The organism is Reinekea blandensis MED297 (assembly GCF_000153185.1).
In the GTDB taxonomy this organism is placed as follows: domain Bacteria; phylum Pseudomonadota; class Gammaproteobacteria; order Pseudomonadales; family Natronospirillaceae; genus Reinekea; species Reinekea blandensis.
This window is the reverse complement of sequence record NZ_CH724149.1, coordinates 1,089,440-1,147,110: the sequence shown is the minus strand read 5'-3', so window position 1 is coordinate 1,147,110 and position 57,671 is coordinate 1,089,440. Positions and strand designations below refer to the sequence as shown.

The 57,671-nt window shown below is 52.8% G+C and carries 60 protein-coding genes and 1 riboswitch (1 of these 61 cut by a window edge); of the genes, 19 read left to right on the top strand and 41 right to left on the bottom strand.

What is annotated here, in order from left to right:
* Positions 1-217, top strand: partial view of a methyl-accepting chemotaxis protein gene (locus MED297_RS05375; RefSeq protein ID WP_008043017.1) — the 3' end only. 1,631 nt of this gene lie to the left of the window's left edge; 217 of the gene's 1,848 nt are visible here — the last part of the coding sequence; its start codon lies off the left edge, out of view; the stop codon is at positions 215-217.
* Positions 218-268: 51 nt separating this feature from the next.
* Here the strand turns inward: MED297_RS05375 and MED297_RS05370 are convergent, their stop codons facing one another.
* Positions 269-898 (bottom strand): HAD family hydrolase, encoded by a 630-nt coding sequence (locus MED297_RS05370; RefSeq protein ID WP_008043015.1) that lies wholly within the window; start codon positions 896-898, stop codon positions 269-271.
* Positions 899-1,059: 161 nt separating this feature from the next.
* On the opposite strand from MED297_RS05370, the gene MED297_RS05365 reads away from it, so the two are divergent.
* Entirely contained in the window at positions 1,060-2,022 is a 963-nt protein-coding gene (locus tag MED297_RS05365; RefSeq protein WP_008043014.1) for a D-2-hydroxyacid dehydrogenase, read from the top strand.
* 274 nt (positions 2,023-2,296) lie between these two features.
* Positions 2,297-2,986 (top strand): MaoC family dehydratase, encoded by a 690-nt coding sequence (locus tag MED297_RS05360; RefSeq protein ID WP_008043013.1) that lies wholly within the window; start codon positions 2,297-2,299, stop codon positions 2,984-2,986.
* 10 nt (positions 2,987-2,996) lie between these two features.
* On the opposite strand, the gene prmC is transcribed toward MED297_RS05360, so the two are convergent.
* The 3 genes from prmC to hemA are packed head-to-tail and all read right to left on the bottom strand — an operon-like array spanning position 2,997 to position 6,172.
* On the bottom strand, positions 2,997-3,824 hold the full coding sequence (prmC, locus tag MED297_RS05355; RefSeq protein WP_008043012.1) for a peptide chain release factor N(5)-glutamine methyltransferase: 828 nt from the start codon (positions 3,822-3,824) through the stop codon (positions 2,997-2,999).
* Positions 3,821-4,906, bottom strand: coding sequence for a peptide chain release factor 1 (prfA, locus tag MED297_RS05350; RefSeq protein WP_008043010.1), 1,086 nt, complete (start codon positions 4,904-4,906; stop codon positions 3,821-3,823). The genes prmC and prfA overlap by 4 nt, the downstream gene beginning before the upstream one ends.
* Positions 4,907-4,912: 6 nt before the next feature.
* The gene (hemA, locus tag MED297_RS05345; RefSeq protein ID WP_008043008.1) at positions 4,913-6,172 is read right to left on the bottom strand and encodes a glutamyl-tRNA reductase; all 1,260 of its coding nucleotides are present in this window, start codon (positions 6,170-6,172) and stop codon (positions 4,913-4,915) included.
* A 125-nt stretch (positions 6,173-6,297) separates the two neighbouring features.
* Here hemA and MED297_RS05340 point away from each other — a divergent pair, with 125 nt between their 5' ends.
* From MED297_RS05340 to MED297_RS05285, 12 genes are all read left to right on the top strand, one after another.
* Complete coding sequence (locus tag MED297_RS05340) at positions 6,298-8,022, top strand: tetratricopeptide repeat protein (protein ID WP_008043006.1); 1,725 nt, start codon at positions 6,298-6,300, stop codon at positions 8,020-8,022.
* Positions 8,003-8,572, top strand: a complete 570-nt coding sequence (gene lolB, locus MED297_RS21075) for a lipoprotein insertase outer membrane protein LolB (RefSeq protein ID WP_008043005.1) — start codon at positions 8,003-8,005, stop codon at positions 8,570-8,572. Before MED297_RS05340 ends, lolB begins: the two co-directional genes overlap by 20 nt.
* 3 nt (positions 8,573-8,575) lie before the next feature.
* Entirely contained in the window at positions 8,576-9,436 is an 861-nt protein-coding gene (gene ispE, locus MED297_RS05330; RefSeq protein WP_008043003.1) for a 4-(cytidine 5'-diphospho)-2-C-methyl-D-erythritol kinase, read from the top strand.
* 70 nt (positions 9,437-9,506) lie between these two features.
* Positions 9,507-10,445 (top strand): ribose-phosphate pyrophosphokinase, encoded by a 939-nt coding sequence (locus MED297_RS05325; RefSeq protein ID WP_040556681.1) that lies wholly within the window; start codon positions 9,507-9,509, stop codon positions 10,443-10,445.
* A gap of 108 nt (positions 10,446-10,553) precedes the next feature.
* Complete coding sequence (locus MED297_RS05320; protein ID WP_008043001.1) at positions 10,554-11,180, top strand: 50S ribosomal protein L25/general stress protein Ctc; 627 nt, start codon at positions 10,554-10,556, stop codon at positions 11,178-11,180.
* Positions 11,181-11,281: 101 nt separating this feature from the next.
* Complete coding sequence (gene pth / locus MED297_RS05315) at positions 11,282-11,872, top strand: aminoacyl-tRNA hydrolase (RefSeq protein WP_040556680.1); 591 nt, start codon at positions 11,282-11,284, stop codon at positions 11,870-11,872.
* Between the two features lie 18 nt (positions 11,873-11,890).
* Positions 11,891-12,982, top strand: coding sequence for a redox-regulated ATPase YchF (ychF, locus tag MED297_RS05310; RefSeq protein ID WP_008042999.1), 1,092 nt, complete (start codon positions 11,891-11,893; stop codon positions 12,980-12,982).
* Between the two features lie 163 nt (positions 12,983-13,145).
* Positions 13,146-13,376, top strand: a complete 231-nt coding sequence (locus tag MED297_RS05305) for a TIGR02647 family protein (protein ID WP_008042998.1) — start codon at positions 13,146-13,148, stop codon at positions 13,374-13,376.
* A gap of 87 nt (positions 13,377-13,463) precedes the next feature.
* Positions 13,464-14,573: a hypothetical protein gene (locus MED297_RS05300; protein ID WP_040556459.1), complete on the top strand. Its 1,110-nt coding sequence runs from the start codon at positions 13,464-13,466 to the stop codon at positions 14,571-14,573.
* Complete coding sequence (locus MED297_RS05295; protein ID WP_008042994.1) at positions 14,573-16,345, top strand: lysophospholipid acyltransferase family protein; 1,773 nt, start codon at positions 14,573-14,575, stop codon at positions 16,343-16,345. Before MED297_RS05300 ends, MED297_RS05295 begins: the two co-directional genes overlap by 1 nt.
* Positions 16,320-16,838, top strand: a complete 519-nt coding sequence (locus MED297_RS05290; RefSeq protein WP_008042992.1) for a DinB family protein — start codon at positions 16,320-16,322, stop codon at positions 16,836-16,838. The genes MED297_RS05295 and MED297_RS05290 overlap by 26 nt, the downstream gene beginning before the upstream one ends.
* Complete coding sequence (locus MED297_RS05285; protein ID WP_008042986.1) at positions 16,831-17,277, top strand: YHS domain-containing (seleno)protein; 447 nt, start codon at positions 16,831-16,833, stop codon at positions 17,275-17,277. Before MED297_RS05290 ends, MED297_RS05285 begins: the two co-directional genes overlap by 8 nt.
* 123 nt (positions 17,278-17,400) lie before the next feature.
* Here the strand turns inward: MED297_RS05285 and MED297_RS05280 are convergent, their stop codons facing one another.
* Entirely contained in the window at positions 17,401-17,865 is a 465-nt protein-coding gene (locus MED297_RS05280) for an Lrp/AsnC family transcriptional regulator (protein ID WP_008042984.1), read from the bottom strand.
* A gap of 118 nt (positions 17,866-17,983) precedes the next feature.
* On the opposite strand from MED297_RS05280, the gene MED297_RS05275 reads away from it, so the two are divergent.
* On the top strand, positions 17,984-18,649 hold the full coding sequence (locus MED297_RS05275; RefSeq protein WP_008042982.1) for a glutathione S-transferase family protein: 666 nt from the start codon (positions 17,984-17,986) through the stop codon (positions 18,647-18,649).
* Positions 18,650-18,677: 28 nt separating this feature from the next.
* Here the strand turns inward: MED297_RS05275 and MED297_RS05270 are convergent, their stop codons facing one another.
* The 9 genes from MED297_RS05270 to MED297_RS05230 all read right to left on the bottom strand — a co-directional run bounded on the left by MED297_RS05270 (position 18,678) and on the right by MED297_RS05230 (position 27,493).
* Positions 18,678-19,781 (bottom strand): HD domain-containing phosphohydrolase, encoded by a 1,104-nt coding sequence (locus MED297_RS05270; protein ID WP_008042980.1) that lies wholly within the window; start codon positions 19,779-19,781, stop codon positions 18,678-18,680.
* Positions 19,782-19,823: 42 nt separating this feature from the next.
* Complete coding sequence (locus tag MED297_RS05265) at positions 19,824-21,227, bottom strand: GTPase/DUF3482 domain-containing protein (protein ID WP_008042975.1); 1,404 nt, start codon at positions 21,225-21,227, stop codon at positions 19,824-19,826.
* Positions 21,224-22,507 (bottom strand): DUF2868 domain-containing protein, encoded by a 1,284-nt coding sequence (locus MED297_RS05260; RefSeq protein WP_154650838.1) that lies wholly within the window; start codon positions 22,505-22,507, stop codon positions 21,224-21,226. Before MED297_RS05260 ends, MED297_RS05265 begins: the two co-directional genes overlap by 4 nt.
* A gap of 126 nt (positions 22,508-22,633) precedes the next feature.
* Positions 22,634-23,107, bottom strand: a complete 474-nt coding sequence (locus MED297_RS05255) for a DUF3592 domain-containing protein (protein WP_008042973.1) — start codon at positions 23,105-23,107, stop codon at positions 22,634-22,636.
* Positions 23,104-24,099 carry an NAD(P)-dependent alcohol dehydrogenase gene (locus MED297_RS05250; RefSeq protein ID WP_008042972.1) on the bottom strand — a complete coding sequence of 332 codons (996 nt, stop codon included), beginning with the start codon at positions 24,097-24,099 and terminating at the stop codon, positions 23,104-23,106. Before MED297_RS05250 ends, MED297_RS05255 begins: the two co-directional genes overlap by 4 nt.
* A 239-nt stretch (positions 24,100-24,338) precedes the next feature.
* Positions 24,339-25,934 (bottom strand): bifunctional UDP-sugar hydrolase/5'-nucleotidase UshA, encoded by a 1,596-nt coding sequence (gene ushA / locus MED297_RS05245; RefSeq protein ID WP_040556458.1) that lies wholly within the window; start codon positions 25,932-25,934, stop codon positions 24,339-24,341.
* Between the two features lie 445 nt (positions 25,935-26,379).
* On the bottom strand, positions 26,380-26,694 hold the full coding sequence (locus MED297_RS21070; protein WP_008042970.1) for a hypothetical protein: 315 nt from the start codon (positions 26,692-26,694) through the stop codon (positions 26,380-26,382).
* A 1-nt stretch (position 26,695) separates the two neighbouring features.
* The gene (locus tag MED297_RS05235; RefSeq protein WP_008042969.1) at positions 26,696-27,013 is read right to left on the bottom strand and encodes a Bor family protein; all 318 of its coding nucleotides are present in this window, start codon (positions 27,011-27,013) and stop codon (positions 26,696-26,698) included.
* Between the two features lie 156 nt (positions 27,014-27,169).
* The gene (locus tag MED297_RS05230) at positions 27,170-27,493 is read right to left on the bottom strand and encodes a hypothetical protein (protein WP_040556677.1); all 324 of its coding nucleotides are present in this window, start codon (positions 27,491-27,493) and stop codon (positions 27,170-27,172) included.
* A gap of 190 nt (positions 27,494-27,683) precedes the next feature.
* Between MED297_RS05230 and MED297_RS05225 the strand changes: the two genes are divergently transcribed.
* Positions 27,684-28,313, top strand: coding sequence for a rhomboid family intramembrane serine protease (locus tag MED297_RS05225; protein WP_008042963.1), 630 nt, complete (start codon positions 27,684-27,686; stop codon positions 28,311-28,313).
* Here MED297_RS05225 and MED297_RS05220 read toward each other — a convergent pair.
* The gene (locus MED297_RS05220; RefSeq protein WP_237613411.1) at positions 28,279-29,181 is read right to left on the bottom strand and encodes an acyltransferase; all 903 of its coding nucleotides are present in this window, start codon (positions 29,179-29,181) and stop codon (positions 28,279-28,281) included. The genes MED297_RS05225 and MED297_RS05220 overlap by 35 nt on opposite strands.
* 252 nt (positions 29,182-29,433) lie before the next feature.
* Between MED297_RS05220 and MED297_RS05215 the strand changes: the two genes are divergently transcribed.
* A complete protein-coding gene (locus tag MED297_RS05215; RefSeq protein WP_008042961.1) occupies positions 29,434-30,147 on the top strand; it encodes a sulfite exporter TauE/SafE family protein in 714 nt (237 codons plus the stop codon).
* 9 nt (positions 30,148-30,156) lie between these two features.
* Here MED297_RS05215 and gdhA read toward each other — a convergent pair whose 3' ends face one another.
* The 15 genes from gdhA to ung all read right to left on the bottom strand — a co-directional run bounded on the left by gdhA (position 30,157) and on the right by ung (position 45,983).
* Positions 30,157-31,503, bottom strand: a complete 1,347-nt coding sequence (gdhA, locus tag MED297_RS05210) for an NADP-specific glutamate dehydrogenase (protein WP_008042960.1) — start codon at positions 31,501-31,503, stop codon at positions 30,157-30,159.
* A 38-nt stretch (positions 31,504-31,541) separates the two neighbouring features.
* A complete protein-coding gene (locus tag MED297_RS05205; protein WP_008042958.1) occupies positions 31,542-34,175 on the bottom strand; it encodes a DUF2339 domain-containing protein in 2,634 nt (877 codons plus the stop codon).
* 29 nt (positions 34,176-34,204) lie between these two features.
* Positions 34,205-35,251, bottom strand: coding sequence for an ATP-binding cassette domain-containing protein (locus MED297_RS05200; RefSeq protein WP_008042957.1), 1,047 nt, complete (start codon positions 35,249-35,251; stop codon positions 34,205-34,207).
* On the bottom strand, positions 35,248-35,919 hold the full coding sequence (gene modB, locus MED297_RS05195; RefSeq protein ID WP_008042955.1) for a molybdate ABC transporter permease subunit: 672 nt from the start codon (positions 35,917-35,919) through the stop codon (positions 35,248-35,250). Before modB ends, MED297_RS05200 begins: the two co-directional genes overlap by 4 nt.
* Positions 35,916-36,632: a molybdate ABC transporter substrate-binding protein gene (gene modA, locus MED297_RS05190; RefSeq protein WP_008042954.1), complete on the bottom strand. Its 717-nt coding sequence runs from the start codon at positions 36,630-36,632 to the stop codon at positions 35,916-35,918. Before modA ends, modB begins: the two co-directional genes overlap by 4 nt.
* Positions 36,626-37,075, bottom strand: a complete 450-nt coding sequence (moaE, locus tag MED297_RS05185) for a molybdopterin synthase catalytic subunit MoaE (RefSeq protein WP_008042953.1) — start codon at positions 37,073-37,075, stop codon at positions 36,626-36,628. The genes modA and moaE overlap by 7 nt, the downstream gene beginning before the upstream one ends.
* A gap of 2 nt (positions 37,076-37,077) precedes the next feature.
* Positions 37,078-37,329: a molybdopterin converting factor subunit 1 gene (gene moaD / locus MED297_RS05180; protein ID WP_008042950.1), complete on the bottom strand. Its 252-nt coding sequence runs from the start codon at positions 37,327-37,329 to the stop codon at positions 37,078-37,080.
* A complete protein-coding gene (moaC, locus tag MED297_RS05175; RefSeq protein ID WP_008042949.1) occupies positions 37,326-37,805 on the bottom strand; it encodes a cyclic pyranopterin monophosphate synthase MoaC in 480 nt (159 codons plus the stop codon). Before moaC ends, moaD begins: the two co-directional genes overlap by 4 nt.
* On the bottom strand, positions 37,802-38,344 hold the full coding sequence (gene moaB / locus MED297_RS05170) for a molybdenum cofactor biosynthesis protein B (protein ID WP_008042948.1): 543 nt from the start codon (positions 38,342-38,344) through the stop codon (positions 37,802-37,804). Before moaB ends, moaC begins: the two co-directional genes overlap by 4 nt.
* Positions 38,341-38,880 (bottom strand): molybdenum cofactor guanylyltransferase, encoded by a 540-nt coding sequence (gene mobA / locus MED297_RS05165; protein WP_040556457.1) that lies wholly within the window; start codon positions 38,878-38,880, stop codon positions 38,341-38,343. The genes moaB and mobA overlap by 4 nt, the downstream gene beginning before the upstream one ends.
* Before the next feature lies 1 nt (position 38,881).
* Complete coding sequence (moaA, locus tag MED297_RS05160) at positions 38,882-39,850, bottom strand: GTP 3',8-cyclase MoaA (RefSeq protein ID WP_008042941.1); 969 nt, start codon at positions 39,848-39,850, stop codon at positions 38,882-38,884.
* Positions 39,839-39,971, bottom strand: a riboswitch (molybdenum cofactor riboswitch). It overlaps the preceding gene by 12 nt.
* A 134-nt stretch (positions 39,972-40,105) precedes the next feature.
* A complete protein-coding gene (locus MED297_RS05155) occupies positions 40,106-41,674 on the bottom strand; it encodes a SpoVR family protein (RefSeq protein ID WP_008042939.1) in 1,569 nt (522 codons plus the stop codon).
* Positions 41,671-42,954 carry a YeaH/YhbH family protein gene (locus tag MED297_RS05150; protein ID WP_008042937.1) on the bottom strand — a complete coding sequence of 428 codons (1,284 nt, stop codon included), beginning with the start codon at positions 42,952-42,954 and terminating at the stop codon, positions 41,671-41,673. Before MED297_RS05150 ends, MED297_RS05155 begins: the two co-directional genes overlap by 4 nt.
* A gap of 13 nt (positions 42,955-42,967) precedes the next feature.
* A complete protein-coding gene (locus tag MED297_RS05145; RefSeq protein WP_008042935.1) occupies positions 42,968-44,890 on the bottom strand; it encodes a PrkA family serine protein kinase in 1,923 nt (640 codons plus the stop codon).
* A 391-nt stretch (positions 44,891-45,281) separates the two neighbouring features.
* A complete protein-coding gene (gene ung / locus MED297_RS05140; RefSeq protein WP_008042934.1) occupies positions 45,282-45,983 on the bottom strand; it encodes a uracil-DNA glycosylase in 702 nt (233 codons plus the stop codon).
* 169 nt (positions 45,984-46,152) lie between these two features.
* On the opposite strand from ung, the gene MED297_RS05135 reads away from it, so the two are divergent.
* Positions 46,153-46,587 carry a c-type cytochrome gene (locus MED297_RS05135; protein WP_008042933.1) on the top strand — a complete coding sequence of 145 codons (435 nt, stop codon included), beginning with the start codon at positions 46,153-46,155 and terminating at the stop codon, positions 46,585-46,587.
* Here the strand turns inward: MED297_RS05135 and MED297_RS05130 are convergent, their stop codons facing one another.
* The 11 genes from MED297_RS05130 to MED297_RS05080 form a co-directional block, all read right to left on the bottom strand.
* A complete protein-coding gene (locus MED297_RS05130; RefSeq protein ID WP_008042932.1) occupies positions 46,588-47,310 on the bottom strand; it encodes a CPBP family intramembrane glutamic endopeptidase in 723 nt (240 codons plus the stop codon). It abuts the gene before it with no gap.
* A gap of 122 nt (positions 47,311-47,432) precedes the next feature.
* The gene (locus tag MED297_RS05125; RefSeq protein ID WP_008042930.1) at positions 47,433-47,963 is read right to left on the bottom strand and encodes an adenine phosphoribosyltransferase; all 531 of its coding nucleotides are present in this window, start codon (positions 47,961-47,963) and stop codon (positions 47,433-47,435) included.
* A gap of 61 nt (positions 47,964-48,024) precedes the next feature.
* Positions 48,025-49,314, bottom strand: a complete 1,290-nt coding sequence (locus MED297_RS05120) for an NCS2 family permease (protein ID WP_040556672.1) — start codon at positions 49,312-49,314, stop codon at positions 48,025-48,027.
* Positions 49,315-49,510: 196 nt separating this feature from the next.
* On the bottom strand, positions 49,511-51,001 hold the full coding sequence (gene mqo, locus MED297_RS05115) for a malate dehydrogenase (quinone) (RefSeq protein WP_008042926.1): 1,491 nt from the start codon (positions 50,999-51,001) through the stop codon (positions 49,511-49,513).
* 599 nt (positions 51,002-51,600) lie between these two features.
* On the bottom strand, positions 51,601-52,677 hold the full coding sequence (gene alr, locus MED297_RS05110) for an alanine racemase (RefSeq protein WP_008042924.1): 1,077 nt from the start codon (positions 52,675-52,677) through the stop codon (positions 51,601-51,603).
* A complete protein-coding gene (gene dnaB, locus MED297_RS05105; RefSeq protein ID WP_050762863.1) occupies positions 52,674-54,074 on the bottom strand; it encodes a replicative DNA helicase in 1,401 nt (466 codons plus the stop codon). The genes alr and dnaB overlap by 4 nt, the downstream gene beginning before the upstream one ends.
* Positions 54,075-54,261: 187 nt before the next feature.
* Positions 54,262-54,711: a 50S ribosomal protein L9 gene (gene rplI, locus MED297_RS05100; RefSeq protein WP_008042921.1), complete on the bottom strand. Its 450-nt coding sequence runs from the start codon at positions 54,709-54,711 to the stop codon at positions 54,262-54,264.
* Between the two features lie 10 nt (positions 54,712-54,721).
* Positions 54,722-55,579, bottom strand: a complete 858-nt coding sequence (locus MED297_RS05095; protein ID WP_040556456.1) for a DUF2232 domain-containing protein — start codon at positions 55,577-55,579, stop codon at positions 54,722-54,724.
* Positions 55,580-55,600: 21 nt separating this feature from the next.
* Complete coding sequence (gene rpsR / locus MED297_RS05090) at positions 55,601-55,828, bottom strand: 30S ribosomal protein S18 (RefSeq protein WP_008042915.1); 228 nt, start codon at positions 55,826-55,828, stop codon at positions 55,601-55,603.
* A 14-nt stretch (positions 55,829-55,842) separates the two neighbouring features.
* Positions 55,843-56,262 carry a 30S ribosomal protein S6 gene (rpsF, locus tag MED297_RS05085; protein WP_008042913.1) on the bottom strand — a complete coding sequence of 140 codons (420 nt, stop codon included), beginning with the start codon at positions 56,260-56,262 and terminating at the stop codon, positions 55,843-55,845.
* 180 nt (positions 56,263-56,442) lie between these two features.
* Positions 56,443-57,671: M48 family metalloprotease (locus MED297_RS05080; protein ID WP_040556455.1), on the bottom strand; the 1,229-nt coding region annotated here is incomplete at its 5' end.

Below are 57,671 nucleotides of genomic sequence, written 5' to 3'. Positions count from 1 at the left end.
GCAGGTTATCACAGACATCAATCACCAGGCGGTGACCATTTCTGAAGCGGCACGTGAGCAGAATACCGCCACGGAAGAAATCAACCGCATCACTCAAACGATACAGCAGGAGTCTCAACAACTGTCAGAAAATGTGGAATCGGCGTATCACCTGTCGGAGCAGCTGAATGAACTGGGCGAACGTGTGCAGGCGCATTTGAAAGGTTTCCGAACCTGATCGAATCCGGGCCGTTAACAATGGTTTGTTAAGGGCCCGGCTTTACTGAACTTATGCCCCAAGGCGGGCCCGCTTAAAGAGGTTGGAACGCGGTGCTTTAACGTAATGGGTGGCAAACTTGGCCGGTGAATAAAGCTCCATTTTGTGTCGATCGGCTGCTGGCTGCCACTCGGAACCTGCGACCAACGTGGCCTGATCAAACCGAAAACCAAAGCCTCTGCGCACTCGAACCTGAACGACTTTAAGAAGCCCGTCGGCGTGGTCTGAGTCATCACCCGTTGCGATTGGCAACGCATCACATTGCAACCCGATGGCTCTCACCTTAAGCGCGACGGCCGATTCTGAGGCCGCAGACACCAATGCAACGGCCGTCTCAGGATGATTCTGTAACCGATTGACCACGTCGATCATCGGGTAATTGGCCGACACCACACTGGGCCGAATAATAAACTGACGTCTAAGATGAAAGGCGAACCGTTCCCGCAGCGCCTTCAACTCGCTCGCCGAAGGCAAAACCCCGGTAGCTTGATACCAGATGGATTTAAAATCACTGATTGAATGAATTGATTCAGGACTGATACTTCGCTCCGTGAGATCCTGAATTGCGCTGGCCATAGCCAGCCCGTCCATGGTACTTGCCTGACACAAGGCTGTGTCAAGATCAAACACCATTAACCGCATGTTTCCTACTCCGTCTTGCTATCCAGATCATACGTCTGGTTATCTGTTATTCTTGTGGTCTCAGTGAACTGAACAGACCCGGGTTTTTTAACATCTACAAGGGCAGATTTGCTCTGCTCAAGCTCGAGTCTTCAAAACATCCTAAATAAAACGGTAATGCTATGAAAGCGGTATTTCTGGATCGTGCGACCTTTCCGACACACATCACATTTGAACCACCCTCGGCTGTGACCGATTGGAAAGAATACGGGAAAACGACGCCGGATCAGCGACTTTCAAGGTGTCAAAATGCCGATATTATTGTCACCAACAAGGTCGTCATTGATCGAGATCTGATCAGCCAGTTGCCTCAACTGAAACTGATCGCCGTCACCGCGACCGGTACCAACAATATTGATCTGGACGCCTGTCGTGACCATCAGATCCAGGTGGTCAATGCCACCGATTACGGAACCCACTCCGTGGCCGAACACACACTGATGTTGATGCTCGCGCTTAGCCGCCAACTGCGAACCTATCTGGAAGCGAATGAACGCCGTTCATGGAGTCAAAGCCCGTTTTTCTGTGACCTGCTCAGCCCAATCAGTACCCTACACGGCAAACGGTTAACTATTCTTGGGCGCGGCACTCTTGGTTCTGCCGTCGCCGATCTGGCCAGTGCACTGGGTATGGACGTCTGCTTTGCCGAGCATCGCGGTGCCGACCCCGTACGACCCGGATACATCGCCTTTGAATCAGCACTGCGTGACGCTGACGTGGTGTCGTTACACTGCCCGCTGACAGATGACACCTATCAGTTGATCAACCAGGAAACCTTGAGCTGGATGAAACCGACAGCTTTACTCATCAACACCGGTCGGGGTGACCTGGTCAATGAAACGGACCTGTTGCATGCGCTTAAAAACGGCGATATTGCCGGCGCCGCGCTGGACGTTGCTTCGGTCGAGCCCCCTGCTGAGGATGCCCTCATCTGGGCCCTGCAAGCGCTGCCGAACGTTATCATTACGCCGCACATTGCCTGGGCTTCGGACGAAGCGATGAACAATTTGATCGGACAAATCCTTCAAAAAATTGCCGATTTTTCAGAGGGAAACCCGGTTAACAACCTGGCCGGTTCTCGGTAAAACCGATGCTTTTCGTGGATTAACGGCCATCAAAAACGAGAAAAAACCAAGCCAACACTGTTGCGTCGGGCTCATAAGTGTCTGCTCAGATTACACATAATAGCGATACCCCCCGCCTGGCTTGGTTTTCAACACGTTCACACCGCTTTAAAACACAGCCGTATATTAATTTTCAGGCCATTTCAAGCACTCTGATAAGGCTTTATAATTTCACGCTATTGAACAGTACCTGAGCGCCCCTGCTGTGAAACTGATTCAACAAAGGATTTGATGAGTGAGCGTTATTGATTTTCTGAAAGAGAAAAGTGACCGATTGGCAAAAAACCGGGATGAACTTTTTGAACTGCTGAACCCACAATTTCGTGAGTATTTTGCAGAAGCCATGAACCACGCCCGGAACAGTCAGTGGCTTAGCTGGGCTTTGGATCAGAAAAAAATAACCGCTGGGTCCGATACCACCGGCCAGTCGGCCGAACAGTGGCCGTTGGCGACCAACTCTGCTGCCAACTCGATGCTGCAGACGCTGTCCGCAAGTCTGAATGAGACCGTCTACGTGGGTGAGTGGATGACGGTCAGCCAAGAACAGATCGACGCGTTTGCTTCGGTCACCGACGATCATCAGTGGATTCACACTGATCCTGAACGCGCGAATGCGGAATCCCCTTTCCGTTCTACCATTGCTCATGGCTTTCTGACGCTGTCTCTGATTCCAAAACTGACCAATGCCGTGAACGCCGATACCCCGCCGTACCCAGGTGCAAAAATGGTCGTCAACATGGGGCTGAATCAGGTCAGGTATCCTTACCCGGTGAAGGTCAACTCACGCATCCGAGCCACCAAGAAAGTCATCGAGGTGACACCGGTACGTCGTGGTTTGGAAGTTACCGAAGAAATTACCGTTGAGATTGAAGGCTGTCGTCGCCCCGGGTGTGTCGCCCACACGGTAATGCTGCTGATGTACTGATCCGGTCGCGTTACGTCGACCGTTTCCAGCCAAAGGTCACCCGCTCCTGATTGCCATAGTCTCGGCGGGTATCAACTCTCAAAAAGCCAGCATCCTGTAGCAACGCTCGCACAGCGTCCCCTTGCTGCCAACCATGCTCAATGAAAACACCACCACCCGGTCGAAGGCAGCGCTGAGCCTGATCCACGATGATGGAGATATCCGCTAAACCGTGCTGGTCAGCCACCAGCGCACTTTCCGGTTCGAAACGCACATCACCCTGTGACAAATGCTCGTCATCGGCATCAATGTAGGGAGGGTTTGAGACCAGAATGTCGATGCTGTCATCGGCCAGATCCGCACACCAGTTCCCGACACGAAACGTCACATCAAGACCCAGACGCTGGGCATTTTCTGTAGCCAGGGCCACCGCCTCGGGGACTCGATCAATGCCTTCGACTTGCCACTTTGGTCGTTCGGATTTCAGTGCCAGCGCGATCGCGCCGGTCCCGGTGCCCAGATCAACACAGCGGTATTCGCCATCAGGGGCATCGGCTAACACTTGTTCGACCAACACTTCTGTGTCGGGTCGGGGGATCAGAGTATGCGGCGCCGTTTTCAGCGGTAAGGACCAGAACTCCCGCTCTCCAACGATGTATGCCACCGGCTCTCCAGACAGGCGCCGCTGACAACCGTCCTGAAAACGATGATGCTGGGCCTCGCTCAACTCATGTTCAGGCCAGGCATAAAGAAAACTGCGGGGTTTCTCTAAAACAGTCGCGAGCAGGACATCGACATCCAATGCGTCTAAGCCCTGCTCAATGGCCACCCGACGAAGCTGGCCCAGCGCTCGGCTCACGATTGCCCCATTTCGGCAAACAACTGAGCCTGATGCTCCTGCAGCAACGGTTGAATGATGTGATCCAGTTGTCCGCCGATCACTTCATCGAGCTTATACAACGTCAGATTGATGCGATGGTCGGTGACACGACCCTGAGGAAAATTATAAGTACGAATGCGCTCTGAGCGATCACCGGAACCGACCAATGATTTACGCTGGTCGGCCTGTTCGCGGGCGGCAGCGGATTCCTGAGCATCTTTCAGTTTTGCGGCCAACAACGACATTGCTCGCGCTTTATTCTTATGCTGTGAACGTTCATCCTGACACTCGACAACGATGCCGGTCGGCAAATGCGTCAGGCGAATCGCCGAATCGGTTTTGTTAACGTGCTGACCACCGGCGCCAGACGCGCGAAAGGTATCGACACGAAGATCGTTTTTATCGATCTCAATGCTTTCCAGTTCGTCGGCTTCAGGCATGACAGCCACTGTACAGGCCGATGTATGAATGCGACCCTGTGATTCCGTTTCCGGCACTCGCTGTACCCGATGAGCACCGGACTCAAACTTTAACTGCGAGTAAACGCGTTCACCGCTCAAACGGGAAATGATTTCTTTGTAGCCGCCATGCTCGCCTTCGCTTGCTGACAGCACTTCGACCCGCCAGCCCATTTTTTCAGCGTATCGAGAATACATCCGGAACAGATCACCGGAAAAAATGGCGGCCTCGTCACCACCGGTCCCCGCGCGGACTTCCAGATACACGTTTTTATGATCGTTGGGATCTTTCGGCAACAGAAGAATCTGCAGTTGCTCGTCCAGTTCCTCTCTGAGCGCCTCGGCGGAGGCTAACTCATCCTTGCCCATTTCACGCATGTCAGGGTCTTCATCGTCGAGCAAACCGCGCGCGGCTTCAATGTCGGCTTCGCAGGCGGTGTAACGGCTGAAGCATTGGACGACATTTTCAAGTTCGGCGTATTCCTGAGAATACTGACGAAAGGCGGTTTGATCTGAAATCACGTCTGGCTGTGACAACAAAAGCCCAAGCTCTTCATAACGTTCAGTCAGCTCGGTGAGTTTCTGGTGAATGGAGTCTTTCATAGGGTCTCAGGGATCAATATCAAATAAGCGCATCGCCAGGGTCGCGGCATCATCTTCGCCCTGCTCGTGCGCACGTCTCAGTGCAACGGTTGGCCCATGCATCAGTTTGTTGGTGAGGTTATGCGCCAGCTGCTGTGCCACCTTTTTCGGATCATTACCCGCGTCCAGGGCCCGCTCGGCTTTTTCCAATTCGGCCAGTTGCACCAGCTTGGCACGTGCCCGGATTTCCCGAATCGCATCGGTCGCGGACCGACCACTTAATGAACTGATGAACTCATCGGTTTGCTGTTCGATGATTTTCCGGGCATCGACCGCCGCCTTTTCGCGACTTCGACGATTATCTTCAATGACCGTGCGCAGGTCATCGACCGTGTATAAAAATACGTCATCCAACTCGGCCACTTCACTTTCCACATCACGGGGAACCGCAATGTCGACCATGAACACCGGCTTATGCCGGCGCTGCTTAAGGGCGCGCTCAACCATGCCCTTGCCGATCAACGGCAACTGACTGGCGGTGGACGTAATGACGATGTCGGCCTTGGGTAACTCGTCCGGGATATCCGACAGCAAACAGGCCCGGGCATTGAACTCATTCGCCAGCGCTTCGGCCCGGGCCAGGGTCCGGTTGGCAACGGTCAGGTGTTTAAGCCCGCGTTCCCGAAGGTGTCGTGCAACGAGATCGATCGTTTCACCGGCACCCACCAACAACGCATGACATTTAGACAAATCAGAGAAAATACGTGTCGACAAACTGACGGCGGCATAGGCGATGCTGACGGCATTTTCACCAATGGCCGTTTCTGTGCGTACTTTTTTCGCCACTTTAAAGGAATGCTGGAAAAGAAAGTTCAGCGTCGAGCCGACTGAGTTGTATTCCTGGGCAACCGCGTAGGCCGATTTCAGCTGGCCCAGAATCTGAGGTTCGCCGAGCACCATCGAATCCAGTCCGGCGGCCACCTGACTGATATGCTCGACAGCGTCTTTATCGGTATGAACATAGGTGCAATGCCGAAGCGCTTCAGGATCGAGATGATGTACCGACGCCATCCACTGAATCAGCGCATCCGACGCAGTCGTCGCATCCTCAGCCGAACAATAGATTTCACTGCGATTGCAGGTCGACAGAATCACAGACTCCTGAATTCCGGGTAATCCCAACACCGATTGCAATGACTCGGACATCGTCTCAGGCGTGAAGCTGACTTTCTCCCGAATATCGACCGACGCCGTGTTGTGATTTATCCCAATGGCCAATAACGACATGCCTGTGGAACGACCTCAGTTTGTAAAAACGCGGTATTCTAACGACTTTGCCAAAAATTGGCGACTAGGCCTATGCTAATATCCGGTCGAATCATGTAAATTCGTTGTCTGACCGCAGGATGTCTATGCCTTTCTTTCTGAAATCATTCTCATTGACCAGTCTTTGCTCCATTGCGCTATTGAGCAGCTGTGCACAGGTACCGGCTGACACCACCGCCAAACAAGAACAGACGACACCAACTCAACCCGATCAACCAGCCGTTCCGGCGGAAACCGTCCGTAAGGCCTCCCTCACCGGCGCCGACCTCTTTCAACTGCTGCTTGCTGAGATTGCGACCAACCGTCGAGAATATGGTGCCGCCGCCGCACTGTATGGCGAGCTCAGCGATACACACGATGATGTGGCCATCATTGAACGGGCCGTCGCACTGAACCAGACGATTGGCAATTACGAAGATCTGCAACGTCATGCGGAAAAGTTCCTTCGCTTACGCCCCGACGATGAGCGCGCTCATGCGGCGGTCACGCTGGCCACGACTGCGCAAGGTGATGCTCCAGCCACCAATACTGCATTGACCAACTGGCTGTCACTGGCGCCAGAGGCCGATGTCAGCATCCTTTTATCGGCGTTAGAACAACTGGATGCCAGTCAGCTGGAAGAGTTTGCCGGAATGCTTGCCAACGTCAGTGAACAGCACCCTGACTCGGGTAGCCTTTATTACGTTCGCAGTCGTCTGGTTGCGGCACTGGACCGCCCTGAAGATGCGCTCCAGCTAACGGATCAATCTTTATCCGCAGGGCCCAGCATTCAAGCCGGCTTGTTCCGCTACCAGTTACTTGAATCCGAAAATCGCATTGATGAGGCTGGCCAGGTTATTTCAGACCTTTACCGCCGGCATCCGGACAACCGTCAGATCGCCATTCAACTGACCCGCCACCTGTATCAGCATGATCAAAACCTTTCTCGTCTGAAAACCCTGTACAGCCGCTTCCCCACGGAACCGGTCATTGCCCGTACCTATGCGCTCACCGCCTTCCAACAGGAATCGTACGATACGGCGCAAGCCGTCTTTCAGCGCCTGCAGAAACAAGGCTTTGAGCCGGAAGCCAATTATTACCTTGGCCGTATTGACCTGCAGAATGCGCTGCCCGACCTCGCCGTATCCCATTTTTCGTTGGTGACGGAACCGCCTTACCTGACCTCGGCCATGGCGGAATGGGTTAACATGGCGCGTCCTGAAGATGAAACTGCCCTGATCCAGGCGTTAAACACCGCACGCGAAGCCCATCCGGACCAGGCAGAAACCTTATGGCGGCTGGAAGCGAGTTATTATCAGGTCATTGAGCAACAAGAGTCGGCCTGGTCCAGCCTCAATGAAGCGTTAATCCAGTTCCCGACCAGTGAAGCCCTGCTTTACGACCAGGCTATGTTGGCCGCGCAACTTAATCGCTACCCAACATTGGAAGCAAACTTACAAACCATCCTTGAATCTGACCCCGACAACATCAACGCGCTCAATGCGCTGGGCTATACCTGGGCGGATCTGAACAAAAATCTGACTCGAGCGGAACAGATGATCGATCAGGCTCTGTCCGCGGAACCGGATAATCCGGCTTTTCAGGACTCCAAAGGCTGGCTGCTGTACCGACAAGGCAACCCGGAAGAAGCGCTCAACTGGCTCGAAAAAGCCTTTGAACAGATGGAAAACGATGAGGTCGCCGCCCACCTCGCCGAAGTGCTGTGGACCTTGGGCCGGGAAGAAGAAGCTTTGGAACGACTCAATGACGTCATTCGACTGAACCCTGAAAGCCAGTATATCGGGGAGCTCAATGAACTGTTTACGCGTTAATCCGGCCATTGTTCTGCTGGCGCTGTTGTTAAGCGCCTGCTCACTAAACCCAATCAAAACCACGGAGCCATTGGGTCACTGGTCGTTCAGTGGCAAGATGGCGGTTCGCAATGCCACCGAAGCCAGCAGCTTTAATGTGGTGTGGCAGCAGGCTGACGACCAGTACACCATCGAACTGAGCGGCCCACTGGGCCAGGGTGCGGTCACCGTTATCGGCGAACCCGGCTCCGTCGAGCTGCAGCGAGGTGATGATCGCTGGTCATCCTACAGCCTGAATGCGCTGGTCTATGAGGTGACCGAGATGGATCTGCCGCTGGAACATCTGAAGTATTGGGTGCGGGCACTCCCCGATCCGACAGCCCCTCACGAACTGCAACGGAACAGTACCAATTTAGTCAGTACCATTGACCAATCCGGCTGGCACGTTGAAATTTCCGACTACTTTATAACCGAGCAAGGCAACCAACCGCGGAAACTGGCATTTTCCCGAGCGGGCAACAGCGGTAAACTGGTGATCCGCCAATGGACGATCGCTTCAAACGACCGCTGACACATGCCCAACACCTTAACAATGCCGGCTCCGGCAAAGCTGAACCGCTTTCTGCACATTACCGGACGCCGACCCGACGGCTATCACGAGCTGCAGACTTTGTTTCAGATGCTCGACTGGTCAGATCAACTGACCTTCACACCGACATCGCAGCCAGGTCTGCTGTTTCATTGTTCAGATCCGGCACTGGAAACGGACGACAATCTGGTGGCCCGGGCTTATCGCTTAATCTGCGAGCAAGTTGATCAAGAACTTCCCGTCAGCATTCATTTGCAGAAGTTCCTGCCAATGGGCGGCGGACTGGGCGGGGGCAGTTCCGATGCGGCCTCCACCTTACTTGGATTAAACCAGCTGTTTAACCTCAACCTCGATCAACCTACTCTGGAACGCCTCGGTCGTACCCTTGGCGCCGATGTTCCGGTGTTTGTGCGCGGGCAAACCGCCTGGGCAGAAGGCATTGGTGACAAGTTGACCCCCATCGCACTGGATGAACTCTGGCATATCATCGTGCACCCCAATGTTCATGTATCAACCGCGACGCTCTTCTCACACCCTGAATTGACACGTGATACCCCGGTTAGCACAATACAGCCGGAACTGGCCATCCATGGCCACAATGATTTTGAACCACTGGTTCGACGGTTGTATCCGCAAATCGATCAGGCATTTGAGTGTTGCCAGGATTACGGAAACGCCAGACTGACCGGTACCGGTGCTTGTCTGTTTATGACAATGCCCGATCAGGCGAGTGCAGAAAACGTGCGACATTCCATACAAGATCGACTTCCCGATGCCAATGTCTATGCGGTTCGTGGACGGAATCTATCACCGGCACATCAACACCTGAGTGCCGGTCGAGCCTGACCCGGATTTAACGCCGGGCTTAATCACCCGGCTGATGTTTGACTATTTTGATTTCAGTAAGGGTGTAAACGTGTCACATATGATGGTGTTTTCCGGAAACGCGAATCCGGAGCTGGCAAAGCAGGTTGTTCAACGGTTAGGACTGCCCCTCGGCGACGCCAGTATCGGCAAGTTCAGTGACGGCGAAATCTCCGTAGACCTCACCGAGAATGTTCGCGGTGCCGACGTTTTCATCATTCAGCCCACCTGCCAGCCGACGAACGACAACCTGATGGAAGTCATCTTCATGGCTGACGCACTGCGCAGAGCTTCGGCCGGTCGCATTACGGCGGTCATGCCGTACTTTGGTTATGCCCGACAGGACCGCCGACCGCGATCATCCCGCACCCCGATTTCGGCCAAGGCTGTGGCCGACATGTTGACCGTCGTCGGTATCGACCGGATTCTGACGGTCGATCTTCATGCTGAACAGATCCAGGGGTTCTTCAGCATTCCCGTAGACAACATCTATGGCTCACCAGTACTCCTTGACGACATTCAACGCCAGGGCTACGACAATATGGTCATCGTCTCGCCGGATGTCGGCGGCGTTGTGCGGGCCCGGGCCATTGCCAAGCAGCTGGGTGCTGAGCTGGCGATCATCGACAAACGACGTCCGAAAGCGAACGAAGCTGAGATCATGCACATCATCGGCGATGTGAATGATCGAACCTGTCTGCTGGTCGATGATATGGTCGATACCGCCGGCACTCTGTGCCAAGCCGCCGAAGCGCTGATCCGCTTTGGCGCCAACAAGGTCGTCGCCTATGCCACGCACGCCGTTTTGAGTGGCCCCGCTGTCGAACGTATCACTAAAAGCGAAATTGAGCTGGTCGTTACCGACACTATCCCACTCTCGCCTGAGGCAAAAAACTGTGATAGTATCCGCCAGCTTTCGCTGTCCGGCATCCTCGCAGAGGCTATCCGGCGCGTCAGTAACGAAGAGTCGATCAGCGCTATGTTTCGCTAGATCACAGCAAATAGCTGCACGTTAGCAGCAATTTCTTAAGACTCATTTAATGAAAATTCAGGCAGCATTGGTCGCAAATGCTGCTTGTTTTATTTTGGAGCAAGACAAATGTCTACGATTTACGAACTCAACGCCGTTCTGCGCGAAGAGCATGGGAAAGGTGCGAGCCGCCGCCTGCGTCGCGAAAAAAAGGTACCGGCAGTTATTTATGGCGGTGCGAAGAATCGCAAACCTCAGAGCCTGACGTTGGAACTGAGAGAGCTGGTTAAAGCGATGGAAAACGAAGCGTTTTTCTCACACGTTCTGACCATCAACATCGGTGACAAATCCGAACAAGCCATCCTGATGGACGTTCAGCGTCACCCAGCTACTGACTTCCCAATGCACATCGACCTTGAGCGCGTGACGAAAAGTACCGTTGTTCATAAGAAAGTGCCAATTCACTTTGTTGGTGAAGAGAAAGTTGAAAAGTCTGGTGCCAAAGCACTGCACGCTGCGAACGAACTGGAAATCACCTGTAAAGTGGGTGACCTGCCAGAGTTCATCGAAGTGGATGTTGCCGCTCTGGAAGTTGGCGCCGTTCTGCACCTGTCAGAACTGAAACTGCCTAAGGGTGTTTCACTGGTTGAACTCAACAAAGGTGAAGACCACGACTCTCCGGTTGTTTCTATTGTCAAAGCCGGTGCCGCTGCTTCTGCTGACGAAGAAGACGAAGCAGAAGACGCAGCCGAGTAAGGCAAACGTGTTACTCGTTGAAAAAGGGCCCTAGAGGCCCTTTTTTGTATCTGAACCCGGCCTTCGCGGCGGCAAACTGTCACCTTGAAAACGTTATGACCATGAAAGATTCCATACAACTGATTGTCGGCTTGGGTAATCCCGGTGCGCAATACGATCAGACCCGACACAATGCCGGTTTTGATTATGTCGACGCATTGGCCGATCGATTCCACGGTCAGTGGAAAACTGAGTCCAAATATCAGGCAGACATTACGTCCATTCAGCTGGCCGGACAAAAAGTCTGGCTCATGAAGCCGATGACCTTTATGAACCGCAGCGGACAGTCGGTTGGTGCCTTCGCCAATTTCTTTAAAATACCCGCCAATGAAATACTCGTGGCACATGACGAACTGGATATTCCCGCTGGCAACGCTCGTTTTAAGCTCGGCGGCGGCCATGGCGGACACAATGGTTTGCGTGACATCATTGCCCGGCTGGCCAACAACAAAGGCTTCTATCGGCTCCGCCTGGGAATCGGACATCCCGGACACGCATCCGAGGTAACAAACTATGTCCTGTCCAAAGGTCGTCCGGAAGAGCGAATCAGTTTGGAACGCGCCATTGATGCGGCGACCGAATCAACCAGTCTGGCCGTACAAGGCGACTGGGCAAAAGCCATGAACACATTACACAGCTTCAAAGCTGAATAACCATCGGAGATCCAAAACATGGGTATTAAATGCGGTATTGTCGGTCTGCCGAATGTCGGTAAATCCACGCTGTTCAACGCCCTGACTCAGGCTGGCATTGACGCCGAAAACTTTCCGTTCTGTACCATCGAACCCAATACCGGCGTTGTCCCGGTACCGGACCCGCGCCAGGACAAAATTGCGGAAATCGTTAAACCGCAAAAATCCATTGCAACCACCATGGAGTTTGTCGACATTGCCGGCTTGGTTGCGGGTGCGTCCAAAGGTGAAGGATTGGGCAACCAGTTTTTGGCCAATATTCGCGAAACCGATGCGATTGCCCACGTCGTACGCTGCTTTGATAACGACAATGTGATTCACGTTTCCAACCAGGTCGATCCGGCTTCTGACATCGAAGTCATTAACACTGAACTGGCTCTGGCCGATCTGGAAAGCGTCGACAAGCAACTGCTGAAGTTGCAGAAAAAAGCCAAAGGCCAGGACAAAGAAGCGAAACGCCTGGCGGACCTGCTAGAAAAGATCAAACCTGCGTTGGACGATGCCAAGCCCGTGCGATCGGTGGACCTGACCGATGACGAAAAGGCGGACCTGAAGCAGTTCAATCTGCTGACCACCAAACCAACGCTGTACATTGCCAACGTCAATGAAGACGGCTTCGAGAACAACCCATACTTGGACAAAGTCCGAGCCATTGCGGCTGAAGAAAACGCCGAAGTGGTTGCCATCTGCAACAAACTGGAAAGTGAAATCGTAGAACTCGAAGACGATGAAAAAGCTGAGTTCCTGGCAGATCTGGGTATGGAAGAGCCCGGTCTGAATCGCGTTATTCGCGCCGCCTACCAGCTGCTCGGCCTGCAAACCTTCTTCACCGCCGGTGTCAAAGAAGTCCGAGCCTGGACCGTTAAAATTGGTGCAACGGCACCCAACGCGGCTGGCGTTATTCACACCGATTTTGAAAAAGGCTTTATCCGAGCCGAGACCGTAGCCTACGACGATTTCATCACCTACAACGGTGAATCCGGTGCGAAAGAAGCCGGCAAGTGGCGTCTGGAAGGCAAAGACTACATTGTTAAAGACGGTGACGTCATGCATTTCCGTTTTAACGTCTGATTCGTCAACGGACCTACCGGGAGCCAAGTGTTTGGCTCCCACCCTTCTCACTTCTCATCGCCTTTAACCTTATCATCTTTGCTCCGGCCTTTTGACCTTTGTCACGACAGCCCGATCACCTTGAGCTACAGTGAATACACTCGATAAAAATAAGGCAAATCTCATGAGCATCACCTCCGATATGCTGGCTGAAATGAATCTGCTGCTGCAGTTTCCGGAAGCATCCCATATGAACGGTATTAAAATTCACCAGGACGCCCCCGAAGAAGCCCAGGCTGCTGCGCAACGACTGCACGACAAGGGGTTTATCGACCGGGCAGACGGTGGCTATCTAACAGATGCCGGCATCGAACTGCATGAACATTTAAGAGTCCTGCAAAGCGCTTTGAAGTAAAAAATCCCACATCGGCGGTGAACCAAACAAATCACCGCCTGTCTATGGTGGCACCAAGGTCAACAATAACCGGAAGTGCTGCCTGTCATGTCAAACTCCGAAAACCCTTATGTAAGCCCCGGGATGCCACCCTTAACACTGGGGCGGCGCCAATCCTTTTTTGAGTTCTGGCCGTTGTGGCTGATGTACTTGCCTGTTGCGATTCAATGGCTGTTTCTTGCCTTGCGTTACCGCAGCCTCACCCTACCGTTGATCGCCAATCCGTCCTTACCGCTCTCTGGCATGGTAGGCATTCCGAAAAGCACTTTGCTGCGCCAAGCCTCAGGTTCTCTGCAAGAGACCATCTTGCCCTGGTATGTCACTCATAAAACAAACGAGCCGGAAGCAACTCAGGCGATCAAGTTGATGGCCCAATTGAAAGATAAAGGCATCACCCTGCCCTTTGTCTGCAAGCCCGATATTGGTTGTCGGGGCGCCGGCGTCAAGCTCATCAAAGACAAAAACGCCCTCATCGAGGTACTGCACCATTACTCAACCGGGGCCGCTATCCAGTGTCAGAAGCTATCCGATTACGAACCCGAAGCCGGCATCTTCTACGTCCGTGACCCGGACAGTCATCAGGGTCGGATCATTTCGATGGCGTTCAAATACATGCCCTATGTTGTCGGTGACGGAAGGCGCACACTTAAGGAGCTGCTTGCCGACGATCCTCGTGCCGGGGAACTTCTCCATCTGTATCAACACCGGCACCAAGCTAACTGGGACAAGGTGATACCCGAAAACGAACCTTACCGCTTGGTGTTTTCTGCCAGTCACAGTAAGGGTGCCATTTTTAAAGACGCCGCTGAGTGCATCACACCGGAACTCACTCAAGCACTGGATCATTTGATGCAGCAACTGCCGGACTTCCACTACGGACGACTGGACGTCAAGTTCCAAAATGTCGATGAACTGAAAGCCGGCCGTTCTCTGCAGATCGTTGAGATCAATACCGCCAGTTCTGAGTCGCTGCACATCTGGGACAGCAATACATCATTCAGCGAAGCCATTCGCGCGCTGCTTTTGCAGTACCGGTTGCTGTTCCGCTTTGGAGCTAAAACCCGACAACGCGGAGCGAAACCTCCCGGCTTAGTCTCACTGATAAAACATTGGCAATTGGAGCGCACATTAACCCGCCGCTATCCGGAGACTGACTGATGGACATGACCACTCAAAACCCATTTCGGTTACCGTCGCTGCCCAGTGCATTGGCCGCTGCCACCGAGCGATTACTGGGCCTGACTGTATTGGCAAAGCATTATGATCGCCGTCCGAAGAATGCATCGCCGGAAAGGTTTCTCGATTACACACTCCAGGCATTGGACTGCCGTGTCACCCTCGACGGACTGGACTTGGGCGCTGCGCTTCCGGAACAGGGACCGGTCGTCGTCGTTGCGAATCACCCCTTTGGCGGCCTGGAAGGTGTTGCGCTGACCCGGGCGTTGTTAGCCATTCGTCCGGACACCCGCGTTCTGACCAATCAGATGCTGTCGACCATTCCGGAACTGTCTCCGATCTTTTTTGGTGTTGATGTACTTAATGACAAAGCCGCACACAGAAACACTGCAAGCGTCAGAGCGGCGGCCAATCATCTTGAAAATCAGGGTGTGTTATTGGTGTTTCCGGCAGGACAGGTCAGCGCGGCCAGCTGGTCACGCTGGCAGGTCACTGACCGACGCTGGAACCCCATGGTCGGCCGGTTAATTCAAAAATATCAAGCTGACTGTCTGCCGGTATATGTCCATGGTCAGAACCCCACCTATTTTCAATTAGCGGGACTGGTACACCGACGTCTGCGCACCTTGTTACTGCCACGCCAACTGACTAATAAGTCCGGACAAGCGCTGCACCTGACCGTCGGTGAACGCATACGAAAACAAGACCTCAGATCGCTCAACTCGGCAAGCCGTGTTACGGATACCGTGCGTATGGCGACCTATCTTCTGCGCCACGCGGATCAACAGGAACGCCAGCCAGCGCTGACACCGTTACAACCGCATACCGGTCCCGATCAGAGCGCGGCAATTCATCACGAACTCGACAAATTAACGCCCTACCGACTACTGTCAAAAGGGTCCTTCGATGTTTACTGCGCGCCCTATCACGCTTTGCATCATGTGTTTAACGCACTTGCAGAAGCGCGGGAGCAAACCTTTCGCGCTGCCGGTGAAGGCACTGGAAAAACCCGGGATACCGACCGGTTCGATCCGCACTACCATCATCTCTTTGTCTGGGACCGCGATGCCCAAGCCATCGTAGGCGGCTACCGTCTTGGCGAAACCGACAAAATCGTCGATCAGTTCGGAGTTAATGGCTTATACAGCCGCAGCCTTTACCGCTTCGATGCCGACTACATCCGAGGCTTAGGTCCCGCATTAGAGGTTGGACGCTCCTTTGTCACCCAAGCCTATCAACGCCACCCGGCCGCGCTCGATCTGCTCTGGCGAGGTATTGGCCAGTTTGTGGTGCGTCACCCTCAATACCGCGTGCTGTTCGGCTGCGTCAGCATTTCTTCCGACCATTCGAACATGGCACGCGCCTTTATCAGTGACGCCATGATGGAAAGCTACCGGGCTGAACAACGCTTTCTGGATAACGTTAAACCGAGAGTACCGCTCAAGGTGCGTGGCAAAACCTGGACAACAGGAATGCTCCGATCCATTCAGGACATCAGCGTGTTTAACAAACTCGTTGGCTTGTGCGACCCAGGTCGGGCTATTCCCGTTTTGCTGCGTCATTACATCGCGCTGAATGGACGTTTCGTTGGTTTTGCTGTCAACCCGGGGTTTAACGACTCGTTAGATGGCTTAATCCTGGTCGACCTACACAACATGCCCGAACGCTACCTGAAACGTTATCTCGGGGCCGAAGGAAAACTGACTTATCAAGACTATTGGGATCGCCATGAAAACACTCTGTTACGCCAATAATGATGTACTTGATCAACTGGCTTTATTAATCGAGCTGACTCGTCCGGTATACCGCGAAACCGCCGAGGGAGCACAAGCCAGTATTGGTCAACACGTGCGACATATTCTGGATCACTACCGGGCGGTTAAAACGGGCATCGAAGAAAACTGCATTGACTACAACCGGCGTCACCGGAACAGTCCGGTTGAACATTGCCCGGAATCAGCCTTAGAGACGATAAACGAACTGAAACACTGGTTATCAACCGGAGCGTTTACGAACAACGACATTGCGGTTATTTCAGAAATCTGTCTGAACACGACGCAGAGTGAACGACTGCACTCAAACCTCAGTCGAGAACTCCTGTACCTGATCAACCATTCGATTCATCACATGGCTTACTCATCGGTACTGGCTAAACAACTAAACATCAACTTACCAGCGCACATCGGTCTGGCGCCCGGAACCCGAACTCATTTACGACATCAATCGGAGGAACTTACTCATGCCTAAAATCCTTATCAGCCTTCTCTTTCTAGTGTTCAGTGCCAGCTCCGTGCAAGCACTCGATGCCGTCTACACACCCTTTCTTAGTGATCTTGCCATCCGCGGCTACGATCCGGTGGCTTATTTTACCCAACAGCAACCCGTCGAGGGCAGCGCTGATTGGGAATACGAATGGAATGGCGCGACCTGGCGTTTCAGTTCTGAAGAAAACCGAAACCGTTTTATGAACGATCCTGAAGCCTATGCCCCTCAATACGGTGGCTATTGCGCCTGGGCCGTGGCGCAGAACAAAACCGCCAGCTCCGATCCGGAACAATGGCGCATCATCGACGGCAAGCTGTACCTGAACTACAACGCCAAAGTACAGCAGGACTGGTTACAACAAACGGACAAGTTCATCATGGATGCCGATCGAAACTGGCCACAATTGCTCGGAGATAACTGAGCTTGGTCTCGGTGTGAATGCTCGGTCATGTATGATTTACGCTCTGATCGACACCCGGTTAGATGAGCCCGGCACACTTCTTTTCTCAATCGCCGTGCCGATCGGTTCGCGTTTTTAACTGATCTAAACCGATCGGGTGCTCAACGGCACCCCTAAACTGGCTTTTACCGTATCAATCACAATATGGCTGGAAAATTTCCGAACCTCAGGCGTCATGAACAAGGTACGGGTCAAGGTATCAAACTCGCCCATATCGCGAGCAATCAATACCACGATGAAATCAATATCGCCGGCCACATAAAACAACTGCTGCACCGCCGGGTGATCCGTCAGACGGACTTTAAACCGATCCAGGATTTGCTCGCCACCGGCCTCCAGCACAACATCGATTACCGCACTTAAGTAACCCGGTACCTTTTGCGGATCAATGATCACCTGTTCGCGCTGAATCATCCCTTGGGATTTCAACCGCCGTATGCGCCGTTGAACAGCCGAGGCAGATAGTCCGATGGCATCACCGAGTTCGTCGTGCGGAAGGCGACTGTTGTTCTGCAATGCGTCCAAAATCTGCCGATCAAACTCATCCATGCCTGATTTCCTTTATTAATGCGCCAATAACGCTTAAATATAGGCGTAATAACGCTCAGTTTAAAGCGAACGGTCTTCACTAACGCGGTAAATTGGCATCTTCACAAAAGGAGACCTTATGACCAGAACCCTCTTTACCGGAAATCGCAATGCGTCCAGCTGGGCTTTTCGTGCCTGGTTGGCATTGAAAGAAGTGAATATCGCGTTTCGCGAGGAATGTATTGATATCCGTCGTCCACAACGATGGGACAACCTGCAACGCATTGGCCGATTCTCGCCACCGGCCGCCGTGCCGGTTTTGGATGATAATGGCTTCATCATCTGGGACTCGCTGGCCATCATGGAGTACGCCAACGATCTCAGCGACGGTCAACTGATGCCCACCGATCTGCAACAGCGGGCGAAAGCACGGGCTTTTGTCAGCTGGCAACACTCAACCTTTGCCCGGGTCTGCCCCGCCCTGTCTTTCGAAAGCACCTTTTATCCGAACAAGAAAACACTGTCATGGGTCGAACGCGAGGACATCTTGGAGATTTACGATCTTTGGGAATCCACGATATCCACCTTTGACGGCCCCTATCTGATCGGTCACTACTCGCTGGCCGACATCATGTTGTTGCCAAGCGTTCTACGTTTCAGCTCGCACCTGCCGGTTGATCACCGTCACCCGGGCGTGCGGAACTGGATCGAGCAGTTGTTAAACCGACCGCATGTCACCGAGTGGCTGAGCGAGGCCTATGAGCAAGAACCGATCTACCTTCCCGGCTATCGGGATGCCGGCTGATCGAAGGGCCATGGCACGGCGAATACCGTCATGACGCTTGAGGTTCATCGGCCCGGGTGACTTCCATAAAGGCTTGCACCCATTCCGGGTTGAACTGTTCGCCAGCGAATCGGTTCAACTCCATGACCGCGCGCATCAACGGACGTCGCCGGGAAAGTTCTCTGGAGTACCCATGCGTGATCGCTTCAAACGCATGAACCACCGCCAGCATCTGTGCCCCGGTACAGATTTGATGGCCCTGCAAGCCCAGCGGGTATCCGGAACCATCGAAGTTTTCCTGATGCTGATCCAGAATCTGCTTAGCGGTGTGCCATTGCGCAAATGAAGAGGTCATGCGGCTGGCGACATGAACATGATTTTGAATCACCTGCCGTTCGGCACCGGTCAGTGGCGATCGGGCATGAATCACCGCCGAGGGCATTAAGGCCATGGCCAGGTCATGCATGCAGGCGGCCACCACCAGCTGTTCAGGCTCCACGGGGCTACCTGCGTAATCATTCAGCGCCAGCAGCCACAGGACCACGCGATTCAGCCGACCTTGCCAGAAATCGGCTCGCTGCTGCGTCTGCTCGGCCAACGAATGAATGAACTGAAGATCATTGGATGGAGTTAACGCAATCTGATCAAACAGGGACGCACTTTTCGCCGTTTCCTGCCATTGCGTTGTGGATGGATCCAACAGGGTCAGAGCCCGGCCGAGACAGTCGGTACGCTCATAGCCGGTCAACGTCAGGGCGTGCTCAAGCTGACCGACCACCGCATCGAAGATGGGCTGATCAAACTCGGCCGTACCCGACTCACTGAGCTGTCGGATAAACTCAAGACACCGATCCAGTATCAATAGGGTCAGGTCACCGAGAATCGGCTCGAAGGTCCAGGTTTTGTCCCGAATCGCATCCAATATCGATTCCAATGATTGCAGCAGCTGGACCAAAGGGTCCAGCCCTAATAACCCGCCATTGCCTTTAATGGTGTGCACCGTCCGGAACAACGCATTCAGTAGTTCTGCATCCTCAGGTGATTGCTCCAATGCTAAGAGGTGACTCTCTGCTGCCCGACTCAAATCGTCACTGTCAGTCGCAAAGTCTCGGAGAATCTCAAGGTCTGAATCCTGATAGGTAAATACGGCCATGATCGATCGCTTCGTCTCACTGCATTCCGCTCAGGAAAACGATTACTCCGGCGAGTTCACGGGCTCCGGCTGCTGCAGCATTGTTATTGTCTGTTCTAACTGTAGCATCTCTTTTTCGGAAAGGCCTTTGTTCGCCTTTTGCAGCAACCGCGTCAACCGAACCTGCTCGGTCCGGCTGAGACGATTCATGCGTTCTTTAACGCCGACATCCTGCAGTTGAACCACCGAACGATCCGCATGGGTACGAAACCGCACAGCGTCAGCAAACGCCAGCAATCGTCCGAGAATCACAAAACAAAACTGAAGGTTTTTAATGGGCCCTGCAACCAGACGCTTCCCGGCCACAGGAACCCCGCGAACCTTCAATGAAGTCGGCTTCCAGGTGGCGGCGAACGACGCCGCGGAAGATAACAAACCACCCGCCAATGCTCCCAGCATCAAAGAGGAACCGCCAACGCCCACATCGATGGCCACGCCCGCTGCAGCACCGGCCGAGCCGGATAATGCCACCAATCGGGTTCGGTCCAGCCCAAACAGATACCAGGCATCTTCATCGAACAAGTCCGGGTAATCAGCATCAAGACGATCACCTTCGGTACGCAGATATAAATGCGCATAGAGTGTCTGCAGTTCACGCTGAGCCTGCGCTTCAAGGTCGCGCAGTGACTGTTGATATTTGATGCGCAAATGCGCTTTCAAACTGGCTTCAGCAAAATCCATCGGCACCTTGACGTCACTGGTATGGCCGATCATCTCAACCAGATGGCGACTGATTACCTGCGCACATTGCTGATGCTGACGTGTATCGTGTTGACGAATGCGATCAATGGCCAGCTCCAACGGTACTCGCCAGGGATCGTACAGCTCGGCAAACGCCGACAGCACCGCTCGCTGTTTTTGATCATCTGCGGTGAGTGGATCGAAGACCCGAACGACACTGAAAAACTGTGACAAGGCGTCTCGCCATTGGTCTACATAGTCTTCGCCACCAATGGGGTTAATCAACGCCATCCGAGGTTGACCAGTCCACTGCAGAATGGTCATTTCGGCTTCGTACTCCGCCGAGTACGGCATCGCGCCATCCACCACATAGATGACGCCCGCGCCGGCCATCACAGGGGTTAACAGCTCGACTTCATCCGTATAAGAACTGTCAGGCTGCGCCTGTTGACGGCTTAAAAACGCTTTCACGGCGGCTGGACGCCCGGCCGCATTAACAGCGGATTGCTCAAGTTCATGCAACACCTGTCGCGGGCGTTGAAACCCTGGTGTATCGACGAGTTCATACTGACACTGCCCATTCAGATTTAACTGAAATGATTGAGCCTGAGTAGTGGTGCCGGAGAGTTCGGATATCCGCACCGCATCCTGGCGCGTCAACGTTGACACAATACTCGATTTACCTTTGTTCGGATGGCCAACGACGGCAAACACCGGGACTGTCATAAGCTGGCTTCCCCTACCACTTCAATCTGATTTTTTTGCGCAAAATAACGCCACGAACGTTCCTGCGCATCGGCACGATCTGACGGTCGTTCGCGCCGGGTTAACATCAATACTACGGCAATACCCCGACGCTGAAGTATCGAAATACAATCCGACAGTTCTCCCATCGGCGTTTGCCAGAGTTCAGTGACCAGGACCACGGGTTTCGAACTAAAACCGTCAAAAGATGTCAGCCATTGCTCATCGTCCTGCCAGGACTTCAGACCAAGGTTCCAAACCAGATCCGGTTCGTTTGCCGGCATACGCCAGCCAACAAGACATTGAGTTTGCGGGTCTCGTATTACGATCGCCAGCACATCATCATCAGGCGTGTCGGACAATGCCGCCCGGCTGATGGCATGCTGCTGAATGGTAAAAAACTGCTCGGGAAGCGAGCTGCGGGAAATCTCTCGGGATAATCGCTGACGCAGCCGGAAACGACACACCACCGATAACATCAGCCGCGGTAGCAACCCATAAACCAACATCGCCATAACGACGAATGGCCACAACCCGTCCTGATCACCCGTACCTCCGAGTGAAAACCCTGCTCTGAAACGCGCCTGCGCAACCGTAGCGGCATCCGGAGCGTCTAACCACCCGTGCCAGGGCCAGGCCAACACCGCCAACATCTGCTGCATCGTGTCGTTTTGCTCGATAAACGTTGACGACCAGACAAACCGTACGTCCTGAAAGGTCGCAAACACAAAAAAAGTCAGCAGCGCTGACACCATAAAGGCGAGACCACCACGCTGAAGCTGCCACTGCAACCAAGGAATCAACAGAACAAACCGCGATCGGAACGGATGCAGCCCCAACTTATTTACCAGCAAACTCATAACAGGATGACCAGACAAGCCACGCATCGGCAAAAACATACCGACGAGCGAAACCCCAACCATCAGCAACGGCAGTGCGGCAAAAAGCAACAATGCCGCCCAGATATTCACACCGGCAACATGGCTCATCGAGAGCAACCCGAGCATGGCAGCCATGCCAAAAAAGGCGGAGACCAGTGTCCACAACCACAGCACAGAGGGTATAGGCAAACCGGATTCCTCCGTTTGCTCCCAAAGCGTCAACCACTCCTGCTGATGGGATGGCGATTGGGAGGCATCGGGAACCGCCAGTTTTCGACCCCGTCGCACAAACTGTTCAAATGTCAGCCATCGAAACAACGCTCGTGTTAGTGAACCGCGGAAAAAGAAAGCATGAATAAAACGAGTAGAACGATGTCGCACAAAAAATCCTGACTGATGAATCACTCGATCATAGCGGTCTTGCCAGTCGATAGACAAGGTTGATGAAAGTGCCTGTGAAAGCTCAAGGGTTTTACAGAAGCCGCATCAAAAAGAGGCTTGGTCTTGTCAGTGACCCAGCAGACTAACCCACCCGGCCCAAGCCAGGCCAACACCAACTACCATGGCAATCACCGCCAGAATGATATCACTGTACCGTTTATGACCCGGTCTCGGACCGGGAATCAACACGGACTCTTCCGGCTGATGCGGGTTCACCGACACAGATACCGCTGCGTTTTCAGAGAACTGTTCGGCCAGCTGCCAGGTCTCGGGATAGACCAGCGTGTAAAACGCTATCCGCTGACTCTGCCAGGACTGTCCTCCGTAATCAAAGCTATAGGTGACGTCGAGATGCTCCGCCGGCTTCATCTCACCATCGATCATTCGACGTCCCCACAACCAACTCGACTCGATGCGACCTTCCAAAACGGGCCACTGACGACTGCGTTGAGCCTGACGAAAGTGACGAACGCCAACCCCGAAAAAGTACACGCCAAACAACGCGAAGGCGCAACCCACAAGAAATGGCGCGTTAATCATGACGATCGCTCCTCAGCCTTGACAGATCCCCCGGGTTTAATCACCACCTTTCCGCCAATGGCCTGTGTCCGCAAGGCCTTAAACGCCTGTCGAATATCCTCCAGAGCATAAACGGCAGAAACCGGCACCTGAATCTGTTCTGTTTCGGCCAGTCGTGCCACTTCCAACATATCGTTTTCGTTTTGCTGATGCGCCAGAATCCCCTGAGATAGGGGTCGTCCGATGGACAACGTGGTCCCAACGACAAGTGTCGAGATCAGGTAACGAACCGGTCCGCCCACCACCAAACTGTGACCGTCTGGCTTTAACATGCGACGAATGCTCAACACCGATTGCCCACCCACAAGATCGACAATCTTATCGAACCGGCCTGTCAGAACCTGCCGGTCCAACGCCTGATAATCATAGACTTCCTCGACACCCAGCTGACGCAGATAGTTCAGCTTTTTGCCGTGATCAATAGCAACAACATGCGCTCCAGAGACCAACGCCATCTGTACCGCGAAGCTGCCCACACCACCCGCTGCGCCGTTTATCAGCACCGACTGACCTGCGGACACGGGCGACTTAGTCGTCAGTGACTGCATCGCAATCACGCCTGATTGAGGAATGGCCGCAACCTGTTCATCTGTCAGCCCGGAGGGTTTTCTCACTAACTTGGATGCTGGAACGCAGACATACTCGGCAAAGCCCCCCAAACGATCAAAGTTGTCACAAAATACAGCGTCTCCCTCCTGAAAATCGGTAACCTGCGAACCGATCGCGGCAATGACACCGCAAATGTCAGACCCCAGAATGTGTTTTCTTGGCTTCAATAGTCCGTTTATACGTGCATAGGCGGGTGTACCGCTCAAGAACTCACAATCACTGCCATTAATAGAGACGGCATGGACTTTTAAAAGCACTTCATTCGGTTTAGGTTCGGGAGTTGCAACGTCCTGCACGTCCAGTTGATCTTCAGTTCCGTAGCGAGAATAAATGGCCGCTTTCATGGTTCGTATCCGAATTGAATCGTTAAAATAGGCTGATTTAAACAAAAGCGTTATTAAGCTCCATTAACCGCCTGCCTCTACAGTAAAGACAGAAAACCCGAAACATAACAGATGCAATGGTCACTTTTTGCTAAGCAAGCGTTGAACGGTTCACAGACGTAGACACAGTGTCACAGTCCCAAACACCCAGGCAAAAAAAAGCAGCCCGAAGGCTGCTTTTCAATTGGAACGCTCAGCAATTACATGCGATCAATCATGTAACCCGGATCGTAATCTTCGATGCTCAATGGGCTGTTGTTGGTAATGTATTCAGCCAACAGGTCAGCATCGACAAAACCAGTGTTCACAAAGTTCGGATGATCAGAGATCTTTGGATAGCCGTCACCGCCGGAGGCCATGAATGCGTTCACCGCCAGACGATACGTCTTGTCAGCGTCGATTGGTGCACCATTAACGTCCGCTGAGTTGATTTCACCGTTGGTGGAGATGATTTCAACACCAGAGAACTGTGCGAATGCGCCACTGCCGGCTTCTTTGCTGATGGCCACTTCCAAATACTCCATCAGTTCAGCGCCAGTCAAATCCACATAGGTCAGCATGTTGGCAAATGGCTGTACAATCAGTACGTCTTTGTAGGTAATGTCACCGCCTTCCAGATCGGCACGGATACCACCAGAGTTCATGACAGCTACATCGGCTTTGGCTTTTTCCATCTGCGCTGTGGCAATCAGCACACCCAGGTTAGTCGGGTTGCTGCGAACAACGGAACGTTCGCCGATGAAATCGCCATCAGCGGAACCAATGACCGTATCCAGCGCTTCCGCACCTTTGTCCTGATAAGGCTGCAGGAACGCCAGCATGTCTGGATCTTCAGCAATTTCGACGTCCTGGAAAACCATGACTTCATTGCCTTCCGCGTCTTCAACTTCATCTTTCAGATTGACTGGAATCAGGCGGTAATCGTAATCAACGATTTCACCATTCTTCAGTGTCAGATCCATACGACCAACGTATTTACCCCATTCATGCGCCTGCAAAATCAAGGTGCCGTTTTGCTCGTCCGGCTCAAACAATGGATTCTGGCTGTGACCACCGACAATCACGTCGATGCCTGGAACTGAACGCGCCAGCGTCACATCGCCCGGTGCATTACCGCCGTGGTCAGCGTTTGCATAGTGGCCCATGTGCGTCACCGCAACGACCAAATCTGCTTTTTTGTTCAGCTTTGGAATCAGGTCTTCAGCGACTTCTACCGGAGTTTTGAAATCCAGATCGCTGGTGTACTCGGGGTTACCGATTTTAACGGTATCTTCGGTCGTGAAACCAACAACGGCAACACGGTTACCCTGAATGTCGAACATTTCATAAGGTTCGAAAAGCGTTTTGCTGGAACCTTTTTCAAAAATGTTGGCGGCCAGGAATGGGAAGTCGGCCCATTCGGCTTGCTGCATTAACACGTCACGAGAGTTGTCAAACTCATGGTTACCCACAGCCATGGCGTCATAGCCCAGCATCGTCATGCCTCTGAAGTCCGGCTCAGCATCCTGAAGATCTGACTCTGGAACACCCGTGTTGATGTCACCACCAGACAACAGTAAGACATCGCCGCCTTCTGCCATCACTTCGGCACGAATGCTGTCAATCAGCGTCTTACGGGCAGCCATGCCGTACTCACCATCGCCATTGCGCCAGAAACGACCATGATGGTCATTCGTGTGCAGAATGGTCAGTTGGTATTCTTTATCTTGCTCATAGCCAGGTCCCATGGTCGCACAACCTGCCAGCACAACAGCAGCAGTCAGCATTCCCATGGGTGCGAGGTTCCACTTTTTCATAGTATTGTTATCTCCATTATCGAAACGTGTTCCCAGAGAACACAGATCAATGCGGATCCATCAATCTGCAACCTGGGAAGGTAGCAAGTTTCAGTTTACAGCGCTTTGCACTGAGTGATTGAAACGCAGCCTATCGAGCCTGTCATCCATGCGTTTTTATGATTGTGTCGTCGACGTCCAAAAGTCGACCATTTGCTCAGGTTTTAAGGTGAGCAATTTCACACTTCTTGTCAAGGCATTGCACACTATCTTATCGGAAGATCACAGGAAAAAGTCAACTTCCTTGCCGATTTATGACGGAAAAGCGAATGACCAGAGATCAATGCCTGAATATCCGCCCGAATTATTCAGTCTCAGCCCCTGAGTCCGGCTGTTACCAAAGCTCAATAAATTCGACCAATAAAAAAACCCGGCAAAGCCGGGTTTTGAAACAGATTACAGGATTTTAGCGAGCGCAGGTAACGGACACCGCCCATGGATCCCAGACGTCAACGGCACCAAAGGTAATGGCCTCGTCGACACTGCCACCAATGGCTGTGACGATGTCTTTTTCGACCGTCACCTTAGACCAACCATCCGGACAGAACTTGGATGGCTGTACCGGCGGCGACACTTCATAGAGGCTATAAGCCACATTATGATGCCAGACACTGTATTGCTCGCTGGACATTGCCTCGCCATTGGTAAACTCAATGGTGGAACAACCCGACACCGCGGCCATGACCGCGAACGCACTCAGAACTTTAGTCAGATTCATCATTTCAGGCCTCCTCACACCAGACTTTAACGCTTCTGGGTGAGAAAATACCCAGCGTGATGACTGTGAAGATACCATCTTCCAGCTTGGTTTGAGCCTGCATCTGACGGACACCCGTCCCGACACACACGTCATTCACCGAAACCTGCTGCACATCTGGAGTCAAGCCCCAGAAGAAGAAGTCCATACGTTGTTCATAGGTCGGTGTGGAGGTCAGCTTAGGTGCATCGACCGGTGAAATTGTCACCGACGCACAACCGGACAAAAAGATACCCAAACCGGCGCACAACAGTGCCGATTTGCTCTTTGAGATCAGTTTCATGTGTTTTCCTTAACGGATGGTTTTAATCGACATCGTTGTCAAAATCACAACGACTCTCGGAAGGCATGATAGGTTAGCGATAATCGATTGCAAGAAAAGGGTCATTGGTCAGAGGGTTACCCACCAATTTTGTGACTGATTCGGCATTGCTACATTTTATGACCCGTCTTTCCAGACCCAACGGACCGGCTCACCAAAATCATCGTATATCCACACTTTCTCAGGCTGGCGTTTCTTTGGTACGGGCTTGTTACGTTTCTGTTTGCGCGAATCAATGGCCGCCAGAACTTCAGGGACAGGTGTCCGGCTTTGCGATTTTTCATGATCCGCTGATTTGAATGGATTGATCCAGGGTTTATCGTGAGGCAACCCGCTGGTGCCGCGCTCCACCACGTCAATTTCGCCGCCATGCGACAAAAACGACTCGACCTGCTGGGCCAGATCGGCCTGAAGGTCTTTTTTGGTTCGTACAGGTTTCATGACCGTAATAGCTGGCACCAACTGATCAAAATTCGACCAAATACAATAGCAGATTGCCACCCTGATTGTCACTAACTGGATGGTGCTGGGTTACGTAAACGGACGTAATGAGCGGGTAAGGTTGATCCAGATCCATTGAGTCTCTGGTTTCGGGGGCCCATTATCACTAAAAACTCAGGAACCGTCCTCCATGAATCTGCTGTTGCCAGCTCCCGGATATAAAATCAGCCCGTTACTCGTTCTCATTTACGGCTTGGTATTTGTAGCCATGTCGATCATGAACCTGTCGTTTACCCAGTATTCGATCCAGAGCCTTTACTGGTTGGGTGCCAACTTTTCTCCCTGGGTTGATGCCGGACAGTGGTGGCGATTAGGCACCAGCATTTTTGTACATTTCGGTTTGATGCACTTGGTTTTCAACTCTGTATCGACACTGTTCCTGGGACGTTTTCTGGAGCCTCTGCTGGGCCACGTGGCATTCATCGTGGTGTTTCTGACCACGGGCCTCTGTGCCAGCATGGCCAGCTATGTGTTTAATAAAGAGGTCTACAGTGCGGGCGCGTCAGGCGCAGTGTTTGGCCTGTTTGGTCTGTTCATCGTCCTGGTGTTAAGCAATCTGGTGCGGCCGGAAGTCCGCAACGAATGGCTGAAAAGCATTGGTGTGATTCTGGTGATCAATCTTGGGATGGGACTCGTGCTGCCCGTTGACAATGCCGCCCATCTGGGTGGACTGGCCAGTGGTTTGGTGGCAGGGGTGATTGCCCTGCCACTCATACGGGCCCGGCTCAGACGGATGAGGTCCCTGCCTTCATCTGAGTAATCAACGCGTCTTTCTCCAGCCACAACTCATGAAGCCATTGCTGGAAGTCTTTTTTATCCTGCCGGTTATTCTGATAGTCCATGCGGATGAACTGCTGCGGAATTTCGATATGGCGCAGCCTCAGGGTGACCGTACCCACGCGACCACAGGCAAGATCCCAAAACGTCGGTGCCCGATCCTGATAGACAATGGTGGTGTCAATCATCGATGAGAACCGCTCCCCCAACGCCTGAATGGCAAATGCAATACCGCCCGCTTTCGGACGCAGCAAATGCGCATAAGGGGCTTTCTGTTTTTGCTGCTTCACTTCGGTAAAGCGCGTCCCTTCCAGAAAGTTCACAATACTGGTTGGCACATAAGAGAATTTTTCACAGGCTTTTTTGGTGGCTTTCAGGTCGTCATCGGCTTTTTCCGGGTGCTTTGCCAGATATGCCCGAGAATGCCGGCTCATGAACGGATAGTCCATGGCCCACCAGGCTTGACCCACGACTGGCACCTTCATCAGTTCTTTCTTGATAAAGAACTTCAACAGCGGGATTTTGCCTTTGGTTACGTAGAACAAAGCAAAGATGTCGACCCAGCTCTGGTGATTGGACACGACCATATACCACTCTTCCATCGACAATTTGACGTTGTTGTCGACATCAAAACGAATCCGCAATACGTTTGTCAGCCACCACAAGATACCCGCCAGCCAAACGTTGGCCACGCCAATCACATAGGGATCTGCCCACTTGTGACGCAGTCGCTGCGGCAACATGACCTTCCAGATAATGGATGAAAACACAAACAGGCTGATAAACAGTGTGTGCACAACCAACATCACCATGGATATGGCGCCGAGAATGCTTTGCAACAGAGATTTCACAACAGTACTCCAATCATGAACCGGCGTTTTTTTACCGATTTCCAAACCCAGATGCAAGATTTTTTATACACCTGTACTTTAAAGCCATCAGTATGACGTTGCCGATCAGTGACCGACAATGTTGATGATTTTATGATCAGCAAGAATAGTGATCGCAAGGAAAACTACACCCCGATTCGGGGAATGATTGTATGCACTCTAAATCAACGATAATCTTGCCGGCTTCGTTTTCAAACCACGGGACCCACGCGGATGTTTGATCTTTATTGGTGGCTGGCCGCAGCAGCGCTGTTGTTCGGATGTTTGATACAAACCGCGCTGGGCTTTGGTATGGCCGTCATCGCTGCCCCCATCATCGTATTGTTCCGCCCCGAATGGGTTCCGATCATCTTAACCATCGTCGCGCTTATGCTTAGCATAAGAAACACCGCAAACCAATGGCACGGCATTCAATGGCGTCATATCACGCCGGCCATGATCAGCCGATTACCCGGAACCGTTGTCGGTGCCTGGATTCTGGCCCAACTGCCTATCCAGCTTCTTCAGATCGCGGTGGCGGCCATGGTGTTTGTTGCGATCTTTGTGACCGCCTTTGCCCGCCCTTTTCCAGCGACCGTTTCCAACCTTTCCATTGCAGGGTTTCTGTCCGGGATAGCGGGCACCACGACGTCCATCGGCGGGCCGCCGATGGCACTGGTCATGCAGCATTCTGCCAGTCACCATACGCGTGCCAATCTGTCGGTCTACTTTGCTTACAGTTGTATCGTGTCGTTGATCAGTTATCAGTTGATGGGGCTGATGACCGCGGAGTTGTGGCTGACCGGCCTGTCTTTTTTACCGGTTGCGCTCATTGGTTATTTTTTGGGAGTCCGGGCACGCGGCTGGGTCGACCAGCGGTTCCGACCCATGTTACTGGTCTTGTGCTCAATTTCAGCGTTGATCGCCCTCTGGGGGGCGATCACCTGACCCGCAGGGTTAAAATAGCCCCTGACTAACCAGCGCTTTCGCGACGCGTTCGAAGGCTGCACGATTGGCACCACGACGGTAGGACAGCTTGTCATCCTGCTGGCCAAACTGCAGACATTGCTGATGAATCGATGCCATGACCTGCTTGAGTTCTTCATCGAGGTGACTGAATGACAGTTGACTGAACTGCGCATTCTGATGCATTTCCAGACCAGACAGTGCCACCCCTCCGGCATTAGACGCCTTCCCTGGGGCGTGTGGGATATCGTTTGCTTCAAACACATCAATCGCTTCAGCCGTACAGGGCATGTTGGCACCTTCTGCAATCAGTTGGATACCATGGTCGACAAGCGTTTGGGCGGCGGTCTCATCCAGTTCATTCTGGGTGGCGCAGGGTAAGGCAATATCGGCGTCAATGTCCCACGGTTGAGCGTCCTCTTTCCACTGCATGCCAGCTTCCTCATCCAGTAAGGATTTCAGTCGTTCTGTCGAACTGCCGTCAGCGTCCATCACCGTCTCGATCTGTTCAGCCGTAAACCCGTCCTCGCAGATCAGCACGCCCTGACTGCTTGATAAGGTTAAAACTCGCCCACCCTGCTCAATAGACTTTAACGCCGCATGAGTCGCAACATTGCCCGCACCGGAAATGAGGATTCGCTTGTCGTCTAAATCCTCATCCTGTGCTTTCAACATTTCCTGAACGAAGTAAACCAGGCCATACCCGGTTGCCTCCACCCGGACATGGCTACCACCGAACTCAATGTCTTTACCGGTCATGGTCCCGGCGAAACGATTTTCCAATCGGCGATACTGACCAAACAGATACCCGATCTCGCGACTGCCGACATTGATATCCCCGGCCGGAACATCCGTGCGTTCGCCGATGTGCCGGTGCAGTTCGGTCATAAAGGCCTGACAAAACCGCATGATTTCCGCATCCGACCGACCACGTGGATCGAAGTCTGAGCCCCCCTTGCCCCCGCCGATTGGTAAGCCGGTCAGCGCATTTTTAAAGGTCTGTTCGAACGCCAGAAACTTAAGAATGGATTCATTTACCGTCGGATGAAAACGGATCCCGCCCTTGTAAGGTCCAATCGCATTGCAATGCTGGACACGCCAGCCCCGATTCACCTGTACCCGATGTTCATCGTCCTCCCAGACCACCCGGAACGAAATGATCCGATCCGGTTCACTGAGACGTCTGAGGATGGCGTGGGATTGAAAACTGGCGTTAGCTTTTACGTCGGCGCTGACATCCTGCGCCACTTCGGTAAAAGCTTCGATGAACTCTTCCTGTCCTTCAGCCCGTGCACAAACCCAGTCCAGGACATCTTGCAACGTGTCTTGATCCGACATGCGATTCCCTAATTATGAATGTCCAGTTGTCTACGGTCTTACTCCTCGATTGGAGCACCATCGTTTTCTTTTACGTCTACGGCAGGGCGGTCTGGCATCGGTGCGATATAGCCAATCGCCAACAGCAGCGCGCCCACGCCTAAGAACGACAAGATCCGGTACAGGGTATCGACGGCTGCTAAATCCAATACAAACAGTTTGAGTACAATCAGCCCCAGAATACCGGCACCTAATGCCCAGCGAGACCGGCTCAGACTCTGCCGGGCACCCGTAATCATGAGCAGACCACCAAGCAAGGTCCAGGATAAAGACCAAACCATTTGTGTCAGGGGTGAACTCAGCCAGGCATCGAGATTGAAATCGACACCAACGTAATGGAACAGCCAGCGATTCAGCTCCATGGTCAGTACCAGGCCAACCAGCAACACCCAGGCAAGACGCCAGTAACGAAGACGTCGGACAAAGCGGAACAGAATTTCACAACCCAACAAACCGACCAGCAAAACCGGATGAAAAATCGGCCAAAATGGCAAAGGCGCGTAATTCCCCAGCCGAGACAGTGTCGTGGTGACTAAGCCAGCGATGATGAACAAGTACAGAACTCGTGCAAACCGTCGGTAAGGCGCGGGCGGAATCAACCGACGCAAGGCCGGCCTCAAGAACATGCCAGGCACCAGAACGGCCACGGTAGCAAGTGCCAGGTTCCAATCGGTCATGAACGTTGGCGCTGCGTAGAGTGCGCCCGCTGTCAGCGCGACCAAACCAAACCAGACCAAAAACCCATCCCAAGCTTTAGCAGGCAACAGGGTTTGATTAATGCGATATCGAACCAGGAGTAAACCGGCGCTGAGCGCGGCCAGCCCTGTGAGCATCGGCCAAGACGCCCGATGGGAATAGCCTTCCAAAAACACCAGCCCGCTGAACAACAGCAGCAGACTGCTTAACCGTAACAACATCCACATCACCGACCAGTGAAGACGCCAGGCAGCGAGGCCAGTCAGGATCACGGTCACAGCCGTGATAATCGGAAATGCAAAGAAAGTCCATTGCTGAGTCAGTGACTCAGCCAGCCAAAATCCCCATTGGTAATACCAAACAGATACGGCCCAGGTCACGACGGCGGCCTCAAGCCACTGTTGTCGGACCGGCTTAAAGATTGAGCCTTGTCGCAGCCACCAGCCACTAATCAGACCGGTCACGACCACCCCACCATAGAGTATCCAGGACAACCAGAGTTGTTCAGCCTGAACCACCGGCTCCAAAAAGAGACGAAACGCGAAGACCGCGGACACGATTTGCAGCCCTAAGCCCCAGAACAACGGTATCCGACGCTGATATTTACTGGCCCAATAGACAAAGCCGAGGCCTTCCAGAGCATAGGTTAATGAAGTTAAGCCATCACTCAATGCATAGGGCACGGCCATCGACGTGAAAACAATGGCAGGTAGCCGGAAAACCGAACGAGACCAACGCGATAGCCCCCAGTACCAGACACCAATGGCAACTAACACGACCGCCAGCAAGATCGCTTGATTGGCCAGCAGTGTCTGTAAGCCGACCACCGTTGCAGCCGGAACCCCAAACAGCAAGCCAGATGCGTGACGGTCAACAACCAGGCGGTTTTGCCGCAGCCATCCGGCAGCCAGTACTGAAAACTCCACCAGCGTCACCAGCAAAAACACGGCAAATGGCCATTGAATGTCACTGCGCAACAGGTCATCTTGCAGATGCTCGGCCAACATCAAGGCGCCAATCAGCCCAAACGTGCCGACCGTGGCTTCACGAATCAACCAACGCCAGGGTTTGTGCCAACCAATCCAAACCACCGCTGCATTGAGCACCGCCAGATAGCCAAACAGTCGCCACAGTGACGCGACTTCAGAACTGGCAATAAACGGAGTAATAAAGCCACCAAGAAACGCCACCATGGCTAAAGCCTGCGAATCCTGACGCAATGCCCGCTGCCCGATCAGCAACACACCTGCCAGGCCACCACCAAAGGCAAGCCACCAGGGCAACAGTTCATACAAGACGTGGCCAACAAACAACGTGACCAACCAACCCGCAAGACCGGTGGCCTGCAAGACATCGGCAAAGACTTTCAGCCGTGCCTGAAAACGAATCCCCACCAATGTCAGCGTAATGGAGGCAACACCCATCAGCACTAACTTGGCCGTAAAGGTCAGTAAACCGATATCGGAAGCGTATTTACCGAGAAAAACGGCCCCGAAAATGAGAACAATCGCCCCGACCTGCGCGGTCAGGTTCATGGACAATAGCTTGTTGATCAACGACTGGAACTGACCCGTTTCTTTTGGCTCTGTGGGCTCTCCTTCCTGAATTGAAGCCCAGGCTGAAGTAGGCTTGGTCGTTTGTTCAAGCTCGGGAGTGAGTACGGTGTCGGCTTTCGATTCGACCTCGGGTTCAGCTACCACCACCTCAGAAGGCGGCGTTTCAGAAGTAGCCTCGGCAACCGTCGGCTTCGACTGCCGAATCGAGGATTGAACAGCCTGCGGTCCCGGCTCAGACACAGGCTGACGAAGTTGTGATCGTAACTCTTGCACTTCTCGTGACAACTGATTGAGACGCCGAAACAAAACCGGCACACCAAACAGAGCCAACCCGAACGCGACGATAAACGCCAGGCCCAGCAGCGACAGTAACAGTTCCATACGGTTTCCTTTTTACCGATTTCAGCGCCTCAGACAGACTCTGTGCACTCGATTTGACCGTTCCACTCTACCGCACCGACTTTAAATTCTGCAAACACTGGTTGATGCACCTGCAGAGCCAACCGTTCTGCCGAAAACTTAGAAATGATCGCCTCCAGGGTTTGAGAACCGATGCTTAGAGACAACAACACGCGTCCCTCCCAGTCTGATATCTGCTGAACGTTCACAGGAAGACGGTTCACCATCGACGTCTGGTGTTCAGCCCCAATGGCAATACTGACATCACCGGCGGCGATAGAAACACGCGCAGAGCCCTCACGCCAACGCTCAGGAACAGCAACATAAAGCGGAACACCACCACAGTCGGTTCGTAAAAAACCATGCTCAGTGTGTTCAGCCTCGACTTTCAACGTGGTTTTTCTCGGTTCTCCGGCGCGCCGGTTCAGTGCTGTAAACAAGTTCGGCTCATGCTGCCCGCTGAGATGATTGACGACATACGCCTCATTGCACAAAATCCGTTGCGGCCGATCCTGGTGACTGGCCAGAATCAAACCGGCACCGGTCAGGCGGCAAAAGTCTTCGACGACATCACAGGCACGCAACAATCGGGCACCATCGAGCGCGGAAAAGGCCTCATCGAGCAGTAACCAGGGCTTCCCGGTCATCAATCCCCGCAACAATGCAACCCGCTGCTGCTGACCTCCGGAAAGTTCAGTACAGGGGCGCGACCACAACTCTGTCAGCTCAAGCATGTCGGCCCATCGACGAATGGGAAGTTGTTCCTGGCGGGCAAACCGCTGAGCAAAAGCCATCGTCTGCTCAACCCGATGATGGGCAAACATAATCGGCGATTGATGCAGATAGACGACGTCACTTCGCCAGGGCACCGGGTTCTTTCCAGCGCCGGTTTCTATGCGAACCGAACCGCGACGCTCCAGGCCAGACAGATACCGCATTAAGGTGGTTTTACCAGCACCACTGTGCCCGAGTAACGCGACGCGGGCACCCGCTTCAAACTCACCTTCAAAGCGCACCGACGTTAAACCTGATGGTTGGTGATGAATGAAAAACTTCATGTTCCCACCCGCACGGTGGCATGACGATTCCATCGATAGAGCCCGACCAGAACCAGTAATGAGGTCACGACAAGTCCAGCAGAGAGCCGATGCGCCAACGCATAGTTCAGACTCTCTACCTGATCGAACAACAGAATTGACAGCACCTGAGTTTGCCCGGGAATGTTGCCGCCAATCATCAGGACCACGCCGAACTCACCGACCGTGTGCGCAACCCCCAAAACAAAGGCAGCAACAAAACCGGGGATCGCCAAGGGCAACCGAATCGACAGAAACGTCTGCCATCGATTGGCGCCCAGCGTGTAGGCAGTTTCCGACAACCCACGCCCTTGTGCTTCCAGCGTGCGCTGCAACGGCTGCAGAACAAACGGCAGCGAATACACCATCGACCCAAGAACCAGCCCCCAGAAACTAAACGCCAGCGTCTGATCAAACTGCTCGAACCACCAACGACCCACCCCCTGGTTCGGAGACATGAATAACAACAGATAGAACCCGAGCACCGTCGGTGGCAGTACCAGCGGTAACGCCACCAGTGCCTCGACCCAGGGTTTTAACCGGGAACGTGTGGTGGCCAGCCATGCCGCCAGAGGCAAACACAGCAGAATCAATAACACTGATGTGGTCAGAGCAAGTCGAACGGTTAACCAGAGCGCATCAGCGATCATGACGGATCACCAGGAAGCCGATAGCCAAACTGACGGAATACCGCCTGACTGGACTTCTTCTGCAAATATTGAAGAAACTGAGCATTGGCCGAGTGATCAGTAAGAACCAGCAGCTGCTGCTCCAGAGAGATAGCGTCTTGATCGGGCACGTCCTGGACCCAGTTCAAACCGCTGGCCACCGACGCTGCGATCAGCCCGACACGGGCCAGCTTCATCGACAGGTACTGGCGCGCCTGACTGACGTTATTGGCCAGTATCGGCGTGCCCGGAAAACGTTGCGCGTCCAGTACCGCCTGGGCAGCTTCGCCATAAGGCGCCAGGGCTGGGTTGGCAATCACGACACGCCCCTCGTACTGAGACAGATCAGCAACGGTTTGTACCGCCGGATCATCAGACACCAACACCAACTGGCCAATCGCGTAGGTTTGCCGACGCGACTCAACCAGCGACCATTGCTGTTGGAGCAACTCGGGGCGTGCCCGATCCGCGGCAAAAAACAAATCGAACGGGGCGCCGTTGCGGATTTGCTGATACAAAACGCCAGTCGATGCTGAAGACAGGTTCAGCCGGATGCCGCTTTGTGCTTCAAAGTCGGCGGCCAGATGATCCAGCACCGGACGAAAACTGGCGGTCACAGCGACGTTCAACCGTTCCTCCGCACTGGCCCAAACGCAGGCCAGCAATATCAGAATCAGGACTGAACGTCTTACCATCGATTTTCCTGTTCGGTATCTGAAGATCGGGCATCCACCCACCGATCGCCCTCTGGTGTACTTTCCTTCTTCCAGAACGGCGCCCGGGTTTTAAGAAAATCCATAATATACTGCGCGCCATCAAACGCTGCGCCACGATGAGGACTGCTCACGCCGACAAAGACAATCTGATCGGACGGGTTCAGCGCGCCGACCCGGTGAACGATGCGAATACGATTCAAAGGCCAGCGGTGACGGGCTTCGTCAGCAATCGACTGCAGTGTTTTTTCGGTCATGCCTGGATAGTGTTCCAAGAACATTCCGGTCACGGTATCGCCTTCGTTCAAGTCTCGAACCCGACCGACAAAAAACACCACGGCACCGTCATCGGTGTTTTCCCGGCACAAGCCGTCGTATTCCCGCTGCACGGAAAAATCATCTTGCTGTACCCGTATCTCCAGCACCGTTACCCTCCGGTGACCGGAGGGAACCACGCTACCTCATCCCCGGCCTTAAGTGTCTGATCGCCGGATACCATGGTCTGGTTCACGGCGGTGAGCAGCTGCCCGGATAAAGCCCCTTGCCACTGAGGGTACTGGGCAAGCAGATAAGCCTTCAATGCCGACAGGGTGGCCGCGTCTTCCAGCGGAACTTCCAATGAACCGGTACCGGTCTGCTCGCGCAGGCGTGCAAAAAACTTAACCGTGTAGGTACTCACTCACTCGCCTCCCAGTGTCCGCTTTTACCACCGACTTTTTTAATCACCCGGGTGCCTTCAATCCGCATGCCCTGATCGACCGCTTTACACATGTCGAACAACGTCAATGCGGCAACAGATGCCGCCGTCAATGCTTCCATTTCAACACCGGTCTTGCCATCCAGCTTACACACACTTTCAATGCGCACCCGGTTTTCTGACGCTTCCAAAGTGAGTTCGACACCCACCTTGGTCAACATCAACGGATGACACAGCGGAATCAGATCGCTGGTGCGCTTAGCCGCCTGAATACCGGCAATACGAGACACACCAAAGATGTCCCCTTTATGGTGATCGCCTCGCTGAATCAGCGCAATGGCTTCATCATTCATATAGACGAACGCTTCCGCATGGGCTTGTCGGTGCGTCACAGCTTTGTCTGACACATCGACCATGTTGGCTTCGCCGTTCGCTGAAACATGGCTGAACTCACTCATGCGCGTGTCTCACAGGCAGCCGTCTGCGTCTGCTTCAAATGGGTTACAAAGTTGCACGGTTTGTGTCGTGCATCGAGTTGCTGCTGCAGGATACCATCCCAGGCGGTCCGGCATGCCCCGGTCGATCCGGGCATGCAAACGACCAGAGTGCCGTTAGCCAAACCGGCCAGGGCCCGACTCTGAACGGTTGACGTACCGATATCTTCAAAGGACAGCTGCCGAAACAGCTCACCAAAACCATCCACCTGTTTTTCCAACAAGACGGAAACCGCTTCCGGGGTTGAGTCACGACCGGTAAAACCGGTGCCGCCGGTAATCAGGACGACCTGGGTGTCTGCCGAGGCAATCCACTTGGACACCTGATAGCGGATCTGAAACACATCGTCTTTCTCGATCCGTTTTTCCACAATGCGGTGACCCGCCTGCCCGGCCCGTTCAACCAGCAAGGCGCCGGAAGTATCGGTGTCTTCGTCCCGCGTATCGGAAACGGTCAACACCGCAATGTTCAACGCTTCGAAATCCTTAGCCGCATGGCTCATACCGTTTCAGCTCCTGTGATGAACGCCTGCCACTGCGCAGGCGTGTTCAGATTAATGAGTTCAGATGTAAAACCGCCAGCAGGAATGCGTTGTCCCTGCATCGAGCGAATCAGGGCCGACACTGACCGGGGACCATCGTCTGACAGCAGCCACCGGTTAAGCGTCGACAGTAAGTCCGGCTTTGCCGGAAGATAAACCGGTAACGGAGACGCGTCAAAGCAGCAAAGCTGGTGTTGGTGCTGCCCGGCCTGTATCAGTAACTGCATGGCTTCTGGCGATAAGCGTGGCATGTCCACTGGCAAAACCAACCAATCCGGTACGTTCGGATGGGCTTGCAGCGCGGCATGAATTCCCGCCAACGGGCCCTGGAATCCGGTGACCTGATCCGGAATACGGGAGTACACCGGGAAACCCGCAGCGGACAATCGCTGTTCCTGCCAGCTCAGCAAATCCTCGCCATCCGGCATCGCCAGATGGGCTTTGTTTTGCCCCATTCGACGGGAGGCTCCTCCACTGAGTAGCAATACGGCAGTCACATCACCCCCCAATCTGGCTCAGATTAGCCATCGCTCCGCTGTTGTGAGACTGAAGAGCATGAGTGGCCTTCTTGCCCTGAACATACTCGGACACAGCCTGCACCAGTTCCGATGTTGGAACACCCGTTTGCAGGTACGGCCGGATATCGATGCCCTGCTCGGCAAACAAACACAGATGCAACTTACCCAGGCTGGAAATCCGCAATCGATTGCACGTTGCGCAAAAGTCCTGACTGTAGGGCATGATCAAACCAATACGCCCGGCATAGTCAGGATGCCAGAACTCCTGAGCCGGACCGGCAGCGACATCTCTGAGTACGGGCTGCCACCCCTGGGATAACAAGGATTGGCGGATATCGTCTCCGCGGACATGATACTGCCGGAAGAACACCGCCTGATCAGAGGTTTCCATCACTTCGATAAAGCGCAGGGTCACCGGTGTCTGTTTCAACCAGGTAAGCACGGCCGCCAAATCATCATTCACGCCTTTCATTAAAACGGCGTTCACTTTGACCGTCAGACCCAGCTCGCGAGCTTTGGCCAGGCCCTCTAAAACCTCGGCCAGTCGGTCGTGACCTGTGATCTCATGAAACGTTGACGAGTCCAGTGAATCGATAGACACATTGAGATGATTCAAACCGGCATCGGCCCAGTGCTGAATACGCTGTGGCAACTTGTAGCCATTGGTGGTCACAGCGATGTTGTTGATGCCGTCTATGCGATTCAATCGGTAAATGATTTCGGGCAGGTCCGAACGTAAACCGGGTTCACCGCCGGTCAGGCGAATTTTTTGCGTGCCCATTTGCGCAAAACCGCGCACAGCAGCTTCCAGCTCGGACGCCGAAAGAAAGGCTTCATCGGGTTTCCCCTGATAGCCATCGGGAAGACAGTAGCTACAACGAAAATTGCAGACATCTGTCACCGACAGACGCAGGTAATAGAACCGGCGTCCAAAAGAATCCTGTAACATTATTCACCTTTCCAAACACGGGAGGCAACGCCGTTTCCAATCGCTACCCTGTCGCTACTGCGAGGTGACAAGGGCTTATGGAGACCACTTAGCGCCCTGTCACTCGGTGTATTGCTTAATGTTGTTAGTGTAATTGTCTCTGGTCTGTTCAGAATACCCCATTCGGGGTAGTCCAGATGCTGTGCATCAAGCGACCCTACCGGTCAGTGTACCGGTAACCATTGGTCTGAAGCCAGTTCTACTATACCAAGGAACTCACACGTATCGCAGATGCTCCAGGCTTGGCTCTTCCGCACTGGTCGCTTCTGGTGGCATTCGATAGCGTTTTACACACTCATCACCGTCATAGGATTCGAGCCGGACATCGAACCCCCACAAGCGATGAACATGCCGCAACACCTCTTCACATTCATTGTTCAGCGGTATGTTGTTATGCCGCGTATGCTTCAACGTCAACGACCGATCACCGCGCAGATTCACATCCACAATCTGAATATTGGGTTCACGGGTACTCAGGTTGTACTGATCGGCCAGCGCACTGCGTACCTGCCGATACCCCGGATCATCGTGAATGGCCCTAATTTCGTACTCCGGACTGTCTTGGTCATCGTAAACACAGAAAAGTTTCATATCGCGCATCACTTTCGGCGATAAATACTGCTGGATGAAGGACTCGTCTTTAAAGTTTTCCATAGCAAAGTGTAACGTATCCAGCCAGTCACGGCCGACGATCTCCGGAAACCACTCTCGATCTTCATCGGTGGGGTGTTCACACATCCGTCTGAGGTCAGAATAGATATTAAACCCGAGGGTGTAGGGATTAATCCCTGAGTAATATTTTGAATCGTAGGGTGGCTGATAAATCACCGATGAATGACTGCTGAGAAATTCAAACATAAACGCTTCATTCACATAGCCACGATCATACATGGTGTTCATCAGCGTATAGTGCCAAAAGCTCGCCCACCCTTCGTTCATAACCTGAGTTTGTCGCTGAGGGTAAAAATATTGAGCAATCTTACGCACAATGCGCACTAACTCACGTTGCCAAGGCTCCAGCAGGGGCGCATTCTTTTCGATGAAGTAAAGCAGATTCTCCTGGGGTTCTTCCGGAAAGCGAGCACGCTTTACCTGATCAGCTTCTTCTCGCGCGGTAGGAATCGTTCGCCAGAGCAGGTTCACCTGTTGCTGAAGGTACTGTTCACGCTCTTCCTGACGAGCACGCTCTTCCGCGGCCGAAATGGGCGCCGGGCGCTTGTACCGATCGACACCATAATTTTGCAGTGCATGACAGGAATCGAGAATTTTTTCTACGGCTTCCACTCCATATCGATTTTCACATTGCGCGACATAGTCTTTCGCAAACACCAGATAATCGATGATGGCCGTCGCATCGGTCCAGGTTTTAAACAGATAGTTGTTTTTAAAAAAAGAATTGTGCCCATAACAGGCATGGGCAATCACCAGAGCCTGCATCGCCATGGTGTTCTCTTCCATTAAATAAGCAATGCATGGGCTGGAGTTAATCACAATCTCATAAGCCAGCCCCATAAAACCACGTTCGTAATTGTTCTGCGTCTGCAGGAACTGTTTACCAAACGACCAATGATGATACCCTACCGGCATACCGACCGACGAGTAAGCGTCCATCATCTGTTCCGAGGAAATGATCTCAATCTGGTTAGGATAGGTATCCAATCGATATTCACGGGCAATGGCACCGATAATGCGATCAAATTCCTGAATACGCTCAAAGGTCCATTCACTGGACGTGGTAATCGGTTCATGACGCGGATCTTTAGGTGATGTTAACTCTATGCTCATGTCACCTTCCTTTGAAACAACTGTCGGAAGACCGGATAGATATCCCCCTGATCCACAATCTGTTCCATAGCAAACTGATTAGGAAAGGAGGCCTGGACGTTCTCATAGGCATGCCACAACGCCTGATGATCACGTGGTGTAATCTCTATGTAGGAGAAATACTGAACACTTGGCAGAATGCTCTGTTCCAGCAGTTTCTGGCAGATCGGTGAATCGTCGTTCCAGTTATCGCCATCCGATGCTTGTGCGGCATAGATGTTCCAGGCACTGGTCGGATATCGTTCACGGACAATGTCATCCATCATGCGCAAAGCCGAAGACACAATGGTGCCACCGGTCTCCCGACTGTAAAAGAACTCTTCTTCGTCGACCTCTTTAGCGCTGGTGTGGTGCCGGATAAAGACCACATCAATTTTCTCGTAGTTCCGACGCAGAAACATATACAGCAACAGGAAAAATCGTTTGGCAATGTCTTTAGTTGCCTGCGTCATCGACCCCGAGACATCCATCAGACAAAACATAACCGCCGCATTGCTTGGCATCGGTTCCTTGGCGCTGAGATTATACCGAAGGTCGAAGTCATCAATGAATGGTAACCGCCCGATCTTCGTTTCAAGCTTGAGCTTCTCTTCGAGCAGCTCATCAATCAGAGCCGTACTTCTCAGTGCCGAGTCTTTCTCCTCTTCCTCCGCCAGCAGTCGTATGACTTCTTTCAACCGTCGACGTGATTTACCGCTGAGTGCAATTCGTCGGGCATGTGCATTTTTCAGAGATCGAACAACGTTGATTTTTGCCGGCACACCGGTATTGGTATAACCAGCATGACGGTAAACAAAATCATCCATTGATTTGAGGTCTTTGCGAACCAGGTTTGGTAACTCTAAGTCTTCAAAAAGAAACTCAAGAAACTCATCCTGAGTAATAGAAAAGGTAAAATCATCCATCCCCTCCCCGCTGTCTGAGGCTTGCCCATCACCGCCGCCTTGTCCGCTGCCGCCCTGAGGCTTGGCGATCCGGTCGCCACTGACAAACTCTTTGTTACCCGGGTTAACAATGGTACGACGACCACCCTGACCATGCCCGAAGGATGGTTCCCGAATGTCTTCCGACGGAATAGAAATCGATTCGCCATGCTCCATATCGGTAATCGATCGCTTATTAACAGCATCGTTGACCGCTCGTTTAATATGCTTTTTATAACGTTCGAGAAACCGCCGACGGTTAACGGCACTTTTATTTTTGCCGTTAAGCCGACGGTCAATGACATAAGAGTTCATCATTATTCGTCACCTTCTATGACGATTTGCGAACGCGAAGATACCACTCACTCAAGAGGCGCACCTGCTTCTCGGTGTAGCCTCGATCAACCATCCGACGGACAAAGTCCTCATGCTTTTTCTCATCCGAGGCAGATGACTTCGCGGCATAAGAAATGACCGGAAGCAGATCTTCGGTATTGGAGAACATTTTCTTTTCGATAACCGCGCGTAGCTTTTCGTAACTCTGCCAGTTCGGGTTACGCCCTTCGTTGTTCGCCCGGGCACGCAATACAAAGTTCACAATTTCGTTGCGGAAGTCTTTCGGATTGGAAATCCCAGCAGGTTTCTCGATTTTCTCCAACTCATCATTCAGTGCTGAACGATTCAGAATCTCACCGGTTTCGGGATCACGATATTCCTGATCCTGAATCCAAAAATCAGCATAGGTCACATAACGGTCAAAGATGTTTTGCCCATATTCCGAATAAGATTCCAGATAAGCCGTTTGTATTTCCTTGCCGATAAACTCGACATAGCGTGGCGCCAGATACTCTTTAAGGTGGGCCAGATAACGATCATGCGTTTCCTGCGGAAACTGCTGCTGTTCGATCTGTTCCTCTAAGACATACAACAGGTGCACAGGGTTGGCCGCGACCTCAGTGGCATCGAAGTTAAAAACCTTAGAAAGAATTTTAAACGCAAATCGTGTCGACAGGCCGTCCATCCCTTCGTTAACCCCAGCCGCATCTCGGTATTCCTGCATGGTCTTGGCTTTAGGGTCGGTGTCTTTGAGATTTTCGCCATCATAGATGCGCATTTTAGAATACAGGTTGGAGTTTTCCGGCATGTTCAGTCGGGACAGGACGCTGAACTGTGCCAACATGCGCAGTGTATCCGGCGCACAAGGGGATTGTCTGAGCGAGCTGTTTTCCAGTAACTTCTTATAAATATTCACTTCCTCGGTGACTCGCAGACAATACGGCACCTTAACGATGTATACCCGATCGAGAAATGCTTCGTTGTTCCGATTATTTCGGAACTGCTGCCACTCCGATTCATTTGAGTGCGCAAGCACTGTCCCGTTGAATGGGATCGCACTCATGCCTTCGGTTGCATTGTAGTTGCCTTCCTGCGTTGCGGTCAGCAGAGGATGCAGTACCTTGATCGGCGCCTTAAACATCTCGACAAATTCCATTAAACCCTGGTTAGCTTTACACAAGGCGCCTGAAAATGAGTAGGCATCCGGATCGTGTTGAGGGAAGTCTTCTAGCTGCCGGATATCAACCTTACCCACCAACGCTGATATGTCCTGATTGTTTTCATCGCCGGGCTCGGTTTTGGCAATGGCAATCTGATCGATGACGGATGGATACAGTTTAACGACCCGAAACTGGCTGATGTCTCCGCCGTAATCATGCAAGCGCTTTACGGCCCAGGGAGACATGATCGATCCTAAGTAACGAGGTGGTATGCCAAATTTTTCTTCGAGAAGCTGTGCATCTTCACCCGGGTCAAACAGCCCCAAGGGTGATTCAAACACCGGAGAGCCTTTGATGGCATAAAACGGAACCCGTTCCATCAGCTGCTTTAAACGCTCAGCGAGAGACGACTTACCGCCGCCAACCGGGCCTAATAAATAAAGAATCTGTTTCTTTTCTTCCAGCCCCTGAGCCGCATGTCGGAAGTAAGACACTATTTGCTCAATGGGTTCTTCCATGCCGTAAAACTCGGCAAACGCTGGGTATCGACGAATAACTTTGTTGGAAAATATCCGACTTAGGCGGGAATCTTTTGACGTATCAATGACTTCTGGCTCGCCGATCGCGGCCAACATTCGTTCCGGCGCGGTCGCATAAACCATCGGATCAGCTTTACACAGTTCTAGGTATTCTTCGAGTGAAAACTCTTCCTGCTGTTTGGTTTCATAGCGCGCCTGATAATGCTTAAACAGATCCATATGATCCTCCTAAACATGTGCAAGTGACACGGAACTGACGACAACTATTGGATGAGCATGCTTTGTGCCACTTTAAAAAAAACGATCCCAATCAGAGTGATAGCAAAAAGAAACGCACTTCTGTGATGTGTCATGCAGACGCGTCAGTTCGTCTTGAAATGGCGACATCACTCAAACAACAGACCGCTATTATTCGGGGCTGAAACAGCTGATTAAACCGTCTTTCAACCCCGCGATTTTTTGAATCCGCCATAGGGTTATACCCTGCCCGGTCCGTCTTACGCTCCCTGACGATATACGTGCAGCTTAGTTCACTGGTTGGTTCTTTGCCGCAGTATTTACATTAAATGTTTGAGCGCGTCAGCTTATGTTCAGGTTAAGAATCCCGATTTTAAAACAACGATGGCTGCGAAGTTTCACCGGTCCGCCAATCAATGGCGCTTTGGCCTTGATCGGTCAAAAACCGGTTGGCAAGAGAGAAATGAGCACAACCGAAAAATCCCCGATGTGCTGAAAGCGGTGACGGGTGTGGTGCGGTTAAGATGCAATGGCGGCGTTCATTAAGGCGAGTTGCCTTTTTCTGCGCGTGAGCCCCCCAGAGCATAAAAACAATAGGCTGGGCTTGTTCATTCAATGTTTCGAGTACCGCGTCCGTAATGCGCTCCCACCCCTGTCCGGCGTGACTGTTTGGCTGTCCGGCTTCCACGGTTAACACAGTGTTTAACAGCAAGACCCCCTGTTTGGCCCAAACTGTCAAATCACCGCAGTGGTTATCAATCTGCAGATCCGTTGACAGTTCACGGAAGATATTGCGCAGACTGGGAGGTATGGTTTGGTCTGCCGGTACAGAAAAGCTCAGTCCCTGTGCCTGGCCGGGGCCGTGGTAAGGGTCTTGACCAAGTATGACGACCTTCACCTGATCCGGACTGACTCGGTTCAGCGCCTCAAACCATAAGGGTTCCGGCGGATAGATGGTTTTCTGCTGATTGATCTGCTGTTGCAGAAACTGTGACAGTTCCTGCAACACGGCAGGCTCGACACGCGTCCGCAGTTCAGTTTGCCAATGTTGAGAGGTCAAGGTATTAAAAATCACGTAAAGTCGGCTCCTGAGAAACGGGTTTGACGATTCTATCAATAATCTGACCGGCCAACGGTGCGAGAATTGCTTTACTGGGTCTGTTGTTGCAAACAATTCGCAAAGACTGACTTGTCGACAGACCGTGCTTTACACTGACAAAGTCAGCAAAGGAGAGAGTATACCAATGAAAAAACCGTTAACTGTAATTGGCGCTGGGCTGCTCAGCGTTGCCGTGCTTGCACATGCCGACGCGACCGGGGTCGTCAAAGAGCGTATGGATGCTATGAGCGCCATCGGGGATGCCAACAAACCGCTGGTCGCCATTTCTCGCGGTCGTGCGGATTTTGACCTGACAACCGTCATGAACAGCGCCAATACCATCGCCGAACACTCTGGCAGCAGTCTTCTGGAGATGTTTCCGGAAGGCAGCACCAGCGATGCCAGTGATGCAAAAGAAGCGATCTGGTCCGACTGGGAAACGTTCAGCGAATACGCCATGTCTATGGAAACCGCCGCAATGGACTTGGCTGAAATCGATAATGAAGAGGCGTTTGCCAGCGCGTATCGGGAAGTATCCAGTAACTGCAGCGGTTGTCACCGGAAGTTCCGCGCTCGCTGATTAAGCGCTTCCAGCGACAAAAAGCACGTGATAACCAATTGCAAACACGCCTATGTCAGCGCCGATATGGCTGATATAGGCGCTCCATAGATTCTCGGTCTTTCGATACATCCAAGACCAGATCATTGCTCCCAGAAAAATACCAAGACTGGCCAAAACATTGAACCCCCAGGGAATGTACGCCGCTAATACCACCGTATGATGCAAGGTAAACACTGCGGCCGATCCCGCCGCCGCGGCAATCGCTGGCATCAATGCATTGAGTTGCACCTGCATAAACCAGCGGAACACATATTCTTCCACCAGACTGTTCACCAAGGTGAGGTACACCACCAAACCCAGATAGGTCCAAACTGAATCCAGCGAAAAACTCGCCATCAACCCCGCCAATGCGGTGAAGTCGATGACCGGCCTGGCCAGCAGCCAATACGCACCAAAAATGCCCACCGCCATCAGAAAACCGGAGCCTGCGCCCCAGGTCAGCGCTCGCCGGGATGGGGCCGGAACGGCAATTGGCTGCTTCTGAACCCATCGCCACCAGAGCACCGGCACAAATAATAGCCAGACTTTAGCCGCTACCCATAACACCGCGCCATACGAATCGGAGGATTCAAATGCTGCGAACCAAACCCCGAGAGTTGGTACGGGCGCGATCAACAGAAAACCAAGTAGGGCCAGAGTTTTTTTGAAAGCCGGGGAACCCCGGCTTGAGTTGAGAGTCATGCGTGTCTCGTCAGTCTTTGCATTCACGCAGTATGTTGTGCTGATCTTACGGTGAAAAGCGCCACAGAAAACGTAGCACGATGAAAGACTCAGAGTATCAAAAAACAATACCAGGGATTAGTTTAATCCCCTTCATACTCACATAACGCGAAAACGGAGTGCCCGAGCTCTCGCATACGACGACTGCCGCCCAAATCCGGAAGATCGATGATCGCGGCACAGTCGACAATCTGAGCACCAGAGCGGGTGACCAGCTTACAGGCGGCCTCCAAGGTACCGCCCGTTGCGATTAAATCGTCAATGACCAGCACTTTCTGGCCAGGCGCCAGTGCATCTGCATGGATCTGCACTTCGGCACTGCCGTACTCCAATTCATAAGATTCTTCATAGGTATCAAAAGGTAACTTGCCTTTCTTGCGCACCGGGATAAAAGCTTTGTTCAGCTCATAAGCGATGGGCGCGCCCAAAATGAATCCTCGCGCATCAATACCCACGACCGCATCAAACTCGACATCGAAATACTGATGGACAAACGCATCAATCAACTGTCGGAAGACCTTAGGGTCGGAAAGTAAGGTAGTAATATCGCGGAATTGAACACCGGCTTTTGGCCAGTCCGGTACGGTACGGATAAAGGGTTTTGGATCAAACATAGAGGTCCTGATAGAGAGCAAAGCCGGATGATTCCGGCCTGCTCTGTCTGTGGCTTAAAAATCAGAGCCAAATATACTTCAACAGCGCCAGCGCTGCGATAACATATACGCTGATATTGACGTCACGACCTTTACCAGAGACCAGTTTTACGGCCGCGTAGGTTAAAAAGCCAATCGCAATGCCTTCAGCGATCGAGTAAGTCAGCGGCATCATAACCGCCGTAATGACAACCGGAGCAGATTCCGTCAAATCATCCCAGGCAACATTCGTGATGGTAGAAACCATCAAGACCGCTACGAAAATCAGCGCTGCAGACGTAGCAAAGACCGGAATCATCTGTGCCAGCGGCGAGAAGAACAAGGCCAGCAGGAACAGAGCCGAGGCGGTCAGCGCCGTCAGACCCGTGCGGCCACCAACAGCAATACCCGCGCCGCTTTCGATGTACGACGTTGTCGTCGAAGTACCCAACAGTGAACCCGCAACAGAGGCGGTGCTGTCGGCCATCAGCGCTCGACCCAGGCGTGGCAGTTTGCCATCCTTATCAACCAGATTGCCTTTTTGTGCCACTGCAACCAGGGTTCCGGACGTATCAAACAGGTCTACAAACAGGAACGCAAAAATCACCGCATACAAGCCGGCTTCCAGCGCACCCATGATGTCGAGTTGAAAGAAGGTGGCGCTCAACCCTGTTGGCATTTTGGCAACACCGTTGAACTGAACCAGACCAAACAAAGCACCAATGATGGTAACGACCGCCATACCGATGACAACAGAACCGATCACGCCGCGCTGATGCAAGGCAGTAATCAGAACAAAGCCGACAAAAGTCAGAATCACCGGCAATGAGGTCACATCACCCAGAGCAACCAGTGTGGCCGGATCATCGACAACAATACCCGCATTCTGCAGACCAATGATCGCGAGGAACAGACCAATACCGACAGAGATACCGGTTTTCAGAGACGCCGGAATCGCGTTGATGATCCACTCGCGGATCTTGAACGCGCTCATCAGGAAAAAGACGATACCAGACCAGAACACACAGCCCAGAGCCACTTGCCAGCTCTGCCCCATTCCGAGCACAACACCAAAGGTGAAAAAGGCGTTTAAGCCCATTCCTGGTGCAAGAGCAACCGGATAGTTCGCCCAAAGCCCCATAATGGCCGTACCCAATGCCGCCGCGATACAGGTTGCAACGAACACCGCGTCGAACGGCATGCCGGCTTCAGACAAGATACCGGGGTTTACAGCAATGATGTATGCCATCGTTAAGAAGGTCGACAGACCCGCAAGCAACTCAGTGCGGACGGTGGTTCCGTGCTCCTTCAGTTTAAAAAGTTTTTCTAGCATAGTGACAACCTTGAATAAACCCGACATGAACTCCCTGTCAGCACGGGTGATTATAATTTCAGCAGTTCCCGCCGCTGTTATATTAAGATCTAACCGTTAAGTCAGCTTTTCGCATCCCATAAATGCAAAAAACCGACCAAGTGGCCGGTTTTCGCAGAATTTTACCATAGTATGACAGCAGGAACAGAGGGGCGGATCAATTCTCTGGTGCTAACTGCAACGATGTCAGAGTGTGAGTACGCACTTTCGCTAACAGATCGGCATCATTGATCAGGTCGCCACCGTAGGAGGGAATCATTTCTTTCATTTTCTTCTGCCATGCCTCAGTGGCCAGGCGTTCCTTAAAGCATTGCTCAAGAATACCCACCATGGTGTTCACGGAGGTTGAGGCACCGGGAGATGCTCCCAACAATGCGGCCAGAGAGCCATCTTTAGAGGTGATGACTTCGGTACCGAACTCCAGCTTTCCGCCCAGTTTCGGATCTTTCTTGATAATCTGCACTCGCTGACCGGCAATAGCCAATTGCCAATCTTCAATACGGGCATCCGGGAAAAAGTCCCGTAACGACTCCACTCGATCTTCATGAGATTGCATGACTTCGCTGATCAGATACCGGGTCAAATCCGTATGGCGCAAACCGACCCGCATCATCGGCAGCAGGTTATTCGGTCGTACCGATTTGATCAGATCGAAAAACGACCCCTGTTTAAGGAACTTGGTGGTGAAACCGGCAAAGGGTCCGAACAGCAAGGCTTTCTCGCCATCAATGATCCGGGTGTCGAGGTGTGGAACCGACATGGGCGGTGCACCAATCGGCGCTTTGCCATAAACCTTAGCGCTGTGCTGCTCAACGATGTCCGCTTTTTTACAGACCAACCACTGGCCACTGACCGGAAAGCCACCATAGCCAAGGCCCTCTTCGATACCGCAGGCTTGCAACAATGGCAGTGAGCCGCCACCCGCACCAAGAAACACAAAGTTCGCATTCACATAGGTTGTCTTACCCTGTATCCGATCTTTCACCGCGACCGACCAGCGCTGATCGCCTCGCTTGCGGAAATCACGGACTTCATGACTGACCAACAGATCAAAGTCCGATTGTCTTTCCAGGTTGTAGATCAGGTCCCGGGTAATAGAACCAAAGTCGACATCCGCACCGTGCTTCACGCGGGTACCGGCAACCGGCTGTTTCGGATCCCGACCCTGCATGACCAGCGGCATCCACTGCTCCAATACAGCCGGATCGTCGCTGAACTCCATCGCCTCAAACAGAGGCAATTGGCTCAACGCTTCGTAGCGCTTACGCAGAAACTCGACATTTTTCTCTCCCCAGACAAAACTCTGGTGAGGTGTGCGGTTGATAAAGTGCTTTGGGTCAGGAAAGAAGCCCTGATCAACCAGGTACGACCAGAACTGCAACGACACTTCGAAGGCGGCATTGATCGCAACGGCCTTTTCGGTACTGATCGTTCCGTCCGGATTTTCGGGGGTGTAGTTCAACTCGCAATAGGCCGCGTGACCGGTCCCGGCATTGTTCCAGCCATCAGAACTTTCCAGCGCCACCTTTTCATTTTTTTCGACCAGCATGATCTTCATGCTCGGGTCCAATTGCTTCAGCAGGACGCCCAGCGTGGCGCTCATGACACCACCACCGACTAATAAGACATCAACAGACTTGACGGACATGCGAAAACCCTTTGACTTGTATGAATGGGGTCGATAACCAGAGTGATACGCGCGATGTCAGCGATCTGATCACCGACCGGTTACCCAAAGACAATTATTTCGGGTAGAAATATGCCTGAATCTCATATTCTCGCGGATTATACTGACACAGGCACAAATGTCTTGAACCACCGGATAAATAGCGAGCATCCACAGTATGGATATTGCTTAGAAATCGACCAGGTTTCAGATGAGGCAATACAAAAAACACGAAAAATCAGGTGCTTACCCGGTTCCTGCACCCTACTCGCCTGAAGTCGGTACCGTTTCATCCATTAGTATTAGGGGCTTCACTCGTTCCGAAACCTGATCCATGGCGGCCGGCTGACTTCTCATTTTCCGGTTAAAACCATGGTATACCCCATCGATGCAGAAGCTCAAACAGGGCCAGATCAGCCAACGGGATGGCATTCAACATCACCCAGAATGATAGAAACCTGCTGCGGTATTGATGTAGTGGAGCGTTGAGAAGGTAAAACGGAAATAAGTCTGTTTAGAGTTGTTGATCGACCATGCGTTTCATATCGGACACTAAAGGCTGGGCAAGCATGGTAGGCAGTTCAGACAAAGACCTTAGGCACCCGCAATGACAGCCGGGTCAGCAATTCATAGCCAATGGTGCCGATGTGCTCGGCCACGTCATCAACCGGCAGTTCCGGCCCCCAGAGTTGAGCCATATCACCGACCTTAACCTCCTCGGATAGCAACGATACATCCACGGTAATCAGATCCATTGAGACTCTTCCGGCTATCGGTACCCGCTGTCCACCGAGCCAAACCGGGGTGCCATCCGGCGCGTGACGCGGATAGCCGTCTCCGTAGCCGGCTGCCAATGTCGCAATACGCGCGGGCCGGGATGCCTGCCAGCGATGGCCATAACCGACCGATTCTCCAGCGGCGATGTCGCGCACAGCAATGACCGGCGCCTCAAAAGCCATTACCGGCTGCAAACCATAATCGGCCGCGGAGGCTTCAGTCGTTGGCGTGGCGCCATAAAGCATGATCCCAGGACGCACCCAGTCGCCAACGCAATCGGCATGTCGCAGGATCGTAGCTGAGTTTCCAACGCTGGTCTGCAGAGTTGCCGGACTGGCCGCTTGAAAAACCTCAAACTGCTGACGCGTAGCATTATCACGCTCGGGCACGTCAGCTGAGGCCATGTGTGTCAGAGCTCCGATAACCGACACATTACTTACCTGTGACAGTGCGCTGAACGCTGCCGGCACATTCTCGGGCGTTAAGCCCAGTCGATGCATGCCGCTATCGATCTTCAACCAAACCGACAGCGGTGATGGCAGTGTCTGAGTCCTGATTTGTTCAACCTGAGTACGGCTGTGCACAACACAGTGCAGACCCAGGGCGGCGGCTTCGGCCCAATGATCTGCCTGGGTGACACCGGAAAGCAGTAAAATCGGATGGCTAACACCGCTATCGCGCAGCGCGATGGCTTCATCCAGAGACGATACAGCAAAACCATCAGCTGCACTTAAGGCTTCGGCGGCAACATCCGCTCCATGCCCGTAGGCATTCGCTTTAATAACCGCCCAGATGTTCGCCTGTGGCGCATAATGACGGACCCGACCCAGATTATGCGTCAATGCCGAACGACTGATAAGTGCGCGGGTACCTCGACTCATTCGTTGTCATACGCTCCAACATATTCCGGTGCCAGATCACCAAACTTGGAGTGGTTGCCCTGGAAGGACAGACGTACCGTCCCGATTTCACCGTTACGCTGCTTACCAATGATAATCTCTGCGGTACCCTTGTCCGCCGAGTCTTCGTTATAAACCTCATCACGATAAATAAACATAATCAGGTCGGCGTCCTGCTCAATCGCCCCGGATTCCCGCAAGTCTGATGCGATTGGACGTTTATTGGGACGTTGCTCAAGCGATCGGTTCAACTGAGACAAGGCAATCACCGGCGCATTAAACTCTTTTGCCAGGCCTTTGAGTGATCGGGAAATTTCCGAGATTTCGTTGGTACGCCCTTCACTGAAGCCTTTAATCTGCATCAACTGCAGGTAGTCGACCATGATCATACCGACCTCGCCGTGTTCACGAACCAACCGGCGCAGACGCGATCTCATGTCCGAAGGTGACAAACCTGCGGTATCGTCAATGAACAGCTTTTTGTCTTTCAGCAGGTTGATGGCTTTGACCAGCTTGGGATAGTCGTCGTCATTCAACTTACCGGTAATCACCCGCCCCAGATCAATTCGACCAAGCGACGCAAAGGATCGGTTCAACAGCTGTTCCGCGGGCATCTCAAGACTGAAGACGACTACGGCCTTGTCCTGATTCATGATGGCTTCTTCTACCAGGTTCATGGAAAACGTCGTTTTCCCCATCGCCGGGCGCGCCGCGACAATGATCAGCTCACCACCTTTGAAGCCCTTGGTTTTTTTATCGAGATCCGTGAACCCGGAGGAAATACCGATGATGTCCGAGTCCATCTTTGAAAGTTCTTCAATCCGGGCCAGCGCCTGATCGGCGAGTGGATTGACGTGCACTAACCCACCCTGACTCGGGCGTTCTTCCGCAATTCGGAACACCGCACGTTCGGCTTCATCTAAGATGGTTTCGGCCTTGCGGCTGCCGGGATCGTAAGCATTGGTGGCAATATCGTTAGCCACCGTAATGAGCTGTCGCAACAGGCTGCGCTCATGAACGATTTTAGCGTACGCGACCAGGTTACTGATCGACGGTGTATTTTCCGCCAACTCGGTGATGTAGACCATGCCACCCACCGCTTCGAGCAGCTTTTCTTTTTCCAGCGTTTCACCAAGGGTAATAACATCCATTGGCGAGTTCGCCTCAGCCAGCTTCATCAGCATCCGATAAAGCTGCCGGTGCTCATTGCGATAGAAATCGTCCGGCATGAGGATTTCCGACACGTTATCCCACTGCTGGTTATCCACCATCAGGGCGCCAAGCACCGACTGCTCGGCCTCTAAAGAATGCGGCGGCGATTTGATCTGATGCAGATCATCCGGCGCACTCAACAGGTCATCATCAAACTGCTCGGTCATAAAAACGCTACGGGCCATTAGTCAAAGAGCGGATAAGTTTACAGAGAAACGCCGGGTATTTCACCGGGTCTTAAAGCCTGACGCTCGCTCGTTTACTCCGATTGGCGAAACACAGGCATAAAAAAAGCGTACCGAAGTACGCTTTTCTTCAGACCGACAAGGTGTCAGTCGTGATCGACCTGAGTGATCAGGCTTCTGCAACCACAATAATGTGCACAGAAGACTGAACGTCAGCGTGCAGCTGAACCGTAATGTCGTATTCGCCAACTTCACGAATCGGACCTTCCGGCATTTTCACTTCGGCTTTTTCGATCTCAACGCCAGATGCGGTGACCAGGTCAGCAACATCACGTGGACCAATAGAACCGAAGAGCTTGCCTTCGTCGCCCGCGTTAGCGGTAACAGTCAGTTCCAGTTCCGCCAGCTGATCTGCACGGGATTGAGCAGTAGACAGCTTTTCAGCCTCTGCTTTTTCCAGTTCAGCACGACGATCTTCAAAATATTTAACGTTGTCTGCAGTTGCAGGAACGGCTTTACCTGTTGGAATCAGGAAGTTGCGCGCGTAACCGTTTTTAACGTTTACGGTGTCGCCCAACACACCCATCTTGCCAACTTTTTCAAGCAGGATAACTTCCATCTCGCTTACCTCATTCGTTATCTGATTCTGAGTCCGGGCGGATTCGACTTCGAAGATCGAAGAAACTATCCACCAGCACCAGCACAATCAGCAACGGTACAATGATTTGAAGGAACATGATCAGGGCAATATATAGTGCCACCAACCACTGTCCACCCAATGTTAACTTCGCCACTATTCCGTGAACGGTTGCCATACCGACAACAATCATCGGAATACTAAACAGCATTAAGGCCGCTGGCTGAATGAACATTGCCAGAAGTACGGCAAGGCTCAGCAGAACAACTTCCTGTACAGTGAAACGCAACGCGTGCATTTCTGCCTTAAGTCCTCCCGGGTTATAAAGCCCGGCTTGCCAGTATCGAGCCAGCAGCAATGCGAGAATCGTCTCAAACAGCTGCGAACTCATCGCCAGATACCCAACGACTGACTTAATGGCCGCTAACAGACGCTGCTCAACATCATCAGCAACATTGACCGAAAACAACGGCCACACCGAATCAATCAGCGCGCTGAACTGCGGACCGAACTGCGCTTGAACCACAATGGCAAACACCAGTCCGAGTACCGCCCCGGCCAGCAGGGTTCGACTCCAGCTCTGCGTCGTCCGGAGCACCGCTCCTAACAACGTCGACAGAACCAATACCACAAAGAACAACGGGAGACCCGTGATCTGCCAGGACACCAGTCCGCCTATCAGAGCCAACGCCAGTACGCGTGTCCCCTGAGACAAACCATGCCTGAGCGTGGTTAAGGCCACCAATGCTGCACTGACTACATACAGCATCGGTACTGCAGCAAATAATGCTGCGAGGATACCGGTGTGCAGAGGGCTTCTCATCGCATAACGCGCAAGTCCCAGCACCACTCATCCTCCTCTTACACAGACTTACTTATGTGAATCTGTGTAAGGCAACAAGGCAAGGTAGCGAGCGCGCTTGATGGCAGTCGCCAACTGACGCTGATATTTCGCGCTGGTACCAGTGATACGGCTTGGTACGATCTTGCCAGTTTCAGTGATGTAACCTTTCAACAGGTCAACATCTTTGTAATCAATCTCAGTAATGCCTTCTGCAGTGAAGCGGCAGAACTTACGACGGCGGAAAAAACGTGCCATAGTGTTTGCTCCCCTTATTCTTCAGCAGCTGATGAATCAGCAGCTTCGGTTTCGGCTTCTTCAGTGCGCGGTGCGCGTGCAGCGGCCTGAGCTTCTTCTTTCGCTTTCTTAGCTTCGACAGACTTCATCATCGGAGAAGATTCCGTGACGGCATCTTTACGGCGCATGATCAGGCTACGCAAGATCGCATCGTTAAAGCGGAAAGTGGTCTTCAGATCGTCGATGGTTTCATCAGAAACTTCAACGTTCAGCAGAATGTAGTGTGCTTTGTGAAGATCCTGAATCGGGAAAGCCAACTGGCGGCGACCCCAATCTTCGTTACGGTGAACAGTACCACCTGCGTCGGTTACAACCGTTGTGTAACGCTCGACCATTGCAGGGACCTGTTCAGACTGGTCAGGATGTACCAGCAGAACGATTTCGTAATGGCGCATATATGCTCCTTTCGGGTTAACAACCTCCTGTGCCGAAACCACACAGCAAGGTAAGGAGTGAAGTGACGAACTAAAGACGTCACTCAACGTTTCACTACCCAGTACGGGCAGCGGGCGCGCATTCTAATGAAACACCGACCAATAATCAACCAAAACCGGCGTCATTCGTCGGTTTCAAGCTCACAGGGTGTAAGGGATCGGTGCATCTCTGGGGTCTGCCTCCGAAAGCCCGATCATCAGCACCGGTAACGGACTGTCCAGACACTCAGCAATGATTCTGAGCGCCTCATACTCGCGAAACCCAACTTCGCCATCCGCCTGAATGATGTCTGCGCAGCCCTGTAAGATGACGCCACGCCACATAAAGCTTACGGAATCCAACAGTTCGAGCGCCTGATCGAGCCGATCAAAGCCGATTTCGGTCAACGACGGAACCGACTCTACAGCCAGGTCCAGTTGCCCACAGACACTCCGATAGGAGGCTTCAGCCGCGGAACGATCCCGGCTCAAATTGACAAAAACACCGAACAACACCGCTAAAGCGCCTTTAAACTTGTGCAGATCATTCAGCAGATTCTGCTGACTACGAACGCTTGGTTGCAGCCTCAGGCGAATCAATGAAACGGTGACCCACTCAGAAAAATCCACCCGGCCATCCAGTTCAATCAGTTGCTGCAGTCGGTCCAGCAAAATGACCCGATCGGTTTCAGTCATGCGTTTGAGCGTCGGAATCAGCAGCTCCAGCAACGGCAAATGCAGCTGTTCATCCATCTGCATCACAAATGGCCACATTTTCTTCATGACCTCCAGCACCTCGGCGTCATCACGCTTAATCACATCGAGCAGTGGCTGACGCTGGCCTTCATCGCTGCCCAGCATGACCCGACAATACAGGAATGCCCGGGCACCTACAGACTGATGCACCCAGTTTTTCATCTGGACGGGAATGTGCTGGTAAAGCTTTTGCGCATAGGCCACGTGGTCCGGCGTCACCTGCCCGGCCATAGCGGCCACACCTGAGGCCGCCAGGGCCGATTGAAAAGCGTCCGGAGCCGATTTGGCGATACTCTGCTCAGCCGTTTCGGTCTGCCGCTCTTTGGTTCGCGCCTTCGCGACAAAGTTCGGATTGATGCGACGGATGCGCTCCAGTACTGGCGGATGTGTTGCCAGCCGGTCCGACAAGGCGACCGTTTCGCCAAAACAGAAATGCGACATATCTTCGGCGTGACGGTGCTGTAACTGTGACCCTTCCGCACGTTGTTTAATAGCGTATAAGGCACCCGCCAGTCCATCCGGGTTCCGGGTAAATTGTACGGAGCTGGCATCAGCCAGATACTCTCGCTGACGGGACACAGCCGCTTTAATCATGCGTCCAACCAGCACGCCAATGTAACCCACGCCAGCCAGGA

Excerpts from the sequence above, each read along its gene's own strand:
- MED297_RS05370 (WP_008043015.1), bottom strand. The coding sequence starts at position 898 with ATGCGGTTAATGGTGTTTGATCTTGACACAGCCTTGTGTCAGGCAAGT.
- lolB (WP_008043005.1), top strand. The coding sequence starts at position 8,003 with ATGAACTGTTTACGCGTTAATCCGGCCATTGTTCTGCTGGCGCTGTTG.
- MED297_RS21070 (WP_008042970.1), bottom strand. The coding sequence starts at position 26,694 with ATGATGAATCTGACTAAAGTTCTGAGTGCGTTCGCGGTCATGGCCGCG.
- moaC (WP_008042949.1), bottom strand. The coding sequence starts at position 37,805 with ATGAGTGAGTTCAGCCATGTTTCAGCGAACGGCGAAGCCAACATGGTC.
- rplI (WP_008042921.1), bottom strand. The coding sequence starts at position 54,711 with ATGGAAGTTATCCTGCTTGAAAAAGTTGGCAAGATGGGTGTGTTGGGC.
- rpsR (WP_008042915.1), bottom strand. The coding sequence starts at position 55,828 with ATGGCACGTTTTTTCCGCCGTCGTAAGTTCTGCCGCTTCACTGCAGAA.
- MED297_RS05305 (WP_008042998.1), top strand. The coding sequence starts at position 13,146 with ATGAGCATCACCTCCGATATGCTGGCTGAAATGAATCTGCTGCTGCAG.
- pth (WP_040556680.1), top strand. The coding sequence starts at position 11,282 with ATGAAAGATTCCATACAACTGATTGTCGGCTTGGGTAATCCCGGTGCG.
- ispE (WP_008043003.1), top strand. The coding sequence starts at position 8,576 with ATGCCCAACACCTTAACAATGCCGGCTCCGGCAAAGCTGAACCGCTTT.
- MED297_RS05295 (WP_008042994.1), top strand. The coding sequence starts at position 14,573 with ATGGACATGACCACTCAAAACCCATTTCGGTTACCGTCGCTGCCCAGT.
- MED297_RS05215 (WP_008042961.1), top strand. The coding sequence starts at position 29,434 with ATGTTTGATCTTTATTGGTGGCTGGCCGCAGCAGCGCTGTTGTTCGGA.
- moaA (WP_008042941.1), bottom strand. The coding sequence starts at position 39,850 with ATGTTACAGGATTCTTTTGGACGCCGGTTCTATTACCTGCGTCTGTCG.
- MED297_RS05320 (WP_008043001.1), top strand. The coding sequence starts at position 10,554 with ATGTCTACGATTTACGAACTCAACGCCGTTCTGCGCGAAGAGCATGGG.
- MED297_RS05340 (WP_008043006.1), top strand. The coding sequence starts at position 6,298 with ATGCCTTTCTTTCTGAAATCATTCTCATTGACCAGTCTTTGCTCCATT.
- prfA (WP_008043010.1), bottom strand. The coding sequence starts at position 4,906 with ATGAAAGACTCCATTCACCAGAAACTCACCGAGCTGACTGAACGTTAT.
- mqo (WP_008042926.1), bottom strand. The coding sequence starts at position 51,001 with ATGTCCGTCAAGTCTGTTGATGTCTTATTAGTCGGTGGTGGTGTCATG.
- MED297_RS05290 (WP_008042992.1), top strand. The coding sequence starts at position 16,320 with ATGAAAACACTCTGTTACGCCAATAATGATGTACTTGATCAACTGGCT.
- MED297_RS05150 (WP_008042937.1), bottom strand. The coding sequence starts at position 42,954 with ATGATGAACTCTTATGTCATTGACCGTCGGCTTAACGGCAAAAATAAA.
- rpsF (WP_008042913.1), bottom strand. The coding sequence starts at position 56,262 with ATGCGCCATTACGAAATCGTTCTGCTGGTACATCCTGACCAGTCTGAA.
- MED297_RS05250 (WP_008042972.1), bottom strand. The coding sequence starts at position 24,099 with ATGAAAGCGGCCATTTATTCTCGCTACGGAACTGAAGATCAACTGGAC.
- MED297_RS05275 (WP_008042982.1), top strand. The coding sequence starts at position 17,984 with ATGACCAGAACCCTCTTTACCGGAAATCGCAATGCGTCCAGCTGGGCT.
- MED297_RS05155 (WP_008042939.1), bottom strand. The coding sequence starts at position 41,674 with ATGAGCATAGAGTTAACATCACCTAAAGATCCGCGTCATGAACCGATT.
- moaB (WP_008042948.1), bottom strand. The coding sequence starts at position 38,344 with ATGAGCCATGCGGCTAAGGATTTCGAAGCGTTGAACATTGCGGTGTTG.
- MED297_RS05255 (WP_008042973.1), bottom strand. The coding sequence starts at position 23,107 with ATGATTAACGCGCCATTTCTTGTGGGTTGCGCCTTCGCGTTGTTTGGC.
- hemA (WP_008043008.1), bottom strand. The coding sequence starts at position 6,172 with ATGTCGTTATTGGCCATTGGGATAAATCACAACACGGCGTCGGTCGAT.
- MED297_RS05200 (WP_008042957.1), bottom strand. The coding sequence starts at position 35,251 with ATGAAGTTTTTCATTCATCACCAACCATCAGGTTTAACGTCGGTGCGC.
- MED297_RS05270 (WP_008042980.1), bottom strand. The coding sequence starts at position 19,781 with ATGGCCGTATTTACCTATCAGGATTCAGACCTTGAGATTCTCCGAGAC.
- modA (WP_008042954.1), bottom strand. The coding sequence starts at position 36,632 with ATGGTAAGACGTTCAGTCCTGATTCTGATATTGCTGGCCTGCGTTTGG.
- alr (WP_008042924.1), bottom strand. The coding sequence starts at position 52,677 with ATGAGTCGAGGTACCCGCGCACTTATCAGTCGTTCGGCATTGACGCAT.
- MED297_RS05225 (WP_008042963.1), top strand. The coding sequence starts at position 27,684 with ATGAATCTGCTGTTGCCAGCTCCCGGATATAAAATCAGCCCGTTACTC.
- ushA (WP_040556458.1), bottom strand. The coding sequence starts at position 25,934 with ATGAAAAAGTGGAACCTCGCACCCATGGGAATGCTGACTGCTGCTGTT.
- MED297_RS05125 (WP_008042930.1), bottom strand. The coding sequence starts at position 47,963 with ATGTTTGATCCAAAACCCTTTATCCGTACCGTACCGGACTGGCCAAAA.
- MED297_RS05365 (WP_008043014.1), top strand. The coding sequence starts at position 1,060 with ATGAAAGCGGTATTTCTGGATCGTGCGACCTTTCCGACACACATCACA.
- MED297_RS05285 (WP_008042986.1), top strand. The coding sequence starts at position 16,831 with ATGCCTAAAATCCTTATCAGCCTTCTCTTTCTAGTGTTCAGTGCCAGC.
- ychF (WP_008042999.1), top strand. The coding sequence starts at position 11,891 with ATGGGTATTAAATGCGGTATTGTCGGTCTGCCGAATGTCGGTAAATCC.
- MED297_RS05300 (WP_040556459.1), top strand. The coding sequence starts at position 13,464 with ATGTCAAACTCCGAAAACCCTTATGTAAGCCCCGGGATGCCACCCTTA.
- MED297_RS05230 (WP_040556677.1), bottom strand. The coding sequence starts at position 27,493 with ATGAAACCTGTACGAACCAAAAAAGACCTTCAGGCCGATCTGGCCCAG.
- MED297_RS05120 (WP_040556672.1), bottom strand. The coding sequence starts at position 49,314 with ATGCTAGAAAAACTTTTTAAACTGAAGGAGCACGGAACCACCGTCCGC.
- MED297_RS05280 (WP_008042984.1), bottom strand. The coding sequence starts at position 17,865 with ATGGATGAGTTTGATCGGCAGATTTTGGACGCATTGCAGAACAACAGT.
- MED297_RS05135 (WP_008042933.1), top strand. The coding sequence starts at position 46,153 with ATGAAAAAACCGTTAACTGTAATTGGCGCTGGGCTGCTCAGCGTTGCC.
- MED297_RS05265 (WP_008042975.1), bottom strand. The coding sequence starts at position 21,227 with ATGACAGTCCCGGTGTTTGCCGTCGTTGGCCATCCGAACAAAGGTAAA.
- dnaB (WP_050762863.1), bottom strand. The coding sequence starts at position 54,074 with ATGACCGAGCAGTTTGATGATGACCTGTTGAGTGCGCCGGATGATCTG.
- MED297_RS05130 (WP_008042932.1), bottom strand. The coding sequence starts at position 47,310 with ATGACTCTCAACTCAAGCCGGGGTTCCCCGGCTTTCAAAAAAACTCTG.
- MED297_RS05205 (WP_008042958.1), bottom strand. The coding sequence starts at position 34,175 with ATGGAACTGTTACTGTCGCTGCTGGGCCTGGCGTTTATCGTCGCGTTC.
- MED297_RS05145 (WP_008042935.1), bottom strand. The coding sequence starts at position 44,890 with ATGGATCTGTTTAAGCATTATCAGGCGCGCTATGAAACCAAACAGCAG.
- gdhA (WP_008042960.1), bottom strand. The coding sequence starts at position 31,503 with ATGTCGGATCAAGACACGTTGCAAGATGTCCTGGACTGGGTTTGTGCA.
- MED297_RS05235 (WP_008042969.1), bottom strand. The coding sequence starts at position 27,013 with ATGAAACTGATCTCAAAGAGCAAATCGGCACTGTTGTGCGCCGGTTTG.
- modB (WP_008042955.1), bottom strand. The coding sequence starts at position 35,919 with ATGATCGCTGATGCGCTCTGGTTAACCGTTCGACTTGCTCTGACCACA.